The following is a 56,583-nucleotide window of genomic DNA, read 5'->3' on the forward strand; positions in this document are numbered from 1 at the left end:
GCCAGCGCGTGCTGATTGCCGCCGCCTTTGCGCTCGAGCCCAAGCTCGTTGTGGCCGACGAGCCGACGACGGCCCTCGACGTGACCGTCCAGAAACAGATCCTGCGTCTGATCCGCGGCATGCAGGACAAGCACGGGACGGCAGTGATCTTCGTGACACATGACCTCGGCGTCGTCGCTCAGATCTGCGATCACGTGGCACTGCTTTATTCGGGCAAGGTCATCGAGGCCGGATCGACAGCCGATGTGCTCGACCGGCCGGTTCACGCCTACACCCAGGCTCTTCTTGCGGCGAGCCCGCGCTACGATCGGCCGGACGCCGGGCTGACGCCTGTCCCACAGGCTGTGTTCGCGCAGTTGCGGCGGGAAATCGGAACTGATGCGAGGCCCCATGTCTGACCTGCTGCTGACTGCATCCGGCATCGAAGTCACCTACGGTGCGACCCGCGGGCTGCTCGGCAAGCCGGGCGGCGGCCACAAGGTTTTGCATGGCGTCGACATCTCCGTTCGGCGCGGCGAAACGATCGGCATCGTTGGCGAATCCGGCTCCGGCAAGACGACGCTCGGACGCGCGCTGCTCCGGCTCGTCAATGTTTCGGCCGGCACCATTCGTTTCGACGGGATCGACATCACGAGAGTGTCCGACGCTGCGCTACGGCCACTGCGCAGGCGCATGCAGATGATCTTTCAGGATCCGATGGCATCGCTCAATCCGCGTCATACGATCCGCCGCATTCTCGTGGAGCCCCTGCTGCTGCACCGGCTAGCGGACGACACCAGAACCGCCGAACGGCAGGTCGCCGCGATCTTCGAGCGCTTCATGCTGCCGACCGCCTGCCTTGACCGCAATCCGCACGAGCTGTCGGGCGGCCAGCGCCAGCGCGTCGGCATCGCGCGGGCGGCGCTGCTGGAACCGGACTTCGTGCTCGCCGATGAAATCGTCTCCGGGCTCGACGTCTCGACGCAGGCGCAGGTGCTCAACCTGATGAAGGAACTCTCGCGGGACCTCGGTCTCTCCATGGCCTTCATCAGCCATGACCTGTCAGTGATCCGAGCGGTTTGCGATAGGGTCTACGTGATGCGGCACGGCAGCGTGGTCGAGCACGGCTCCTGTGATCGTGTCTTCTCTGCACCCGAGAACGCCTACACGCGCACCCTGCTGGACGCCATCCCCCTGCCCCGCATCGAACCCGGCTGGCTCGACCGCGTCGCCGAGGCATAGCCGGCCCGTCGGGGATGCGGGCGAGTCGCGATGAACTGGACCGTGGATATCAGGGCCCCGCAACGGCAGCTGGATATCGTGGATTTAAAGCTTGACGCCTCGCATTGCCTCGATATATTTTAAACTTCAAATAACTTGATCCGCCGTCGCACGGCGCGGCGTGACTGGGAAGGAATGAAGATGCGCATCGTCTGTATCGGTGGAGGTCCGGCGGGCCTCTATTTCGGCCTTTTGATGAAGAAGCTTCACCCCGAGCACTCCATTCGCGTCGTCGAGCGCAACCGGCCCTACGATACCTTCGGCTGGGGCGTCGTCTTCTCCGATGCGACCATGGCGGCGATGCAGGAATGGGATCCGGAAAGTGCCGCTGAAATCCAGGATGCCTTCAACCACTGGGATGATATCGAGGTCTGGTTCAAGGGCACCCGCCAGCGCACCTCGGGCCACGGCTTCGTCGGCATCGGTCGCAAGAAGCTGCTCAACATCCTGCAGAAGCGCTGCGAGGACCTCGGCGTCGAACTGATCTTCGAAACGGATGTGGGCTCGGACCTCGATTTCCTCGATGCCGACCTGGTGATCGGCTCAGATGGGCTGAATTCGAAGATCCGCAACCACTATCCCGAAATATTCCAGCCCGACATGATCACCCGGCCAAACCGATACATCTGGCTCGGCACCGACAAACTGTACGACGCCTTCACGTTTGACTTCCGCAAGACGGATCACGGCTGGTTCCAGGCGCATATCTACAAGTTCGACGACAAGACCTCGACCTTCATCATCGAGACCACCGAGGAGGCCTATCTGGCCCACGGTCTCGACAAAATGGATCAGGACGGTTCGATCGCGTTCTGCGAAAACCTGTTCTCCGAGGTGCTTGACGGCGCTTCGCTGATGACCAATTCGCGCCACATGCGCGGCTCCGCGTGGCTCAACTTCAATCGTCTGATTTGCGGCAAGTGGAGCCATTTCAATGGCAATTCGCATGTCGTATTGATGGGCGATGCAGCTCATACCGCGCATTTCGCCATCGGCTCCGGCACCAAGCTTGCAATCGACGACGCGATCGAGCTGACGCGACAGTTCCAAATTCACGGCCATGGCAAGCAGGCGATCCCGGCGGTCCTCGAAACCTACGAGGAAATCCGCCGCGTCGACGTCGCACGCATTCAGAACGCGGCGCGCAACGCCATGGAGTGGTTCGAGGTGGTCGGCCGCCGGTACGCCGATACGCTCGAGCCCGAGCAGTTCATGTATTCCATGCTCACCCGCTCGCAGCGCATCAGCCACGAGAACCTGCGCCTGCGCGACAAGACCTGGCTGGAGGGCTACGAGCGCTGGTTCGCGAAAAAGTCAGGCGTGGCGGTCGGAAACGACCGCTGCCTGCCGCCGATGTTCACGCCTTACCAGCTGCGCGGTACGACACTGGTCAACCGCATCGTCGTCTCGCCGATGGCCATGTACTCGGCAGAGGACGGGTTGCTGAACGATTTCCATATCGTCCATCTGGGCTCCCGGGCGCTCGGGGGCGCCGGCCTGGTGTTTGCGGAAATGACCTGCGTCTCACCCGACGCCCGTATCACGCCCGGTTGCCTCGGCTTGTGGAACGTAGAACAGGCGACGCAATGGCGCCGACTCGTCGATTTCGTTCACACCAACAGCGCCGCCAAGGTCGGACTCCAGATCGGCCACGCCGGCCGCAAGGGGGCCACCAAGCTTGCCTGGGACGGCATCGACCAACCCGTCGGCGAAGGCGGCTGGCCGTTGATCTCCGCTTCCGCCGTGCCTTATCTCAAGAACAGCGAAGTCCCGAAGGCGATGGATCGCGCCGACATGGACCGGGTCAAGGCCGATCATGTCCGTGCCGCGGAGCTGGCGGTAACGACAGGCGCCGACTGGCTGGAACTGCATTGCGCCCATGGCTATCTGTTGTCGAGCTTCCTTTCGCCGGTCACCAACCTGCGCGATGACGAATATGGCGGCAGCCACGAAAACCGCGCTCGCTACCCGCTCGAAGTGTTCCGTGCGGTGCGTGCCGTCTGGCCCGAGGACAAGCCGATGTCGGTGCGGCTCTCCTGCCACGACTGGATGGATGGCGGCAACACGCCAGAGGATGCCGCGATCTTCGCGGCTATGTTCAAGGATGCCGGCGCCGATCTGATCGATTGCTCGTCGGGCCAGGTGTCAAAGGAGGAGCAGCCGGTTTACGGTCGCCTTTTCCAGACACCCTTCTCCGACAAGATCCGCAACGAGATCGGCATTCCGACCATCGCCGTCGGCGCGATCTCGGAGGCGGACCACGCCAATTCGATCATCGCCGCCGGCCGCGCCGATCTGTGCGCGGTTGCCCGTCCGCATCTTGCCGACCCTGCATGGTCGTTGCATGAAGCTGCCAAGATCGGGCTGACCTCGATTTCCTGGCCAAAACAGTACCAGTCCGGCAAGTATCAATACGAAGCCAACCTCGCACGCGCCGCCACCGCGGCGCCCGGCAAGTAATCGAGGCATGATGACCAGTTCCGGTAAACTTTCAGGTCGCCATGCCCTCGTCACCGGCGCCGGTTCCGGTATCGGAGCGGCGATCGCTCGTGCGCTGGTTTCGGAAGGCGCGCGCGTGACGCTTGCCGGTCGAAGACGCGAGCCGCTGCAGGCGCTCGCCGACGAGATCGGAACAGGGGACGCCCATGTCGCGGAGGCTTTCGACGTGACGAATGCCGAGGCGATCGCGAAGGGCTTGGCGCGAGCGCGCGCGGCGTTTGGTCCGGTCGACATCCTGGTCAACAATGCCGGCGAAGCGCCGAGCGCTGCTTTCGAAAAGACCAGCGTCGAGATGTGGAATCAGGTGCTCGCCGTCGACCTGACCGGCGTCTTCCTCGTAACCCAGGCCGTCTTGCCGGATCTCAAGGCGCGGGGCGTCGGCGCACGCATCATCAACATCGCATCGACGGCGGGCCTGACCGGCTACGGCTACGTGTCAGCCTATGTCGCGGCCAAGCATGGCGTCGTTGGGCTGACCCGGTCACTGGCGCTGGAACTGGCGAAGACCGGGATCACGGTCAACGCCGTCTGCCCTGGCTTTACCGACACACCCATCATAGCGCGATCGATCCAGACAATCGTCGCGAAGACAGGACGCAGCGCCAAGCAGGCGCTCGCCGAATTCACGAAATCCAATCCGCAAGGCAGGCTCGTCAAGCCTGAGGAGGTTGCGGATACGGTCCTGTGGCTGGCGGCACCCGGCAGCGCGTCGATCAATGGGCAGGCCATCGCGGTGGCCGGCGGGGAGGTTTTGGCGGGATGAGCGACAAGGACATGACGATGCAGGGACACCTGCGCTCCTTCAAGGACTACCAGGCACGGCATTTTCTCTGGGAGGTCAGCGAGGATAGCCGCGTGGCGACGATTACCCTCAATCGACCCGAGCGAAAGAATCCGCTGACCTTCGACAGCTACGCCGAGTTGCGCGACCTGTTTCGCGATCTCGCCTATGCGTCGGACGTACGGGCGATCGTGCTGTCCGGCGCCGGTGGCAATTTCTCGTCCGGCGGCGACGTGTTCGAGATCATTGAACCGCTGACACGCATGGCGATGCCTGAACTGCTCGCCTTCACGCGCATGACGGGCGACCTCGTCAAGGCAATGCGAAAATGCCCGCAACCGATCGTTGCCGCTGTCGACGGTATCTGTGCGGGTGCTGGCGCCATTCTCGCCATGGCGTCCGACCTCAGGCTGGCGACACCTGAAGCCAAGACCGCCTTCCTCTTTACGCGCGTTGGGCTTGCCGGAGCCGATATGGGCGCATGCGGGATTCTCCCGCGCATCATCGGCCAGGGTAGAGCCGCCGAATTGCTTTACACCGGCCGTTCAATGACGGCCGCCGAAGGCAACGCCTGGGGGTTCTACAATGCGCTTTACCACGGCAGCGATCTCGACGGCGAAGCGCACAAACTTGCACGTTCGCTGGCCGATGGCCCGTGGTTCGCTCACGGCATGACCAAGACCATGCTGAACCAGGAATGGGCCATGGGCATCGACGAGATGATCGAGTCCGAGGCGCAGGCGCAGGCCCTCTGCATGGCAACGCAGGATTTTCGCCGAGCCTTCGAAGCCTTCGCCGCCAAGCGCAAGCCAGAGTTCCAGGGAAACTAGGCGATGAGCACGCCCACCACATTGACCGGCCCGTCCCGGGATCATCTTGACTGGCCCTTCTTCGAAGGCAGCCATCGCGATCACGCAGGCCGCCTCGATGCCTTCGCCACCTCGAAGGCGCTGGCAGCGATCGATCACGCCGATGTCGATGCAGCTTGCCGCAAACTCGTCAGGGGATTGGGCGATGCGGGCATCCTGACCGCCGCAACCGGCGTTTCCGAGACGGACCCCCTGATCGATTCACGGCTCGTATGCCTGACCCGCGAAACCCTTGCCTGGCACGACGGGTTGGCCGACTTTGCCTTCGCGATGCAGGGGCTCGGAACCGGCGCCATCGGCCTCAGTGGCTCGCCGGCACTTCGCGCCGCTGTCATGCCGAAGGTGCGCAGCGGAGAATGGCTTGCGGCCTTTGCACTTTCCGAGAAAGAGGCGGGATCAGACGTCGCGGCGATGGCCTGCGCGGCGCGCGCCGATGGCGACCACTATGTCCTTGATGGCGAAAAGACCTGGATCTCCAACGGCGGCATCGCCGATGTCTATACCGTCTTCGCGCGTACCGGCGAGGCGCCCGGGACGCGCGGCATCTCCGCCTTCGTCGTCTTTGCCGACGATCCCGGCTTTTCGATCGCCGAGCGCATCAACGTGATTGCACCGCATCCGCTGGCGACGATCCGTTTCGAGGGGTGCCGCATCCCCGCGTCGCGCCGGCTTGGCAATCCCGGTGAAGGCTTCAAGATCGCCATGCGCACCCTCGACATCTTCCGGGCTTCGGTCGCCGCCGCTGCGCTGGGCTTTGCCCGGCGTGCGCTCGACGAAGCATTGGCACATACAAGGGCACGGCAGATGTTCGGTGCAACGCTCGCCGATCTCCAGCTGACGCAAGCCGCCCTTGGCGATATGGCCACCGGGATCGACGCCGCAGCACTTTTGACCTACAGAGCAGCCTGGCGGCGCGACGTGCAGAAGTTGCCGACGACGCAGGCAGCCGCGATGGCGAAGATGACCGCGACGGAAACCGCACAATCGGTGATCGACCGCGCGGTGCAGTTGTTTGGCGGTCGCGGCGTGCGAACAGGCGAAATTACCGAGAAACTCTACCGGGAGATCCGTGCGCTGCGCATTTATGAAGGCGCAACCGAGGTGCAAAAGCTCATCATCGCGCGCGAACTCCTCAAGACCAAATGATGGGAGATCCAGGAATGTCACATTCACGCGCCGTATTCGATTGGTCCGATCCGTTTCGGCTTGTCGAGCAACTGACGGACGAGGAGCGCATGGTGCTGGACACCGCCCATGCCTATGCGCAGGAGAAACTGGCGCCGCGCGTGCTCGACGCCTTTCGCCATGAAAAGACCGATCCCGGCATCTTTCGCGAGATGGGCGAACTCGGCCTGCTTGGCCCCACGATCGCCCCGGAATATGGCGGCGCCGGCCTTGGCTACGTCGCCTATGGCCTGATCGCCCGCGAGGTCGAGCGCGTTGACAGCGGCTATCGCTCGATGATGAGCGTGCAGTCGTCGCTGGTCATGGTGCCGATCGACGCCTTCGGCTCGGAAGCACAGAAGCAGAAATACCTGCCGAAGCTGGCCACCGGCGAGTGGATCGGCTGCTTCGGGCTGACCGAACCCAACCACGGCTCGGACCCGGGCTCGATGGTCACCCGGGCGAAGAAGGTCGACGGCGGCTACAGCTTGACCGGCGCAAAGACCTGGATCTCCAACGCCCCGATCGCCGACGTCTTCGTCGTGTGGGCAAAGACCGAGGATGGCATCATCCGCGGCTTTATCCTCGAGAAGGGCTGGAAGGGCCTGACGGCCCCAGCCATCCACGGCAAGGTCGGCCTGCGTGCCTCGATCACCGGTGAAGTGGTGATGGACGCCGTGTTTGTACCGGAAGAAAACCTGCTACCCGACGTCTCCGGCCTCAAGGGACCGTTCACCTGCCTGAACTCCGCCCGGTTCGGCATTGCCTGGGGCGCGCTGGGGGCCGCCGAGGACTGCTACGCCAAGGCGCGGCAGTATACGCTCGACCGCAAACAGTTCGACCGGCCGCTGGCCGCCAACCAGCTGATCCAGAAGAAGCTCGCCGACATGGCGACCGAGATCACGCTCGGGCTGCAGGGCTGCCTCAGGCTCGGCCGAATGAAGGAAGATGGCCATCCACCGGTTGAGCTCACCTCGATCGTCAAACGCAACTCCTGCGGAAAGTCGCTGGAGATAGCCCGCATGTCTCGCGACATGCTCGGCGGCAACGGCATCTCCGACGAATTCGGGGTCGCACGACATCTCGTCAACCTCGAGGTGGTCAACACCTACGAGGGTACGCATGACATCCACGCCCTCATCCTCGGTCGCGCCATCACAGGCATCGCCGCTTTCGCGAATTGAGGCAGGCCGTGGGGTTTCGTATGACAAGGCCGCTGCGGTTCGGAGACTGCGATCCCTCGGGGATCGCCTATTTCCCGTCCTACCTCAACATCCTCGTCGGGGTGCTGGAGGATTATTTTGCCTCGCTCGGCTTTCCCTGGAAGGCGCTGATAGCGGACCGCAGGATCGGAATCCCCACCTTGCGGCTGGACTTGACCTTTTCCTCACCTGGCTTCCAGGGCGACGAACTCCAATTCGAGATTGCGGTTCGTGGCATTGGCCGTTCCTCGCTCGATCTGGAGCATGTTGTCTCGGCGAACGGCAAGCGACTTTGGACCGCCCGCCATCGCGTTGTCGCAACCTCGCTCGACACCCACCAATCACTTGCATGGCCGGACGATATCCGCGCCGCGCTGACACACCACCTGGAGACGACTGATGCACATGATCCTGCAGCCTGAAGGCTGGGTGAAGCCGATTGGATACGCCAACGGTATGGCAGCGACGGGCCGTATGGTTTTCGTCGGCGGCCAGATCGGCTGGAACGAACGTTGCGAATTCGAAACTGACGACTTTGTCGAGCAGGTGCGCCAGACGCTGAAGAATGTTGTTGCCGTGCTCGCCGAAGGTGGCGCCAAGCCGCAGCATATCACCTCGATGACTTGGTACTTTACCGACAAGGCAGAGTATCTAGGCAATCTGAAGGGTATCGGTCAGGCCTATCGCGAAACCATTGGCCGGCATTTCCCGGCGATGGCGGCACTTCAGGTCGTGGCGCTGATGGAGGATCGCGCCAAGATCGAAATCCAGGCGACGGCCGTCATCCCGGAATAGGATCTCCCCATGGACACGCTAACCTTCTCTGACTCCATCTCGGCGACGACAAGGGACGGCGTTCTGCTGGTATTGATCGACAATCCGCCCGTCAACGCCACCTCACTCGGCGTCCGGACAGGATTGATGGCTGCGCTCGACTATGCCACCCAGGATACCGTCCGAGGCATCGTCATCACGGGTGCAGGCAAGACCTTCGTCGGCGGCGCCGACATCAGGGAGTTCGGCAAGCCACCCGAAGCGCCTTTTCTGCCGGATGTCTATCTCCGCTTGGAGCAGTTCGGCAAGCCGGTGGTCGCCGCAGTCAACGGTGCGGCGCTCGGAGGCGGTTGCGAGTTGGCGCTTGCCTGTCACGGACGCGTTGCCTCGCCGACAGCGAGCTTCGGACTGCCGGAGGTCAAGCTCGGCATCGTCCCGGGTGCCGGCGGCACGCAGCGCCTGCCGCGTCTGGTCGGTGTCACCACAGCTGTGGAGATGATCGGCACCGGCCGCTCGGTGAAGGCGAGCGAAGCACTCCGCGTCGGCCTGGTTGACCGAATTGCTCCCGAGGAACTGACCGCAGAGGCGATCGCCCTTGTTGAGGCCTTGACCGGCAAGGACCTTCGCAGGACCGGTGAGCTTGTCGCCACGCGGATCAGCGATGCCGACATTGATGCGGCCGCCGCGAAGATACTTGCCAAGGCGCGCGGGCAAACCGCCCCCGGTGAGGCGGTGCGGCTGGTGAAGGCTGCGCTGACGCTCCCATTCGCGGATGGTCTTGTCGAGGAACGGCGGACCTTCCTTCGCCTGCGGGACTCTCAGGAGGCCGCAGCCCTGCGACATGTCTTCTTTGCCGAGCGGGCTGCGGGAAAGGTCGAGGCCCTGGAAAAAGCCACGCCGAGAACCATCGAATGCGTCGGCGTCGTCGGCACCGGCTTGATGGGCTCCGGTATCGCCGTATCGGCGCTGAATGCCGGCTATCGGGTTATCGGCGTCGAACAGAGCGTCGAAGGTGCCGCCAAAGGACGGGAGCGCATAGCCGGACTTCTCGACAAGGCAGTGCAGGCCGGCCGTTTCGACGCGGCCGGTCGGGATGAGCGGCTGCGCCGGCTGACCGTCGCCTCGGACCTCGGCGCCCTTCACGACGCCGATCTTGTCATCGAAGCGGTGTTCGATGACTTCGATGTCAAGACTGACCTCTTCCGGCGCCTCGACGAGGTCGTGCAGGCCGACGCGATCCTGGCCACCAACACCAGCTACCTTGATCCCGACGCCATCGCCGCGGCAACCCGCCGCCCCGAGCGCGTCGTCGGGCTGCATTTCTTCTCGCCCGCAAACATCATGCGGCTCGTGGAGGTGGTGAACTGCACACGCACGCAGAGCGACGTACTGGCGACGGCGCTCGCCTTTGCGAAACGCCTTGGCAAGCTTGCCATCGTCTGCGGCGTGACCGAGGGGTTCATCGGCAACCGCATCTTTTCCGCCTACCGGCGCGAGGCAGAATTCATGGTAGAGGACGGCGCCCTGCCGCACGAGGTCGATCAGGCGATGGAAGCCTTCGGATTTCCGATGGGGCTGTTTGCCGTCTCGGACATGGCCGGACTGGACATCGCCTGGGCGCGTCGCAAGCGGCAGGCAGCAACGCGCGATCCGAACGCGCGCTACTTCGAGATTGCCGACCGCCTCTGCGAGGCCGGGCGCCTTGGCCAGAAGACCGGACAAGGCTGGTATGCCTATCCCGATGGAAAAAGAACAATCGATCCCGACGTGACCGCCCTCATCGTCGCGGAGCGGGCGAGGAAAGGCATTGCCCCTCGTTCGCCTGTGCCGGGCGAGATCGTGAAAAGGCTGCTGACCGCGATGGCCGACGAGGGTCGCTCGCTTCTGTCGGAGGGCATCGCGGCACGTGCAAGCGACATCGATCTCGTGATGATCAACGGCTATGGTTTTCCAGCCCACAGGGGCGGCCCGATGTTTGCGGCAGAGACGACGAACGCGGCGGCGGTGTAGTCCCGGTCAGGTCTTGGCCGGCCGCTTGACCTGAAACGTATGCTCCTGGCCGGGGAACAGCCCGCCACGGACCTCCGTGGCGTAGCTCTCGACAGCCTGCGAGATCAATGGGCTCAGATCGGCAAACCGCTTGACGAAGCGCGGCTGGAAATCGTTGAAAAGCCCGAGCATGTCGTCGGAGACCAGCACTTGCCCGTCGCAGGCCGGCGACGCGCCGATACCGATGGTGGGAATGGCAAGCGCCGCCGTGATCTCACGGGCGAGCGGTTCGACGGTACCTTCGACGACAACGGCGAACGCACCGGCATCAGCGACTGCTGAGGCATCACGACGGATCTTCGCCGCCTCTGTCTCCGAATGACCGAGCGAACGGAAGCCGCCGGCGGTGTTGACCAGTTGCGGCATCAGTCCGACGTGACCGAATACCGGCACACCTCTTGCGGTCAGGAATGCGATGGTCTCGGCCATCTCCTCGCCGCCCTCTAGCTTGATGCCATCACAACCGGTCTCCTGCAGGACGCGGACCGCATTCCGCAAGGCTTGCTCCTTCGATTCCTGGTAGGTTCCGAACGGCAGATCGACAATGACGCAGGCATGCGAGACGCAGCGCATGACCGCTTTGCCGTGTGCCATCATCATGTCGAGCGTGACGCCGACCGTCGTCTCCATTCCGTAGAGCACCATGCCGAGCGAATCGCCGACGAGCAGAAGATCGCAATGCGGATCGAGCAGGCGCGCGACCGGCGTCGTATAGGCGGTGAGGCAGACAACGCGCTCGCCTCCCTTCATGGATCGGATCGCCGCCGTCGTCAGCCGCTTCGGCCTGCCATGAGTGCTCATTATGCCGCCCTCGTCGTGCTGGCGGTTTTGATGCCGACCACGCGGTTATCAAGAAGTCGTGTCGCGCCAATGCGGACAAACAAAGCGACGAGCGCAGGCCCCGATTGCAACGAAGTCAGGGGCTCCAGGCTGTCGGGATGCCGCACGGCAACCACCTCCGGAACCGCCAGTGGTTCAGATGCGATAAATCGAGTGAGCGCCGCTTCCAGGGTTGCGGCATTGTCACAGCCGGCAGCGTAAAGCCGTTCGGCCTCTTCGAGCGCTTTCGGCACGATTACTGCTGCCGCCCGCTCGTTTTCGCTCAGATACACATTGCGTGACGAGCAGGCGAGGCCGTCGGCTTCCCGAACGGTCGGCACGGCAACGACCCGAACCGGCTGGGCGAGGTCTTCGACCATGCGCCTGATCAGCGTGACCTGCTGGAAATCCTTTTCCCCGAAATAGGCGGCCTGCGGCTGCACCAGATTGAACAGCTTGGTGACCACTGTCGCAACGCCTGCGAAATGCCCGGGCCGAACCTCGCCCTCCAGGCGGTTGCCGAGACTCGGAACATCGACAACGGTAAGCATTGGTTGCGGGTACATCTCCGCCGCGTCGGGAGCAAACAGCACATCGACATCCGCCTCCTCGAGCACGGCACTGTCGCGGGCAAGATCGCGCGGATATTTCGCCAGGTCCTCCTTTGCACCGAACTGCAGCGGATTGACGAAGATCGACACGACCGTCACGTCATTTTCAGACTTGGAGCGCGAAACAAGCTCCATATGGCCAACATGCAGAAAGCCCATGGTCGGCACGAAACCGATGGCTCTTCCTGCGCGGCGAAAAGCCGCGAGGCAATCTCGTAACTCCGCGATCGTCCGGATAACCTGCATGCGAACCTCCTCCGAACTGCCAATCCTGCAGCGCAGGCCGGACAAGCGGTGGCGGATAGAACTCGATTTGCCGAAATGCGTCAACGCGGACGGCGCCATTATATCGATTAAGCGACCTGCAATATACGCACTATCGCGTGGCCGTGCACTTTGTGTGCAACACCCGTATCACTCGACTTTGTTCATTCTTTTTGTCCAAACTCCGCCCCACTGATGGTAGAAGAAGTCGCTCGATGGACGAAATGCCATTCTTGGGTTTCACGCAGTGTCCGAACAACAACGGAGGGATGGTGACCAATCCTTATGAGATTCTCGGCGTCCGGCGGGATGCAACGGACGATCAGGTCAAGGCCGCCTACCGACGGCGGGCAAAAACCACGCATCCTGATTCGGGTGGCGATCCCGAAGCGTTCAGCCGCGTGCAGAAGGCATACGAGCTGCTGCTGGATCCTGTCCGCAGAAAAGTGTTCGACGATACCGGCTACGATGTCGAGCTAGCCGATCCCGTCGACTTGCAGGCTCTGATCGTCATCGAGAAACTGGTCAATCAATTGACGCTGGACGAACGCGAGCCGGGCACGTTTGACCCGCTGGCGCGCATGCGAACCGATCTCTCGGAGGAGATGCGCAAGGCCCGGTTCAGCAAACGGGAGCTGGAGCGCCATTCGTCGCGTATCGAACATCATCTGGAACGCCTTGAGAAGCGGCCCACCACCGATATTCTCGGCTCGATGCTCCGCGCCCGCATCAAGGCGATCGCGACGGCGATCGGCGAAACGGAAGCCAAGATCAAGGCCAGCGAGCGCGCCTGCGAAATGCTTTACGACTACAGCTATGAGGTCGACGTGCAGGAAAACGACGAGCTACTTCTCGTCGAAGGAGAAGCCTCTCCCGCTCCCCGCGCCAAGCGGGAAGAACGCCCGCTCTGGATCGTCCCCGCTGCGCAGGAAGGTTGAGGTCGCCGCCTGTCGTCAGGCGGCGCGTTGCTCCGTGCCCTGGATGGCGGCGAGTTTCCAATCGCTTCGCTCCCGGCGCGTGAAGGTCCAAACCTCTGTCGTTTCAGTCGGGCGGGTGTTGTCGCCGCTGACAAGCCGGCCGTTGGTCCGCTCGACCATTGCGTCGATCGACGAGTAGCGCATCGCAAGTGTCGCGTAGTCCAGCCCGTCTTCCCGCCATGCTTCGGCAATATCGCCCTGCAGCAGCTTGACATCCGACACCGCGTTACGAACGCCATTGGTGGCGTTCTCGCCGAGCTCTTCGGCAAGGTAGGACATGGCCTCCGGCGTCGTCAGTTGACGCAGCGTGCCGTAGTCTTCCTTACCATAGGCCGTCTGCACCTCTGTTAGCAGTTGCTCGAACTCATCCAGATCGCGCTGGTTCAACCCGATCTCGTCCATCGGCTTTGCGTTTGCCTGTCGCTGCCCAAGGCCGGCTGCCGCAGCAGCACCAGCACCGGAGCCAATCGACGGAATCCGGAATGAAGAGTTACCGTTCGAAGCCATGTTATAGGCGTTGCTCTGGCCCGAAGAGCCCAAGGCAGGCTGACGGCGGTTTGCGAAAAAACGTACCGCAAATGAGATTGCGACGGCAATCAGCGCGAATTGCAACAGCATGCCAAGGAACCCGAAGCCACCGCCGAAACCATGGCCGAGCAGCATGCCGAGAAGACCACCGGCAATCAGGCCGCCGATCATCGACCGGCCGAAGCCGTTAAACAGGCCGGGCCTCGGCGCATTCAGCGGCTGCTGGCCGGCATAGGGTGCATTGGCTTGCGGACGAGGTGTCATCGATCGTTCGATCGGAGCGGCAGGCGATGGAGCAGTGCTCGTCGCCGGCGGCGCCTGAAAGGTACGCGTACCCCGGCTGCCAAACCCCATCCCCCCGGCGCGGCGCGCATCGGCATCGCCGATGGACGCAAAAACGGTAACGCCCGTCAGAGCGGCAATCGCCGCAATCCTGGCAAAACGCAAAACGGCACGAGGCATCCAAACTCTCCTGTCATGACAAATGATAGATGTCGGCACGTATATAGGTACGGCACTCCCGTGTTTGAAGCGCGGGAGGTGAGATTCCTCACTGGCAGACGTCGACCCATGTCGCGCTCGTCAGTTCGGCCAGCCGTTCAGTCGATATGCGAACGGCCGAATTGGTCGAGCCGGCCGCAGGCACGACCTCATCGAAACGCCTCAGGGAAACGTCGCAATAGATGGGAAGCCGTGACGGCAGTCCGAAAGGGCAGACACCGCCGACCGGATGGCTGGTCACCTCGACAACCTCGTCGGGTCCAAGCATCCGGCCCTTGCCGCCGAACGTATCCTTGAATTTCCGGTTGTCGAGACGAGCAAGACCGCTGGCGACGACCAGCATGGTTTCATCCCCGACCCGCAGGCAGATCGTCTTGGCGATCTGCGCCGGATCGACGCCGTGCGCCTCGGCGGCAAGGGCCACCGTCGACGAGCTTCCCGGCGTCTCGATGATCTCTATGTCGGGAGCATGTGTACTGAAAAACGCGCGGACGGTTTCTAGACTCATGGGCAAACGCTAGCGCAGGAGCGGTTCGAAATGAACCCCAATGGTGATTCAGTCATGAGCAACCCCTGTCTCGATCAGCTTCACGCTGTTTTCCTGGCACAGACGGCGGATCGAGGGTGTGATGCAGTGGTCGGTTATGAAGGTATGCACCTGCGGAAGCTGCGCGATCCTGACCGGGGCGGTCCGCTCGAACTTGGTGGAATCTGCGACAAGTATCACATGGCGGGCGTTGGCGATGATGGCCTGCGCGACCTTCACTTCGCGAAAATCATAGTCGAGCAAGGCGCCATCCTCGTCGATCGCGGATGTCCCGATGACCGCATAATCGACCTTGAACTGCCGGATGAAATCGACGGCCGCCTCCCCGACGATGCCACCGTCGGATCCGCGCACGACACCGCCGGCAATAACAACCTCTATCGTCGGAAGCAGCCTCAACCGGTTGGCGACATTGATGTTGTTGGTAATGACCATCAGTTCCTGATGGTTTGTCAGCGCCTCGCCGACGGCCTCCGTCGTCGTTCCGATATTGATGAAGAGCGAGGCGTTGTTCGGTATCAGACCTGCCGCGGCAACACCGATTGCCTGTTTTTCAGCTGCCGCAATCTGTCGCCGTGCCTCGTACTGCACGTTCTCCGTGCCGCTCGGAAAGGTCGCGCCACCATGCACCCGCGTCAGGATCTGCGCGTCACAGAGATCGTTGAGGTCCTTGCGGATCGTCTGCGGCGTGACCGAAAAATGCGCCGCCAGCTCCTCGACAAAAACACGCCCCCTCGACTTGGCCATCCCGACTATTTCCGCTTGGCGATCGCTCAGGAACATTGGCACCGACTCTTTCACTTCTGTTTCGTTTCAGAGATTGAAAATGCATAACAGAGGGCGGTAGCGCCGCAAAGCATGATCGTCCGATCGCTTTCAGGCGGTTTCGATCTTGTCGCTTCGACGTGCCTGCGAAAGGCCAGCAAACTGGTTTCCCACCGCCGATAAAACCCGCTGTCGCGCGAAAATGCATTCACGACAACACACACGCGGGTTATATCACTTTCGTTGCTGAACATGCATTGGACCTCCCATGACCGACACCGTGACCGACCGCTTCCTCCGCTACGTCGTTATCGACACCCAGTCAGATCCTGTGTCATCGACACAACCGTCGACCATGAAGCAGAAAGACCTGGGCCGTCTTCTGGTCGAGGAACTGCTGGCGATCGGCCTGCCCGATGCACATCTGGACGACCACGGTTACGTCTATGCGACCATACCGTCGAACGTTGACAAGGCCGTGCCGGTCATCTGCTTCTGCTCGCACATGGATACGGCGCCGGACTTTACGGGGACGGGCGTAAGGCCGCAGATCGTAGCCAATTATCGCGGTGGCGACATCCAGCTCACGGGGGACCCGAAGCAGATCATTCGTGTCAGCGAAAATCCCGCCCTCAAGGACCAGATCGGCAACGACATCATCACAACGGACGGCACCACGCTGCTCGGCGCCGACGACAAGGCGGGGATCGCCGAAATCATGACGGCAGCGCAGATCCTAGTCGACAATCCGGGCATCAGGCACGGAACCATCAAGCTGCTCTTTACGCCCGATGAGGAAATCGGGCGCGGGGTGGACAAGGTCGATCTGGCAAAGCTCGGCGCGCGCTTTGCCTACACCATGGATGGAGCGACGGCAGGGCATATCGAAGACGAGACCTTTTCAGCCGATGGCGTGGAAATCACCGTCGAGGGAGTCGCCATCCATCCGGGCTTTGCCAAGGGCAAGATGGAGAATGCCATCAAGATTGCCGGCGCCATCATCGACCGGTTGCCCAAGGACGCGACGCCGGAGACGACGGCCGGGCGCGAAGGCTTCATCCATCCAACCGGTGTCACCGGTTCGATGGAAAAGGCGGCTATCAGTCTCATCGTCCGCGACTTCGAGGAGGCAGGCCTTGTCGCCAAGGAAGTGCTTCTCGAAACGCTGGTGAAGGAGGTTATGGCGGGCTTTCCCGGCTCGTCCCACACCTTCGAGGTCAAGCAGCAATATCGCAACATGAAGACCGTCCTCGACCTTCATCCGGAGATCGTCGAAAACGCCATCGAGGCCGTCCGACGTGCCGGCATGGTGCCGGTGAGCGGCAGCATTCGCGGCGGCACGGATGGCTCGCGCCTTTCGTTCATGGGCCTGCCGTGCCCCAACATCTTCGCCGGCGGCCACGCTTTCCATTCGCCACGGGAATGGGTGAGCTCGCAAGACATGGAGAAGGCCGCAAGGACCATTGTCGAACTGGCAAAGGTCTGGGAGGAACGGGCGTAGCCTTCGGAACGCAATGTCGCGCTAAGGATTTCGTGCCGTCAAAGCAGTTCGGTAGCACGTGCCGATTGCCTTACTTCCCGTGCGCGGGGTTGGGAGTAAATATCCCGCCCCTGCTTCAGAGTTTCAACGTCGGGTCGAGCCAAACCCGGAAACCGCCGAGAAACGCGTTCTCGTTGTCTCCCCGACGGCAGCCGTCCGGCATCTCCTTGAGCTTGTCGACGTTACCGCCGCCAATGACGATGTAATCCGGTTGGAAAGCCGCTTTCAGACGTTGCGTGACATCGACGACGGACTTGCGCCACTTGCTCTTTCCGCGTGCCGTCAAACCTCGGAACCCGACGACGTCCTCAAAGGTCTGTTTTCTCTTGTAAGGAAGATGAGCAAGTTCCATCGGCAAGCAGACATTGTCTGCCACCACCGCCGAACCAAGTCCCGTTCCCAGGCCGAGAAAGAGCATCCTGCCCCCCTGATAGCTGCCGATCGCCTGCAGCAGCGCATCGTTCACCAGCCGGACGGGTCTGCCGAACGCTTTCCCGAAGTCGTACCCTTTCCATCTCGGCCCAAGGTTGTGAGGGTCGAGGGATGGCACATTCTGTAAGACGGGACCCGGGTATCCCATTCCTATGACGTCGTAGTCCCAGCCCTCAGCCATCTCCTTGACCGCCTTGACCATCGCGTCCGGTGTCATCTTGGGGCCTGACGCCACGCTCCGCTTTTCGCCACCGGTGCTGAGGTGCACCTTTACATGCGAACCGCCAAGGTCAATGGCGAGGACCTTTTTCGTATCCAGGCCGGTTTTCGTTTCTCTGGCGGGCGCATCCATCGGAGTATCCTGTTTTGTGCGGATGTATTTGCGTTTTGAAGCGAGTGGACCGCCGTTGAGCAGACGGGCTTCCTCTTAACATAGGACACCGGTCCAAGCGGCAAGTGCTTCGGGCTGCCCGGTTGTCTAGGCTTGCGTCACCTCGATCTGAAAGTCGCGACCCTCCCATGTGTCCCTTTGGGTCCAGAAAATTGTAAATGACACGGTCGAGCCGATGGGCAGGTTCGCACTCGGCACATCGGCGATATATGTTCCCACCCCTGTGGCCACGGTAACCAAATCGCTGGCCGTCTCCCACGCGTCCGCGGACCAGCGCACGACGGCCTGTTCGAGAAGGTCCAGGCGCAAGATACGTCCGACACCGAGCGTGTCTATCATCAGGTTCGGGCGCCAGACCCGTCGTACCGGCGCTGGGATGTTTTTCACGTACCTGTCGAGCGTCTGCGGCGGCATGTCGAAGACGACGCCGTCCTTGATGGATCGCAGCAGTTTTATGTGCTCGGCATGGGCCCACACCAGAGGCATGGCACTTCCCGAGGGACGGCCCAGGAAAAGTTCCTTTTCGGGAATGTCCGGCTCGTCCCAGATCTGCTCGGGCAACAGCCCTCCCGAGCTGGCAGAGGCTTCGAGGGCTGCCAGCAGGCGCTTCGCCTCGTCCATCCTTCCGGCGGCAATTTCGAAATGCGCGCGCTCGCCGGTCAGGAGCGGCCACAAGCGACCGATGCCTACTCCGTCAAACGGTGAGCCGTCTTCCCCTTCGCCGTACCCGTCTTCGTTGTAGCGGTACCAATAGGGTCCGGCCGGGAGATCGCGCTTCAGGAGCGAGTCGATCGCTGTGACCGTGTTGGCGATCCTTGGATCGTCCGCCGCACGCAGACCGAAGCGCACCAGTGCCAAGGCGTCCGGGCTGACAAGCAGTCCGGCTTCGAGCGTCATTGCGGCGTCGCTGCGGTTCTTGATAGGGACCAATGCCGGCGAGCGCCAGTGACCTTCTCCTGTGAAGCTGCCGATGCGCATGTAGTAGCCCTCGATGCCGAGGTCTTAGGAAAGGGCAGTGTCGGTCGCGTATGTCCAGTTTTCGATCTGTTCATTCCAGCTGTCGGCGACCTCTCTGAGGTATCGGGCGACCGGCCCGTCGGCGGCAGCGTCCATTGCGTCGGCGGCTGCCAGCAGTCCCGCGATCTCGACGGCAAGGGTAAATGGCGAATAGCCGCCGTCTTCCTCCCATCGATCCTGCTGTGTGGCAGGGCCGTTTTGCACGATGTATCCGGCGGCCGCCCTAATCATGCCATCGTAGCGTCCGGCGTCGGATGGATCGATCACTTCCGCCCGCAAGAGCATGTCATAGAGCAGGATCGGAAAGGCGGTTTCGTCCATCTGGATTCCGCTCCAGTACGGCCGGCCGTCAAGCCAGGAATTCTGCACCCAGTGGCCATCGTCCTCCTGTGTTGCGACAAGATAGTCGAGCACTTCAAGTGCGTCGTCGGCGGCACCGGCAGCCAGGAGTCCGCTCGCCGCCTCGACGAGATCGCGGGTCCAGACAAGATGGTATCCGCCCAGGTTGTCATCGCCTTTGGACGACCCCCACGGAATGGAAAGGCTCGCGATAATTGCGCCCGAATCGTCGTCCCGATGCGTCGCCAGAACTGCCGTGCTGACGCGGTAACGATTGAGTTCGCACGGGTCAGGAGGCTCGTCGAGAGGAATAAGTCCGCGCTGCCACCTGCTCCACCCGGACCGGTAGGATTTCATCGCGGGTTCTATTCCCTGCTGCAGGCTGAGCAGGACCCTCAGCGCAGCCTCTTCCGGTTGCGTTCCGAAGCCGAGCGCGATCAAAGCGCGACCCTCGGCAATCGCCAGGTCTATCGTGCCTGCGAGGGCGATGTTTCCGTTTTCGGCGAGTTGATAGTCCTCCCGCAGCCCCTCACCACGCGACAGCGTCTGCCAGGCATCGGAGGTTCCTACAAAGCCGACCGATCGGGCAAGCCAGGGCACCGACGAAGCGACGGCGAGCGCGCGGCCGGACCCCTGCGCAAAGAGCATCGGGTGACCCTTGAACTCATCGTACCAGCCCGTATTGTTCGCACCGCCGTTGACCAGATGGGGCGAGACGAGTGCGTGGAGGCGGTAGTCGGAGAGTTGGCCGATCAGTGCTTCGAAGTGGATGTCTTGCAAAACGACTTCACGATCGGCGTCTGTCAGGATCGTCTTGGTAATCCGATAGCGTCCGTCCGCGGATGTGTTGACGAGGCGAAAGGCGGGAACACCATCTTCGATGGTCTCGACAGTGTGACGGGTGTCGCGCTTTTCCTCCGAAAAATAGTCTTGCGCCGTCACGATGAACCCAAAATCCCGAATACTCGCCTGGTCCAGGCGTGGTGCGTAGACCTCGTTCAGAATTCCGTGGCTCGCGGTGAACCACACGCGGCCAGCTTGGCCCGCGGCCCGGCCGACTGCTGTCTTGGCGCTCGATGTCCAGCGCGGAGCTATTCCGGGCGCGCCCGGTGGAGTACAGGACTGGGGCAATGATTTCCTCCCTCATTGACGCTCGTTTGCGAAGGTCGGCTTCGGTCCTCGCCCGGACGCTCTGTTGTCTTGCACCTAAGAAAGCAGCTTAGTTGATAACTGTCGAGATCGGACAGTTGATGCCGGCTGCCCGCAAGCGCTCTGAGATTTATGGAATTTCCCGATTGCCGATCTAGTTTCCTCCCGGCACACTGACATACCGACACCCTTGGGAGGACCAGAATGATCAGAAATGTCGCGCTTGCCAGCGCTCTTATAGGCGCTCTTGCATCCTGCACGGCGACGGAGAAGGGAACCGCAATAGGCGCCGGCTCCGGCGCCATTATCGGCGGTGTCGTTGGCGGCAGTTGGGAAGGCGCTGCCATCGGTGCCGTCGCTGGCGGTGTCGCAGGCGCCCTGATCGGTCGCTCAACGGAACGTCGTGGCTACTGCGTATATAGGGATCGCTATGGCCGGACCTACGAGGCGCGTTGCCGCTAACGCACGCCTCTGAACAAACTGCCGCTTCTCCCGCAAGGAGGGGCGGCTTCGCGTTGCGCGGATGCCCATGCTGGCGGCCAGCGCCGAGTGCTGACCAATCCGTTCCCCTACACCGCAATTTCCGCCCCTGACAACGCCACGGCGTATTCTTGGCCAAAAGCAACCGAAAGTGTTGCATTGGGCTGGCGATCGCGTATCCTCACTTGCATTAGCATTTCGGCATACAGCCGTTAATCGAGGCGCCCGGTGCGCCCGTTCCGCTTCTGGATACACTTCACACGCAGACGAGGTAGTAGATGGTTCGCGTCATCGATACCGATCTCGTTTCACCGTGGCGTACGGTTTGTGCAACGGTGCGCTCTGCAGCGGTAGTGTCCGAGCAGATCGCGAGACACCCGCGATGACCCGGGCCTGGGCTCATCTCTCCCTCATTCTTGCGGCCGCTTTCTGGGGCTTTGGAAACATATCCCAGAAGACCGTGCTCGAACACCTCGGGCCGTTGAGTGCTACCTGCCTGCGCTGCGCGATCGCCGCGGTCGTCCTGTTGCCACTCGCCTGGGTTGAACGCAGCCTGGAGCGGGAAACTGGATGGTGGAAAAGCGCCGTCACGGTCGCTGCCGCCTTCGCGACCGCGATTGCCCTGCAACAGACGGCCTACGTTTCGACAACGGTGACCAACGCCAGCTTCCTTGTCAACACAGCAACCGTTCTTACGCCGCTCTTTGCATGGCTCCTGCTTGCCGAAGTCACCGGCAGGCTTGGCCTTGCAGCCGCGGCAATAACGTTGGTCGGCGTCTTCTTCATGGCAAACGGCCCCGCCGGATTTGATGCCCTTCGATGGGGCGACCTCATATGCCTCGCATCCGCTATCTTCTATGCGCTTTGGATGGTGGCGCTGGGATATCACGCAAAGCGCTTCGGCCACCCCTTCCGTACTGCCCTTGTCCAGTTTGCATTTGCCACGGTAGTCGTCTTGTCTCCGGCTCTGCTTCTGGAAAATGCTTCGGTTTCGGCCATCGCATCGGCGGCACCGGACCTGGCGATCCTCGGTCTCTTGTCCACCGCCGCAGCCTTTTGCCTGCAGACCGTCGCACAGCGCTACACGACGGCATCGACCGCAGCCGTGCTCGTCTCCGGCGAGAGCGTTTTTGGCGCGATTGGAGCCTACGTGGTGCTCAGCGAGCGACCGACACCAACCACGATGGTTGGCGCGGCTCTTATCTTTGCCGCGATTGTCATCATCGGCCTGTTCTCTGGGGTACCCTTGGCAACCAAGCGTCAAGATGCCCGCAATGAGCGGATGGAATGACGTCGGGACGACGGTCATCGGCTTGATCGAGCCTATAGCAACGCGTGTTAGTGGTTGACCCGATCACATGACGCTGTCAGGCAATGGAGGAACGATTTGAAAGGCTGCCACCATGGATCAAACTCTCTTCACTAGCCTGTGCAAGGCCGGCAAATTCAAGGAGGCGCTCGGGCTCGCCATTCAGGGACATGAGAACGAAAAATTCACACCCAGCCGTTTCTCCATGGACAAGAACACCGGGCTTCCAATCTTCTACCGCGGCAACAAGCGCGTCGCGATCGATGAGACAGGCGAGTGGCAACTCGCGAAAAACCCGAATCCATAGCCGGGCCACGCGGCGCAACTGGACCCGGACCTAGTTGTGCTGGAAGCCCAGACCCCACGCGGATATCCTCCGCGAAGGGTATTTTTCCAAACGCCTGGCTCAGCCGATCGACATCAAGCTGGCGTTTCCGCCGGCAGCGGCCGTGTTGATGGATGTCGACACTTCCTCGAGCAGCCAGTTGAGGCAATAGGCTTCCGGATCTCGCATAAGCTCCTCCGTCGACGCCGACTGCGCCAGCAGCAACGGCCCCGACATCTCGGCGATCTTCACAAGCATCGCGGACACGCGATCCGCGTTTCCTTCTATCAGGGCTCCTGACATCGATTCCGTGGGTGCGGATGCGCTTGCCCAGGAAATGCGTTGTGCGACGCTCGCCGGGATACCGCTCAAACTGCTGCGAAGCCCGTCGTCGCAATCGATGACCGCGCTGTTGCCGGTGGCCAGCACCGATGACACCTGTCTGTGAAGACCGGTCGGCGAAACCGGAGCGCAGAGGATCGTTCCGCGGGGGTGAAGCGCGTAAATGTTGCGCTCGCCGACTGGGCCTGCAAGTTCGGTCTCCAGGCCCAGCGCCGACTGGCTCCCCAGGTGGCGCGCCATTTCCACCTCCTCGGTGAAGCCCTGCTGGCCTAGCCATTTTGCGAAGTCGGAGAGAGCCGGATCGCTGTAGACGGAGCTGTGCTGCGGCGGGATCGGCGGGGTCGTGACCAGCCGGCCCAGATAGAGCGGCCCGCCGGCCTTTGGCCCCGTTCCGGACAAGCCGCGTCCGCCGAACGGCTGGACGCCGACCACCGCGCCGATGACGTTGCGGTTCACGTAGATGTTGCCGACCTTTATCTTCGACGTCACATGCGCAATTGTCTCATCCAGGCGCGTGTGAAGCCCGAAAGTCAGGCCGTAGCCGGTTCCGTTGATCTCGTCGATCAAATGGTCAAGATCCTGGCGACGCCACCGGATGACGTGGAGCACCGGGCCGAAAACCTCGCGCTTCACCTCCGATATCTGGTTGATTTCGATAATCGTCGGCGCGACGAAAGTTCCATGCTGCGTTTCCTCCGGCAGGGCGACGCGCTCGACGGTCAGGCCGAGGCTGCGCATGGTGTCGACGTGCGCTTCGATGATCCCTTGCGCCTCCGCCGTGATCACGGGGCCGATGTCGGAAGCCAGCCTGTTGGTGTTGGCAATCGAGAGTTCGCGCAAGGCACCCTTCAGCATCGCAAGCGTCCGGTCGGCCACATCTTCTTGCAGGCAGAGAATGCGTAGCGCCGAGCAGCGCTGCCCGGCACTGTCGAGGGCCGAGGCTATGACGTCGCCGACGACCTGCTCGGCGAGCGCCGAGGAATCGACGATCATCGCGTTCTGACCCCCGGTCTCGGCAATCAGCGGGATCGGCTTGCCGGTCTTTGACAAACGCTTGGCAAGTTCGGCCTGAATGATCCGAGCGACCTCCGTCGATCCCGTAAACATCACCGCTGCCGTTTCCGGTGCTGCGACGAGTGCCCCTCCGACCCGTCCGTCGCCCGGCACCAGCTGGACAACGTCCTGCGGAACGCCTGCCTCATGCAGGATGCGAATGCCTTCCGCGGCGATCAACGGGGTTTCTTCGGCGGGCTTGGCAAGAACGGGATTGCCGGCCACCAGTGCTGCGGCGACCTGTCCTGTGAAAATCGCGAGCGGGAAGTTCCATGGGCTGATGCAGACGACGGGGCCGAGCGGCGCATGTGACGGGCCGAGCGTTCGACGGGCCTGCTCCGCGTAGTAGCGCAGGAAGTCGATCGCTTCCCGCACTTCGGCGACCGCGTTCAGCACCGACTTTCCGGCTTCGCGAATGATCAATCCCAAAAGGATCTCCATCCGTGCCTGCATGATATCGGCAGCACGATCAAGCAGCGCTGCTCTCGCGCTTGGGGATACCGCGGCCCAGGCCGGCGCGGCCTTCAGGGCGGTCGCTGCGGCCAAGGCCGTTTCCGCTGTGCTCGCCTCGCGCACGCTGCCGACCACGTCGCGCCTGTCAGCAGGGTTGAGGACGTCGCGCGCTGCCTGCCCGGCATCCACCTCCTGCGTGGGCGTTGCCGACCATGCCCTTGTCGCACTCGTCTCCAGTGCCTCCGTCAACGCCCGCAGTGAAGCTTCATTGGAGATATCCAGACCGGCGGAATTGCGGCGGGCGCCGTAGAGATCAGCTGGAAGCGCAATCTTGTCATGCCTTTGGCCGGCGACTGTCATCCTGGCGATCGTGTCGACCGGATCGGCGACGAGGTCGTCGATGGAGACGTTGGGATCGGCTATTCTGTTAACGAATGAGGAGTTGGCGCCGTTTTCGAGAAGGCGACGCACCAAATAGGCGAGCAGCGTCTCATGGGTGCCGACGGGGGCGTAGATGCGGCACGGGCGATTGAGGTTCTGCCGGCCCACGACCTCGTCATAGAGCGGCTCTCCCATCCCGTGCAGGCACTGGAACTCATATTTGCCGACATGATAGTCGGAACCGGCGAGGTGGTAGATGGTCGCCAGCGTCTGGGCGTTGTGCGTGGCAAATTGCGGGAAGACGGCATCCGTCGCCGCCAGCAGCTTTCTCGCGCAGGCGATATAGGAGACGTCGGTATAGATCTTGCGGGTGAAGACCGGAAAGTCCTCCAGTCCGTCGACCTGGGCGCGCTTGATTTCCGCGTCCCAGTATGCGCCCTTGACCAGCCGCACCATGATGCGGCGGCCCGCGCGGCGCGCAAGATCGATAATGTAGTCGAGCACATAGGGGCAGCGCTTGCCGTAGGCCTGAACGACGAAGCCCATGCCGTTCCAGCCGGAAAGATCCTCGTCGAGGCACAGCGCCTCCAGAATGTCGAGCGACAGTTCCAGCCGGTCGGCTTCTTCGGCATCGATGTTCAGGCCGATGTCGTACGACTTGGCGATCAGCGCCAGCGCCCTCACCTTCGGCAGCAACTCTCCCATGACGCGGGCGCTCTGAGCGCGCGAGTAGCGCGGATGCAGCGCCGACAGTTTGATGGAGATGCCGGGTCCCTCGTAGATGCCACGGCGATCCGATGCCTTGCCGATCGCGTGGATCGCGGCCTCATAGTCCCGGTAATAGCGCTCGGCATCGGCGCCCGTCGTCGCGGCTTCCCCGAGCATGTCATAGGAATAGCGGAACCCGCGCTGTTCGAGCGGTTTGGCGCGTTGCAGCGCCTCGTCGATGGTTTCGCCGGTGACGAACTGCTCGCCCATCATGCGCATCGCCATATCGACGCCGCGCCGGATCACCGGCTCGCCGCAGCGTGCGATCAACCGCGTCAGTGCGGCGGAAAGACTGCGGTCGTTGACAGTGGAAGTCAATTTGCCGGTGACGACGAGCCCCCAGGTTGCCGCGTTGACGAACAGCGAACGGCCACCGCCGAGATGCGCCTTCCAGTCCCCTTCGGCCACCTTGTCGCGGATCAGCGCGTCGCGCGTCGCCTTGTCGGGAATGCGCAGCAGCGCCTCGGCAAGACACATCAGCGCCACACCTTCCTGGCTCGACAGCGAATACTCGTGCACAAGCCCTTCGACGCCGGTGCCCTTGTGCTTGGCGCGAAGCGCCTCGATGAGCTTGCGTGCCGTTGCCGCAGCGCCCTGCTTGACCTTCTCGGGAAGACTTGCAGCCTCGACAAGCCGCGGAACACAGACGGTTTCAGGCGTACGGTAGGAAGCTGTTATGGCGCGGCGCAAATCGCTCTGCGGCTGGATCGGCGGCGCAAAGCCCTCGAATGGATTTACGGCGCCCTTCGGCTTTTGAATGGTGGCCTCGGTCGTCACCGTGCCGCTGCGGATCGTCATCTCTTTGCTCCTGATCAGAACGTGAACCAATCATAACAGAACTCAAAAAGGCAATTTCACTTGAATGCAGCACCATCTGACGATATTTTCCCAATTGCGGCGCAAGACAGAGGGTATATTTGTGAATATGGTTGCAAGTGGCAGGGAAATCGACCAATTCGATCACAAGATCATCGAGGCTCTGGTTGCGGACGGACGCATGTCGATTACCGACCTTGCAAAGAGGGTCGGACTATCGAATACGCCTTGCCAGGTGAGACTAAAGCGATTGATCGAGGATGGCTACATTCTCGGCTTTCGCGCAATCGTCGACGTCAAGAAACTCGGCAGAAACCATGTGGCCTTCACAGAAGTGAAGCTCTCCGATACCCGCGAGCATGCCCTGAATGCATTCAACGTTGCGGCGAGGAAACTTCAGGAGGTCGAGGAATGCCACATGATCGCCGGCGCCTTCGACTACCTCCTCAAGATTCGCACCTCCGACATCGCCAACTATCGCCACGTGCTTGGCGAGAAGATATCGAGCCTCCCCTTCGTGTCCAGCACCTCCACGTTTGTCGCCATGGAAGCGATCAAGGAGAACGGCGCCTGAATTGGCGTCGTCGCGGAACAAGCCCACATTTTTTGTAGTGACAGCTCATCCGTTGTCTGCGACAAGATCGGTGATGAGAGACAGGGGCGTCCGCCGAAAGGTGGGCTGAGAAGCACCCTTTGAACCTGAACCAGATCATGCTGGCGGAGGGAGTCGCTCGGGACCTGCCGCATCTTGCGTGCGTCTCCCGCGCCTCGCCCCGCTTGAAAGGGGCAATATGCCAGACCAGACCTCACCGGGCACCCTGCTGACAGCCTTGCGCGAGCGCCCACCACTCGTCCAGTGCATCACCAATTTCGTTGCAATGAATATTGCCGCCAACGTGCTGCTCGCCACCGGCGCGTCGCCTGCGATGGTGCATGCCGAAGAGGAGGCCGGCGAGTTCGCCGGTATCGCAGGCGCACTGACGGTCAACATAGGGACGCTCTCGGCGAGCTGGCTTAGGGGCATGCAGGCCGCTGCGACAGCGGCAAACGATATCGGTAAACCGTGGGTTCTCGATCCGGTCGCGCACTACGCGACGGCGTTTCGCCGGGAGGCGACGGAAGCACTCCTGGCACTTGGCCCCACGGTCATTCGTGGCAATGCATCCGAGATTATCGCGCTAGCCGGTGGCACAGGCCGTGGACAGGGCGTCGATAGCGGCGATGCCGTGGATGGTCACGCCGAGGCTGCCGCCCGGCTGCTGGCGCGAACCCACGGCAGCGTCGTCGCCGTCACCGGCGCTGTTGATTTCGTTACCGATGGCGACAGCGCCGTGCGCATCGAGGGTGGCTCGCCCCTTATGCCGCAAGTCACCGCGCTTGGCTGCTCGCTCACCTGCCTTGTCGGTGCCTTTGTTGCCGTTCGCCCGGATTTGCCGCTCGAAGCGACTGTTGCGGCCCTCGCGACCTTTGCCGTCGTCGGTGAAGACGCGGCCCACAGGGCCGAAGGTCCCGGCTCCTTCTCATGGCGCCTTCTCGATGCGCTTGCCGCGCTTGATGGTCCGGCGCTGGACGACCGCGCAAGGATCCGGATGGCATGAAACATTTCGATCTCTCCCTCTACCTCGTCCTCGATCCCGAACTCTGCGCCGGGATCGGCATGGTCGAGACGGCACGGGCCGCTGTTGCTGGCGGCGCGACGATCGTCCAGCTGCGTGACAAGCACGCCGGCACGGCGATGCTGATCGAAACCGGACGGGCGCTGAAGGCGGTGCTCTCAGGCACAGGTGCAAAACTGATCATCAATGACGACGTCGAGGCAGCGATCGCGATCGGCGCCGACGGGCTGCACATCGGGCAAGAGGACATGGACGCGCGCACCGCCCGCACGCGGATCGGGGCCGACATGATCCTCGGGCTTTCGGTGGAAACCGAGGCGCTTGCGGCGGCGGTCGATCCGGCAATCGTAGATTATGCCGGCATTGGCCCGGTCTTTGCGACGCCGACGAAGGCGGACCACAAGCAGCCGATCGGTTTCGATGGTCTTGCTCGCCTCGTAGAGCTCTGCCCCGTTCCGTCCGTCGCTATCGGCGGGCTGAAGGCGTCGCATGTCCCGCGGGCGTTTGCAGCTGGCGCCGACGGCCTTGCCGTCGTCTCAGCGATCTGCGGAATGGCCGATCCCGAAGCAGCAACCCGCCTCATCGCCGAAAACATCGGAAAGGTCCGCAGATGATCCGCAACGTTCTCTCCATCGCCGGTTCCGACCCCTCGGGTGGCGCCGGAATTCAGGCGGACCTGAAGGCATTTTCGGCTCGCGGCGTCTATGGCATGGCGGCGTTGACCGCCCTGACGGCACAGAACACCCAGGGTGTCTCCGGCGTCCATCTGGTTCCCGCCGCCTTTGTTGGAGACCAGATCAAGGCGGTCCTCGCCGACGTGCGTGTCGATGCAATCAAGATCGGCATGATTGCCAACGCGGAAATCGCCGAAGCGGTCGCCGATGCGATCGCGCCGCACAAAGGGATTCCGATCGTCCTCGATCCGGTGATGGTCGCCAAGGGTGGTGCCGCCCTTCTCGATCCTTCTGCGGTCGATGTCCTCACCCGCCGCCTGCTGCCGCTCGCGACGCTGTTGACCCCCAACCTGCCCGAGGCTGCAGCGCTGCTGCATCGATCCTCAGCTGAGACCCGCGCGGAAATGGCGGATCAGGCGCAAGGCCTGCGCGCGCTCGGCCCGGAGGCGGTGCTGGTCAAGGGTGGCCATCTGTCCGGCCACGAGAGCCCGGACGTGCTGGCGACAGCTGCCGGCCTGAGCTGGTTCGAGGCGGCACGGGTACCAACGGCGAACACCCATGGCACCGGCTGCACGCTGTCGAGCGCGCTGGCCGCCGAGCTTGCAAAGGGGGCGCCGCTGCACACGGCGGTGGCGGATGCGAAGGCCTACCTCGCCCTGGCTGTCGCGCATGCTGACGGGTTGTCCGTCGGCTCCGGGCACGGGCCGGTCCAACATTTTCACGAACTTTGGCAGATGAGAGAAGGACATTCCCAATGACATCGGCGATCAGCGAACAGACGGTCATCGTCACCGGTGCCGCGCGCGGCCTGGGGGCAGCCATTGCCACCGCATTTGCCCGCGAAGGCGCGAAGGTCGCGATCAACTATCGCAACAGCCGGGCCGAGGCCAAGAGCCTGGCCGAGAGCCTCGGCGATCGTGCGCGAGCGTTCCAGGCCGACGTCCGCGACCCGGACGCCGTTCAGCGCATGGTCGCCGAGATAGAAGATACCCTCGGCGCGCCGACGACGGTCGTGCATAACGCCCTGACGGATTTCAGCTTCAACGGCGATGCCCGCCCGAAGCTCGATCAGTTGACGTGGGAGAACATGACATCCCAGCTCGACACGGCGGTGAAGGGAGCGTTGAACCTCATTCAGGCAACCCGCCCGGCCATGGCATCAGCCGGTTTCGGGCGGATCGTCACGATCGGCACCAATCTCTTCCAGAACCCGGTCGTCCCCTATCATGACTATACAGCCGCCAAGGGCGCCCTGCTGTCGTTGACCCGCACCGCGGCGGCTGAACTCGGCCCGCTCGGCATTACCGTCAACATGGTCTCTGGTGGGTTGCTGAGAACCACCGCCGCCAGCAGCGCGACACCGGAGGCGGTTTTCGACCTGATCGCCGCCAGCACTCCGCTTCGGCAGGTGACCACGCCCGAGGAAGCCGCCGACGCGGTGCTTTTTTTCGCCAGCCCCTGGGCCCGCGCCGTCACCGGACAGAACCTCATCGTCGACGGCGGCCTGGTGTTCGGCTGAGGCGCTTCCCCAGCCGGGATCGCATCATGACTTGACCGCGCCGGCGGTCAAGCCGGCAATGATGTGCTTCTGCGCCAGGAAGAAGACGATGATGGTTGGCAGGATGGTCAGCGTGATGAAGGCCAGGACGAGTTGCCACGCCGTGCCGAATTCGCCGCGATAGACCATGATGCCGAGCGGCCAGGGATACATCGTTTCGGAATTCAGCATGATCAGCGGCAGGATGTAACTGTTCCAGCTGCCGACAAAGGAGATGATGCTGACCGTTGCGATGATCGGGCGGGAGAGCGGCAGCGAGATGTGCCAGAAGAAGCGCATGTAGCCGCAGCCGTCGACGACCGCCGCCTGGAACAATTCTTCCGGAAGGTTGCGAAAATAGTTCCTGAAAAGCAGGATGCTCATGCCGAGGCCGAAAGCGACCTGCGGGAGCACCACGCCCCAGTAGGAATTGAGCAACCCCAGATCGCGAATACGGATGAACAGAGGCAGGATGGCGGTTGCAGCCGGGAACATCAGCCCGATCAGGAAGTAGTTCAACAAATAATCCGAGCCGAAAAACTTCACGTGCGCGAAGGTGAAAGCCGCCATCGCCGACACGGAAACCGTCAGGAACACCGTCAGCACGGCGATGATCATCGAATTCATCATCTGCCGCCAGTAGCGGTCGCCAAACAGGATGTCTGTATAGTTCTCGATATGCCATTCAACCGGGAGGCCGAACGGATTCGTCCTGAGATCACCGAGCGACTTGAAGCCGCCCAACGCCGTCGTGACAAGCGGGATCAGCACGATCGCGGCGATGATCGTCAGCGATGCGTAGAGATAGAGCTTCGTGCCGGCATTCAGCCGCGTGGATGAGGCCATGTCAGTCATTGCGCATGAAAATCCGTTTGTAACTGAAGGCGAGCGTGACGCAGATCACGAACAGGACGACGCCGACGGCGCTGCCGAGGCCGACCTGCATGCGGGTGACGCCGAAGTTGAACAGGAAGGTGACCATTGTCTGCGTCGCGTTGAATGGCCCGCCGCCCGTCAGAGGCATGATCAGGTCGAACAGCTGCAACGAGCCGACAACGGCGAAGAACACCGACAGGCGCACCGTCGAGCCAAGCAGCGGCAGGGTGATGTAGCGAAACCGCTGCCAGCCGCCAGCGCCGTCGATCTCGGCCGCTTCGAGTACGCTCTTGTCGAGCGACTGCAGCCCGGCAATGAACAGCATCATGTGGAAGCCGAAGTATTTCCACACGATCACCGCGAGCACCGCGTACATTGCAAGGTCCTTGTCGGCGAGCACGTAGGGCGTCTCGACCCCGAGAACATGGGCCACTGATGCAAACAGCCCGTAGTCGCCGTCATAGACGAAGCGCCAGATCAGGCCCGCCGCCACTTCCGCCAGCACGTAGGGCAAAAAGAAGATCAGGCGGAAAAGCACGACACCCGCAATGCGGTGGGCCAGCATCATCGACAGCCATATAGCCAGGGGAATCTGGATCGCGATCGAGACGATGATGATCAGGGCATTGTTCTTGAGCGCGGTCAGAAAGGCGCTGTTCTTGAACAGAACCTCGAAGTTGCGCGTCCCGACGAACTGCGTCGGCAGCCCGTAGCCATCCCACTTGTAGACGCTGTACCAGGCCGCCTCTCCCATCGGGAGAATGACGAAGATGGTGAACAGCAGGAGCGCTGGCGGCAGGAACAGGAGCAACACCGGCAATCGCCCTGCGACGGTCGGATCCTTGCGCCGGACGGACGGTGCGGCCGCCGCCTGCGGGCGAATGGCGGTCGTTGCGCTGATTTGGGTCATGACAGGCCCTTACTGGAAATGAAAATGGCGGCGCGGACCAAGAAGGCCGCGCCGCGATGATCTTTCGTCAGAGCTGGTCTTGCTCGAAGGCGTCCTGGATCTGTTGCGAACCGTCCTGCGGACTCATCTGCCCGGAAACGATCGCCACGGCAGCGTCATTGACGACGCGACCAACCGATGGCCCAAGATCCTGGTCGAAGAAGTTCTGGTGCCAGGTCGAGTGCGCGAGCTGTTCAGCCGATTCGTGCAACAACGGATTCGTCACGCCGTCCAGCGCAGCCGTTGCGACAGGAATGAGCATGCCGGCCTTCGCCATCTCGCGCTCGTTGTCGGCGTTGGTCAGATAGGCGAGGAAGTCGAGCGCTTCCGGCGGTGCCTTCTTGGTCACGGCCCAGCCGTTCAGTCCACCGAGCGTGTCGGTGACCGCGCCGGCGCCACCGGCTACGGCCGGGAATGCGAAGCGGCCGATGTTTGCAGGATCGAGCCCCTTGCCATCACCGGCATTCGTGCGCTGGTTGGCGGCAGTGTTTTCGAATGCGAGGATCATCGCCGCCTTGCCGTCACCGAAGACGCCCAGCGTCTGTGGCCAGGTGGCGCCGAGATAGCCCGGCTGGAACGGCTCGAGCTTGCCGAGTTCGGCCAGCTGCTCGCCAGCCTTGATGATTGCGGGATCGTTGAAGCCTTCCCCCTGACCGGTCTTGGCGGCATCGAAGACCTGCTGGCCGCCGTTACGCATCACCAGATAGCTCCAGTAGAAATGGAGCGGCCATTTCTCGCCGCCACCGCCCGCAATCGGCACGATACCGGCATCCTTGAGTGTCTTGACCGCGCCAAGATAATCGTCCCAGGTCTTGATGCTTGCCGCGTCCACACCTGCCTTGGCGAAGAGCGCCTTGTTGTAGAAGAAGGAAACTGTGCCCATCTTGAAGGGAACGGCGCCGATCTTGCCGTCATAGGTCAGGCCCTTGACCGCGGCCGGGTTGTAGGTCTTTACCCAGGCGCCGTCCTTGGCGTTCATCGCCTCCGTCAGATCCATGAGCGTGCCGGTCGCCAGCTGCTGCTTCAGAACGCCGCCACCCCAGCTATAGAAAAAGTCCGGCGCGTCGCTGGACTGCAGCAATGTCGGGAGCTTGGCCTTGAAAGCCTCGTTTTCCAGGAATTGCATCTCGATCTTCACGCCGGGATGCTCGGCCTGGTATTTGTCCGCAATCTTGCGCCAAATCGCGACGTAGTTCGGATCGAGCTCGAGATGCAGCCACTTCACTGTCGTATCGGCCGCAGCACTACCGGCGGCAATCAAGAGCGCCAGTCCGGTGGCAGCGGAACGAGCGATTAAACGGCTGCGAAACAGGGCTTTCGCCCTCATCTGATCAAACATGGGGTTCTCCTCCTCAAGGCAAAAATCGTCCTCTACAATTTTTCCCTTATACGGATTAAATCATCCGGAGGTTTGGCCGAATGTCAACTCCCATTGCTAAAATAGGCAGATTTGGCTTGACAGGAGGGTGGACGGTCACGCTATTTAATTCGCATACCGACGAAAATACTCGCCTGTTTCGGCAGCGATAGGAAGAGCCCGGCCAGACCTCATGAAGACCGCAGATCCGGAATTGATGCGCGCGATCAATCGCTTGAACGTGCTGGATACGGTCCGCCGACACGGGCCGATCTCACGCGTCGAGATCAGCGAGCGCACGCAACTGTCGACGACGACGGTCTCTGCCATCACGGCCTCCCTGCTCGATGACGGGCTTATCCTGCCGCGTCATGAGGGCGATATCCGCAACGAGGCGGCGCGCGGCCGGCCCCGTGTCATGCTGGAACTCAATCCGGATGCGGCGCGCGTCGTCGGGGCCAAGATCGCCGCAAACAGGCTGGTGTTCGTGGTCACCGATTTTCGCGGCGACGTGCTGTCCAAACTGGCCCTGCCTATCCGTATCGACCGCCAGCCGATCGGGGTCATAGCCGATCTCGTCGAAGACGGCGTACGCCGCTGCGTCGTCGATGCAGGCTTGTCGCTGGAGGATGTCGATACCGTCTGCCTCAGCTTGCCGGGCGTCATCGAACATCGCACCGGACATATTCGCAGCAGTCCGATTTTACGCGATACCAACGTCGACTTTGCCGGCGAGATGACCACCCGGCTCAATACGCCGACCATCGTCGAAAGCGACGCCCATGCGATCACGCTGGCGCACCACTGGTTCGGCAAGGCCCGCGATCTCGAGGACATGGTGCTGATTTCGCTGGAGCAGACGCTGGGTCTCGGCGTGCTCCACGGCAACCAGCTGTTTCGCGGCGCCGGCGGCCTCAGTCACAATCTTGGCGACCTTGTGCTCGGCATGGGGCCGCAGGGTATCGTGCGCTTGTCGAGCCAGGCCGGCGAGAACGAGATACTCGGCGAGCAGCCGGCCGGTGGCCGCTTTGCCGAGGCGATCCGTCTCGGTCGCGGCATGACCCATGCCCAGGCGCTCATCAAGGCCGAGGACACCGCGCTGATCAGCGCCGCCATCCGCGCCGGCGAAGCCGTCGGCGTGGCAGTTGCCAACATCGTCACCATCTTCGCGCCGCCCCGCGTCATTCTCGTCGGATCCAGCCTGGCGCTGGGCGACCCCTTCCTGGACAGCCTGCGCAATGCCTACGCGCTCGCCATTCCGCCGTCGCTGACGGGCGTCGCCGAACTCGTCTTCGACGATTCGACAGACGATTTTTGGGCGCAAGGCGCCGCCGCGGTGGCGCTGTACGAACTCTACGAGTCGCCCTGGAACACCACCGGACCGGCGCTCTGAACCTTCAAACCAAAAAATCCATCGGGAGGAAATCATGGATAAGGTCGGCATAGGCATCATCGGGTGTGGCAACATTTCCGGCGCCTATCTGAAAGCGATGGCCTCGTTTCCCATTCTGGACATACGGGGCGTGGCGGATCTCAATCAGACACTCGCCGAGGCGAAGGCCGCCGAATTCAACGTGCCCGCGCGCAGCATAGACCAGCTCTTTGCCGACCCCGCCATCGAGATCATCGTCAACCTGACGGTTCCGAAGGCGCATGTTGCCGTTGGCCTGCAGGCTCTCGCTGCCGGCAAGCATACCTATTCGGAAAAGCCGCTCGGCATCAATTTTACCGAAGGCAAGACGCTGGCCGAGGCCGCCAAGGCCAAGGGACTGCGTATCGGTGCGGCACCTGACACCTTCCTCGGCGGCGGCCACCAGACGGCACGCGCGCTGATCGACCAGGGCGTGATCGGCCAGCCGGTCGGCGGCACCGCAACGTTCATGTGCCCCGGCCACGAGCGCTGGCATCCGAACCCGGCCTTCTACTATGAAATCGGCGGTGGCCCGATGCTGGACATGGGCCCGTACTACATCACCGACCTCGTCAACCTATTCGGTCCGGTCGCGCAGGTCGCCGGTTTTGCCGTCACGCCGCGCAAGGAACGCGTCATTACCAGCGAACCCAGAAACGGCGAGCGTATCCCAGTACAAGTGCCGACCCATGTGTCGGGGCTCATGGCGTTCGCCAACGGCGCGGTCGTGCAGATCGGCATGAGCTTCGACGTTGCCGGCCACAAGCATGTGCCGCTGGAAATCTACGGCACCGAGGGCACGCTCATCGTGCCCGACCCCAACCACTTCGGCGGCGACGTCGAGCTGCTGAAAAAGGGCGGCGCCTTCGAGCCGCAGCCCCTGACAGCGCCCTATGCCGACGGAAACTACCGCTCCATCGGCGTTGCGGATCTCGCCCACGCCATCCGCTCGAACCGGCCGCACCGGGCAAATGGCAGCCTTGCCCTGCATGTCCTGGAAGTCATGGAGGCATTCCAGACCGCGTCCGAGACCGGGCGCACGGTCGCCATCACCACTCAGACCGAGCGGCCTGCGCCGCTTTCGGAATCCCTCGTCGGCGGACGGCTGGGCAAGTAATCATCAGGAGGAAGTTTTATGCGTGAAGCACTGATCGTATGGGGTGGATGGAGCGGCCACGAACCGCAGGAATGCTCTGCCATCATCAAGGACATCCTGGAGGAGGACGGCTTCAAGGTCTATGTCGAGCATACGACCGAAGCGTTTGCCGACCCGTCCGTGCATGATCTCTCGCTTGTCGTGCCGATCGTCACCATGTCGAAGATCGAAAAGGAGGAGATCAAGAATCTCGCCGAGGCGATCGAAGGCGGCGTCGGCCTTGCCGGCTACCACGGCGGCGCCGGCGACAGTTTTCGCGAGTGCGTCGAATACCAGTTCATCGTCGGCGGCCAGTGGGTCGCCCATCCCGGCAACATCATCGACTATACGGTCAACATCACCCGACCGGATGACCCGGTCATGTCGGGCATCTCCGACTTCCCGTATACGTCCGAGCAGTACTACATGCACGTCGATCCCTCGAACGAGGTGCTGGCGACGACGACGTTCACGGGCGATCATGCCTACTGGATCGATGGCGTGGTGATGCCGGTTGCGTGGAAGCGCAAATACGGCAAGGGCCGCGTGTTCTATTCGTCGCTCGGCCATCAGGCGAAGGAGTTTTCCGTTCCCGAGATGAGAACCATCTTCCGCCGCGGTGCCAACTGGGCCGCACGCTGAGCGATATCGGATGAGAAAAGCCGGCGGGAATTTCCGCGCCGGCTTTTATTGGATTCTGCGCCCACCCTCTGCCGGATCGAAAGGTGGTTTTCAGACCGGTTTCTGTCGGCCGTAGAGCAGCAGCATGCCGATAATCACCGCGCCGTAGATCAACTGGCGGCCGGCCTCTTCGATCTGCATCACCGAGAGGATCGACTGCAGCAGCGTGATCAGGATCACGCCTGCGACCGTCCCCAGATACGACCCCTTGCCGCCGAGGACATGGGTTCCGCCGAGGACCACGGCTGCGATCGACGGTAGCAGATAGGCATCGCCCATCGACTGCGAAGCCTTGGACGCATACCCGGCGAGCAATACGCCGCCAAGCGCGCTGAGCGCACCCGAAATCATGAAGGCGAGCAAGGTGATGCGCCGGGTGTCGATGCCCGACATGTAGGCGGCCCGCTCCCGGTTTCCGATTGCGTATAGCGAGCGGCCGAACGTGGTTCGGGTGAGCAGGAAGACGGCGAGGATGCCGACAACAAGCCAGACGAGGACGCCGTTCGGAACCGACGGTATGATATAGCCGGTAGCAAGGAAGCGCATCGTCGGCGAGGCCGAATCCTGCGGTGAGAAGCCGCCGGTATAGACGACCATCAACCCCTGCACGACGGCGTTGGTCGCAAGCGTGATGATCATCGAGGGAATGCGCAGGTACGCGACGGCAAGCCCGTTGACGAGACCGATCGCCGCGCCACAGGCAATGCCGAAGGGGATGGCAAGAAATGAGCCGCTGGTTCCATAGGCAGTCGCCGCGCAGGCCATCATCGCGCCGGCGGTCACGGTCCAAGGAATCGAAAGATCGATCTGCCCGAGCAGGATGACCATCATCATGCCGGTCGCGATCACGCCGAGGAACGACGCGACTTTCAACTGTTGCAACAGATAGTCGGGCGACAGGAAGTTGGAGGAATAGATCGATCCGCCCAGAAGCAGCAGCAGGATGCAGCCGAAGGCGATCGCCACCGCCGGATCGCTCCCTCGCAATCGGAGGCGGACGGTTGATTGCCGCATGCTGGATGCATCCTCGCTCATTGGAACCATTCCAGTCGGTTGCGGACCCGCGCCAACCCGATCGCGCCGACGCCGATCGCCAGCATCAGCACAATGCCTTGGAACAACGGCTGCCAGAGGGGGTCGAGATCGAAGACGAAGAGCAGGTCGCCGATCGTGCGGAAGGCAAGCGCTCCGAATACGGCTCCGATAGCGCTGCCCTTGCCACCCGCCAGCGACACGCCTCCGAGAACGACCGCTGCAATCGAATAAAGCGTATAGGCGTTGCCGCTCGCGAAGGCCGCCTCGCCGGTATAGGAAAAGAACGTTAGGTAGAGCCCGCCCATGGCCGACAGAAGCCCGGCAAGCGCATAGGCGGCCAGTTTCGCCCGCTTCAGCGGCATGCCCGACATGTAGGCGGCATTTTCCGCGGAGCCCGCCGCATAGGCGGCCCGGCCGTAGACGGATCTGCTGAACGGCACCCAGACGAGGAGGATCGTCGCGGCAAGCACCAGCAGGCTGGTGGGAAATATCCCGAACAGCTTCGAGGTAAAGACGTCTGCCAGCGCCTCGTTGACAGATCCGCCCGGTGTTGGACGCAGCAGCAACGCCAACCCGAAGAAGATTGCGCTTGTGGCAATGGTGGTCACGATCGGCTGCAGTCTGCCGAAAATGATGATGAGACCGTTCAAGGTGCCGCATGCCAGCCCCGCGCCCAGCACTGCCACGATGCCGACGCCGGTCTGCAGCGGGGTGCCCACGACCAGCCAGGACGCCAGGCAGTTGCACAGCACCAGCACCATGCCCGCCGACAGGTCGATGCCCGCGGTGATGACGACAAGGCACTGCGCCATCGCGACAAAGGCCAGCAATGTCGCTTTGTTCGAAGCCGTCTGCACGACATTTGGCGTAAACCCAGCGGGATGGTTGGTCACGTAGATCACGAACATCACGACGAAGAGGATGGCGGCAAGCAGCGTTCCCCTGTGCAGTTCGTACCAGAAGCGCCATTCGGCGGAAGTGCCTGTCCTCACTGCATTGTCCTCCTCTCCGCAGGTTGCACGGCAATGTTCAACGCACTCCCGATCAGCTCGCGTTCGTTGATGTCCTCGCCTTCAAGCGTGCGAATGATGGTGCCGTCGTACATGACGAGTACGCGGTCGCAGCAGCCGATCAACTCGTCGTAGTCGGTGGAATAAAAGATGATCGCGGCGCCGTCATCGGCAAGCTGTCGCAGCAGTTGATAGATTTCCTGCTTGGTACCGACGTCGATGCCGCGCGTCGGATCATTCAGCAGAATGATCCGCGGCCGGTTCATCAGCCATTTCGCGATCACCACCTTCTGCTGGTTGCCGCCGGACAGACTGCTAACCGGCATGTCGATGGTTGCCGCCTTGATGGCAAGGAGCTTCAGCAGTTCATCGATGCGGGCAGCCTCCGCTCCCCGGTCGATGATGCCGTTGCGCGAGACGCTGCCGAGTGCGGCGATCGACAGGTTCTCGCGGACGGTCATCGGCAGCATCAAGCCTTCGGTCTTTCGATCCTCCGGAATGAGCGCAATGGAGGTCGCGCCGGACTTTGCCTCTTTGGGACTGCTCAAGCGCACGCTGCGACCGTCGATCCGCACATCGCCCTTGACGTCGCGAAGCACGCCGAACAGCGCGAGCAGGAGTTCCCGCTGACCTTGACCATCGAGGCCGCCGACGCCGACGATTTCGCCCGGGCGGGCATCGAAGGTGATGTCCGAGAGACGCCCTCCCCACGACAGGTCCCGGCACGACAGCACCGGAGCCTTGCTGCCGTCTGGCCCGGGCTTCGCCGGAAAGACGCTTTTGTATTCCCGCCCGATCATCAGTTCGACAACCTGCTGGTCGGTCTTGCTGCCGGCCGGGTAGGATTCGATGCTGCGACCGTTGCGGAATACCGTGCAATCGTCAGCAAGTTCCGCGATCTCATGCATGCGATGCGAGATGTAGACCAGAGCCAATCCTTCCGCCCGCAGCCTCTTCAGGACGCTGAAGACCCGCTCGACATCGGACTTTGTCAAGGCGGACGTTGCCTCGTCGAGGATCATCAGCCGCGGCTTGCGGGCGAGCGCCTTGGCAATCTCGACCATCTGCCGGCGGGAAAGCGGGAGGTCCTTGACCAGCGACGACGGATGAATGTCCGAAGCGCCGGCACGCGCAAGGGCTTCCTCGGCGATCTGCCTCTGGGCGCGCCTGTCGATCATGCAGAAACGGCGCGGTGGATTGCTGATGACGATGTTGTCGGCAACGGAGAGGTCGGGTATCAGCGACAGTTCCTGGAAGACCGACACGATCCCCGCCGCATTTGCCGCTGCGGGCGATGAGAAGGCGACATCCCTGCCGTCGAGAAGCATGCGACCCTCATCGGGTGCGGTGACCCCTGCCATGATCTTGATCAACGTCGATTTACCGGCACCGTTTTCGCCAAGCACGGCATGAATCGCGCTGGCGCGAATGGCAATATCGGCTTGCTTGAGTGCGATGACGCCGCCGTAGCGCTTCGATATGCCTTCCATCCGGAACAGCGGTTCTGACAAGATCACGCGCCCAACCTCCCATCGGGTGCATTCAGCCTCGGACTGCGGGCGCGAGCGCCCGCAGTCCGTTTCAACAGCAGCGATTGCTACTGGTTTTCCTTGCTTTGCCCCATGATTTCCTGGGCCGTGAAATTGATGCCGCAGGTCGGGAAGGCATTGCCGACGAAGAAGTTGTCGGATTGGTCAGGGTAGAAATCCTGGTCCTTCTTGAAGTCCGGGTGCGCCACGAGCGCCGTCGGTAGCTTGACGGCCTGCGGAACCACCTGGCCTTCAAGCGCGGCGATCGCCGTCTTGATGGCGACTGCGACCTGGGCGGGGCCGGTTCCTGCCGACGAGCACACCAGACCGTCTCCCGCATGGGCGGCGCACAGCTTGCGGAAGCCGTTTTCCGTCTCGCCCCCGAAGGGCACGAAGGGATGCTTCGCGTCTATCATCGCCTGCACGACGCCGGTATCGCCGCCCTGTGCGGTGATGCCGTCAAACGGGCCGTTCGTCGCGATCGCATCCGCCGTCGCCTTCTGGGCAACGCCGTCGTCCCATTTGCCCACGACTTCGGTCACATCGAACTTCTTGCCGGAAGCGGCAAGCGTTTCCTTGATGCCGTTGTGACGGTCGGTATCGACCGAAGTGCCGGCAACGCCCCTCACTTCGAGAACCTTGCCGCCGTCAGGCATGTGCTTGATGAGCCACTCGGCCCAGGTGACGCCAAGCCCCTTCTGGTCGACGTTGACGTTGATCGCGTCCTTCGTATCCAGCGTGTTGTCGAACGCCACGAGCACGACGCCAGCTTCCTTGGCGCGCTTGATCACGGGACCGAAGGCCGTCGGATTCTGGGCGTTGACCACGATCGCATCATAGCCGGCATCGATGAAGTTGTTGATTGCCGAAATCTGGGCCGGCACGTCCTCTCCCGTCGAGACGACCTTGAACTCCTTCAGCTTGGCCTTGACTTCCGGTTGTGCCGCATAGGCCTTTGCAGTCTGTACCATCTGGATGCGCCAGGTATTGGCGATGTAGCCATTGGCCAGCGCGACGCGGTACGGGCCTTCCTTCTTCGGATACTGCATGAATTGGGTGTCGGACGCCCAAGGCGTCATGCACTCCGGATCTGCGGCCGGTCCGGCAACGATTTGCGGTTCGGCATAGGCGGCACTGCAGAGCAGCACCAGCATGGGTGCGGAAACTGACGCAATGCGCGCAGCTCTTCCTTTCACGTCTCTAAGCATGGATGTTCTCCTCCTCGGGCGGTCCAAGCCGCCCCTCCAATATTCTGATTGGCATGCTTGGTCCGAAAGGTCTCCATCCCGTCCTTTGCGGAACAGATAAAAAATTAACACAGATGATAGCGCTGTCAAATTCTATTTGATAGCGCTGTCAATTGTGGAGTATCTGTTGATAGTACTTTGCCGCTCGTCTGTTCAATCCGCTTTACTGGGTAATAATTTATGCGTCGAATAACTCTGGATGACGTTGCCAGTCTTGCGGGTGTCAGCCCGATTACCGTTTCACGGGTATTGCGCAAGCCGGCGTCCGTCTCGGAAGCATTGCAACTGCGGGTCAACAGCGCCGTCGAGAAACTCGGCTATGTTCCGAATGTCGCGGCAAGCAGGCTGGCTTCCTCCCGCACCCATACGATCGGCGTGATCGTGCCGACGCTCTATAACGTCATCTTTGCCGAATACCTGTTTGCTCTTCATGAGGTGCTGATCGCGGCAGGCTTCCAGGTCATTGTTATGAATAGCCGATATTCGGAAGTCGAGGAGGAGAATGCGATCAAGGCATTGCTGGGGCAGCGGGTGGAAGCAATCATCATTGCCGGCATTCACCACACCCCGATGTCACGCCAGCTTCTGATGCATGCGCACCTCCCGGTCGTTCAGACATTCGAATTGTCCGACGATCCAATCAACCTCAACATCGGCATGTCCCAGGAGCGCGCGGGTCATACCGCGACCCGCCACCTTGTGGACCGGGGGTTCCGGCGGATTGCCTTCCTGACCGGCAATCTCGACCATCGTGCCCAGTCGCGGTTTGACGGCTATCACGCGGCGATGCAGGAGGTCGGCTTGCGCAGCCTGGAAATGATTGCCCATCGGCCGCGCCACAGTTCCGTGGCGCTAGGGTCCGAGCTCTTTGGCGAAATGCACGACCGGGGCGATCTTCCGGAGGCGATCTTCTGCACCGACGACAACCTGGCGCTCGGCGCCATGCAGGAATGCCGGAAGCGTCGCATCCGCGTGCCGGACGACATCTCGATCATCGGCTTTCACGATCTCGAATTCTCGGCCTGTGCGGCCCCTTCCCTCTCATCGATCGCCACCCGGCGCTACCAGACCGGCAGGCTTGCCGCCGAGAAAGTTCTGCTGACGCTTGATGCGTCGACGAGGCCCGGCGTCGAGCGGATCGATATGGGGTTCTCTCTCGTCCCCCGCGAGAGCACGTCGGGGGAGACCCGTCCCTCTTCAACGCGCTGATGTGCGGCCGACAGTCAGCCCGCTACGCCGCGCCTCAATCCTGCGGCGCGATCAGTTCCACCGTGGGGAAATAGGTTCGATAGCGGGCCTTGTCGCGAGTGAGCAGCGGTAGGCCTTGGACCGCTGCATGCGCGCCAATGAAGAAATCGGGGAGCACGCCGGTGCGGGACCCTCCGGCGCGGCGGTACTGCGTGAAAACCTTGCCGGCGAGGAAAAGCGCCGGGCGCGGAATGTCTATCATCTCAAGCGTCGCGGTCTCAACGAATGCGTCGAGCGCCTCGATCCCGCCATAGCGAACGGAAAGTTCCGCATAGATCGCACCGTTGATGAAAAGAGGCCCGCGCAGCGACGCTGCTTCCAGCTGTGTTATCGACCAGTCGGCCCATTGCGGGTCGTCCGTCACAAGGTCGAGGAGAACGTTGGTATCGACGAGCGTCACTCTTCACCGCGGGTCAAAGCCATGATCGCGTCGGTATCGAGGCCACCGCCCGCCTGTCCCCGAAGCCTGGCAAAACGGCTCGCCGGTCGCTTGTCGTCGGCGCGCGTCAACACGATCGTGCCGTCGGCGCCGCGCCGGAAATCGACCTTCGTTCCGGGGACGATACCCAGAAACTCCCGCACTTGCTTGGGAATGGTCACTTGACCCTTTGTCGTTACGGTCGCGCTCATCGGCTTTCTCGGTAAGGAATGATTTCTACAAGGTATTACATGGGAAGCGGTATTTCAACACCGATGCCCGCATCGGGTAAAAGCGCTTGCGAAAACCTCGGGGGCTTTCCATCTTGGAGAAAATGGGAGGTTTCATGAGCCGCAATATCATTCTTGTCGATCCGCTGCCGCGAACGCTCGACCTTATCATGACGCCGGACGTGCGCCGCCGGCTCGAGCAATTGGGCGAGGTCGTCGTCTCCGAGGACCGTCAGATGCCGGCCGAACAGGTCGACGCATTGTTGCCCGATACCGTGCTGATCTTCGGCCAGACCGACATGCCGAAAGAGCGCCTGGATCGGGCACCGCGCCTGAACGCGATCATCAATGTCGAATCGAACTTCCTGCCGAACATCGACTATCAGGCCTGTGTCGAGCGCGGTATTTGGGTCATCACGCCGGCTGCCGCTTTCGCCGCGCCGGTCGCCGAGGCTGCGCTTGGCATGGCCCTCGATCTGGCGCGCGGCATCACAAGGGCGGATCGCGCCTTTCGCAGCGGCGACGAAGAATACGGTCTCGCCGGCAACGAAGGCACCTTTCGCTTCGCCGGGGCGCCGGTCGGGCTGATCGGTTTCGGTGACCTTGGCCGGCAGCTGCGCGACCTCATCCGCCCCTTCAGGAACACAGTGCGCGTCTTCGATCCCTGGCTGCCGAGCGAGATCATCGACAGGCTTGACTGCCTCCCGGCGTCCCTTGACGCGGTCCTGAGCGAAAGTCGCGTCGTCTTTGTCTTCGCCAGCGTTACAAGCGACAATGAAGGCTTCATCGGCAGGCGCGAGTTCGCGATGATGCAGCCGGGCTCGGCCTTCCTGCTGATGAGCCGGGCGGCGGTCGTCGATTTTCCGGCGATGCTGGATGCGGTAAGCTCGGGCCACATCCGCGCCGCCACCGACGTCTTCCCCGAGGAACCCGTAGCACCCGATGACCCCGTAAGAAAGGTCGACGGACTGCTGCTCTCGGCGCACCGAACCGGCGGCACGCGCGATGCCTTCTACGCACTCGGCTCCATGGCGGTCGCCGATGCGGAGCTCATCATGAAAGGCCTGCCGCCGCAACTCTGCCGTCGGGCGGATCCTGCAACGGCAAGCCGCCTTCGATCGAAGCCGGTGAGCGTTTCCTGACCAATACGGGCATTGATTTTTTAGAAGGGCGACGAAACCGGGACGGACTTTCCTTTAATCCATAAGTTTTATAGACAATATTGTCGCCTAGTATGCTGGTGTGCCTCAAAGGAAATGCAATGTCCGCTCCCAAACTTGTCGGCCTCGCGGGAAGCTTCAATCGCCCCTCGAAGACCTATGCGCTGGTGCGCACCGTTGCTGACCGCGCCGGTGGCCGCTACGGCTTCAACAACCGGATCTATGACCTCACAGACGTGGGTCCATCACTCGGCCAGGCGCAATGGCGCAAGGACCTCGACGACGCGGCGAAGCGGATCATCGACGATATCGCGAGCGCCGATGCGCTGGTCATCGGCTCGCCAACCTACAAGGGCTCCTATCCCGGCCTGTTCAAGCATCTGATCGACCTGATCGATCCGCACGAGCTGCGCGCCAAACCGGTCATCATCACCGCAACGGGCGGCGGCGATCGTCACGCGTTGATGGTCGAGCATCAACTGCGCCCGCTGTTCGGTTTCTTCATGGCACATACGCTGCCGACGGCGGTCTATGCGTCGGACCGCGACTTCAGCGACTACCAGGTCACGTCCGAACCGCTGTCAAAGCGAGTCGACGAGGTGATCGGCGAACTCGCAGCGTTCTTTCCGCGCCGCGATTCCGTCCTGGCGGCTGCGGAATGACGTCATAGCGGCACTGTTTCGATCACCACGGAGCCAGGATTTCCGGCATTGTGGAGCAAGTGCCATCGCATGACAGAGGCGGCCGCCAAGTTGGTCGGTTGCACTCCAGGCTGTCCCGTCGAGAGGATCGGGTGTATGCTCCTCGGCTGCCGTGTTGGCAGAGGGAGAGAGAGATGCGTGGGCTGATAGCAAGCGTACTCATCTACTTGAGCGTTCTCGCAACTTCACAAGCAGGCCCGCTTCACGAGGCCGCGACAAGCGGCGACTTGGCTGCCATCGCAGTAGCCCTCGATGCAGGGGCTGACATCGAGGCGCAAGACAAGGGAGCCACTCCTCTCTTCCTCGCCGTTCGTAGCGGCCACGCCGACGCAGCCGAATTGCTGATTAAGCGCGGGGCAAGCGTGACCAAGGAGTCGGCGATCGGCCTACCGCTAACCGGTGCGGTCCTGACGAACTCCGTCGACCTCATGCGGCTACTGTTGGCGCACGGTGCCGACCCTGACTCCGCGGTGAGAGGCGAGCGCATGCTGCACTTCGCGGTTGCGAACGGCTGTCTCGATTGCGTCAAGGTGCTCGTTGAGGCCGGTGCGGATGTCAACGCCATCTGGGTGCGAGGAGACCCCACGCGCCTACCAACCATCATCACTCCCTACCACCTTGCAAGACACGACCATCATCCCGAAATCGCCGAGTACCTGCTGGCTCATGGCGTCGTCATTCAGAAACCCAAGCCGATCTCCACAAAGCTGGTCAACGCTGACCCGATAAAGGGCGCGGCGTTCTTTGCCTCAAACTGCTCCTCCTGTCATGTCACGCGTGTGCAGGACGCACCCACTAGGAGAGGGCCAAACTTGTGGAATGTTGTGGCACGCGACAAAGCCTCGACAAAGTTCGGCGGCTACTCTCCAATCCTGTTGGATTGGGAGGGTTCATGGACCTACGAGGACCTCAACATTTTTATCGCCGGGCCTACCCTCACAACGCCAGGGGTCAATATGGACGTTCGTGGTGCGCCGGATGAAACTGATCGGCTGAACGTGATCGCCTATCTGAGAACGCTTAGTGACTCGCCCGTTCCGCTGCCCTGAGAGGTTCGATCAACGCAACGTCAGCACACGACGGCAATAAATGTGTGGCTCTACCAACCCGCCAGGAGCGACTTGGGGCACTCGATAACAACGAGGCCTTCCTGCATAAATTATCCTGAGGCTCTCTCGCCCCGCACGCCGTTGAGGTGATAGCGTGCGGCAAAAGAAGAATGCCGGAGGATGAAAAATGACGAAGAAGACGCTTGGCGATTGGCAGGCGCTTGCCGAGAAGGAGCTTCGCGCTTCACCCGAGACGCTCGTCTGGAAAACGCCCGAAGGGATCGACGTCAAGCCGCTTTACACTGAAAGCGATGTCGAAGGGATCGCCCATCTGGGTTCGCTGCCGGGCCTTTCCCCGTTCACCCGAGGCCCGCGCGCGACGATGTATGCCGGTCGTCCATGGACGATCCGGCAATATGCCGGCTTTTCGACCGCCGAAGCCTCGAATGCTTTCTACCGGAAGGCGCTTGCCGCCGGCCAGCAGGGTGTTTCGGTGGCCTTCGACCTCGCCACCCATCGCGGCTATGACAGCGATCACCCGCGGGTCATCGGCGATGTCGGCAAGGCGGGCGTCGCGATCGACAGCGTCGAGGACATGAAGATCCTGTTCGATGGCATTCCGTTGGAGAGGGTGTCGGTTTCCATGACCATGAATGGCGCGGTGATCCCGATCCTGGCCAGCTTCATCGTCGCCGGCGAGGAGCAGGGGGTTCCGCGCGCGGCGCTCTCGGGCACCATCCAGAACGACATCCTCAAGGAATTCATGGTCCGCAACACCTACATCTATCCGCCGGTGCCATCGATGCGGATCGTCGCAGACATCATCGAGTACACGGCGCGGGAGATGCCGAAGTTCAATTCGATATCGATCTCCGGCTACCACATGCAGGAGGCCGGCGCGACGCTGGTACAGGAACTCGCCTTCACGCTGGCTGACGGGCGCGAATATGTCCGGGCAGCGCTTGCCAAGGGCCTGAACGTCGATGAATTTGCCGGCCGCCTTTCCTTCTTCTTCGCCATCGGCATGAATTTTTTCATGGAAGCCGCCAAGCTCCGCGCCGCGCGGCTGCTCTGGACGCGTATCATGCAGGAATTCAAGCCGCAGAAGGCGTCGTCACTGATGCTGCGCACGCATTGCCAGACGTCGGGTGTGTCACTGCAGGAGCAGGATCCCTACAACAACATCATCCGCACCGCCTTTGAGGCGATGTCTGCCGTGCTTGGCGGTACGCAATCGCTGCATACAAATTCCTTCGACGAAGCAATCGCCTTGCCGACCGAGTTTTCCGCACGCATCGCCCGCAACACGCAACTGATCCTTCAGCACGAGACCGGAGTGACCAGGGTGGTCGACCCGCTCGCCGGCTCCTACTATGTCGAGAGCCTGACCAAGGACCTCGCCGACAAGGCCTGGGCGCTGATCGAGGAGGTCGAGGCGCTCGGCGGCATGACCAAGGCCGTCAACGCTGGCTTGCCGAAGCGGCTGATCGAGGAAGCGGCAACCCGCCGTCAGGCCGCCGTCGACAAGGGTGACGAGGTCATCGTCGGGGTGAACAAGCACCGCCTCGACGACGAGCAGCCGATCGATATCCTCGAAATCGACAACAGCGCGGTCCGGGCCGCCCAGATCAGGCGACTCGAGGATACCAAGCGCCGGCGCGACGCCGCGGTGGTTGGCGAAACACTCGATCGGCTGGCCGCCGCGGCAAGCAGCGGAACAGGCAACCTGCTTGAGCTTGCCGTCGGCGCGGCGCGGGCCAGGGCGACCGTCGGAGAAATCTCCGACGCGATGCGACGCGTCTTTGGCGACCATGCCGCGACGCCCGAGGTCATCAGGGACGTCTATGGCGAGGCCTATCGCGACGAGCCTGAGCTGGCGGTGCTCAGGACCCGCATGTCGGATGTCAGCAAGGCGCTCGGACAAACGCCGAAAATCATGGTGGCCAAGCTTGGCCAGGACGGCCACGACCGCGGCGCCAAGGTGATTGCTTCGGCCTTCGGCGATATCGGCTTCGACGTGCTCGCCGGCCCCCTCTTCCAGACGCCTCAGGAGGCGGCCGACCTTGCAATTGCCAGCAAGGTTCATGTCGTCGGCATGTCGTCGCTGGCGGCCGGACACAAGACACTGGCACCGCAGCTGATCGACGCGCTGAAAGCGAACGGCGCCGGTGATGTTATTGTCGTCGTCGGCGGCGTCATACCACGCCAGGACTATCAGTTCCTCACCGACCACGGCGTTGCCGCCGTCTTCGGGCCGGGAACCAACGTGCTGGAAGCGGCAAACTCGGTGCTCGATCTGCTTGAAGGAAAACGCCGCAATCAATAGCAGGTTGCTGCCATGTTCCGTTCGGGAGGGCTCCTTTTATGGGCGACCTGCCCATTCCATTTGCAAGCTGGCCGGGCTCGACACCATCCGTTCATACGCCGTGAATGGGCCTTTCCCCGTGAAAGTCAAAATCCCACCGAAACAAGCGCTTATGAAAATCAATTTCATGGTTTCAACTTTTTCTGTGTTTCGTGTTGACGCCTTCGAAATTTTGTCCCAACTTGACGAAAATAAATTACGTAAGTGGGAACGAGAACGGCATGAAAGTGGGAATTATCGGGCTGGGTTTCCGGCTCGGCTATCTTGGCTATGTCTTCAAGTCTGTTGACGAAAGCTTCGAGATCGTCGGTTACGTCGATCCCGATCCGGCGGGTCTGCCTGGCCTTGTCGAACAGGGAATTTCCGCTGGCACTGCTTACGCTTCCCCCGAAGAGCTGATCGCCGGCGAAAAGCTTGATCTCCTCATGATCGGTTCACCGAACCATATGCATCTCGACCACATCCGGCTCGGCCTCGAGTCCGGGCTCAAGGTCTTCTGCGAAAAGCCCATCGTCACCACGATTTCCGAGAGCGTCGAGCTGGCGCGCTTGATGGCCAGGTTCGGTCATGAACGCTTGATGGTCGGCCTCGTGCTGCGTTATTCGCCGCTATACAAGGACCTGCGCGCCATTCAGGCCACCGGCAAGCTCGGCCAGATCGTTTCAATCGAGGCTTCGGAGCACATCGAGCCCTATCACGGCGCCTTCTTCATGCGCGACTGGCGCCGCTACGAGCGTTATTCCGGCAGTTTCATGCTGGAAAAATGCTGCCACGACCTCGACCTCTACAACGGCGTCGTCGGCGCTCGTCCCGAGCGCGTGGCAAGCTTCGGCGGCCGAAAGAGCTTCACGCCGGCAAACGATCCGGCCCGCGAAGGCATAAACGACCTTGAACTCTTCCATCGCAAGCCGAGCGGCTGGATGGGCTCCGACAAGGTTTTCGACAGCGATGCCGACATCATCGACTATCAGGTGGCAATCGTGGAGTATGCGAACGGCGTGGGCATGAACTTCCATACCAATCTCAATGTACCGGACCAATTCCGCCGCTTCGCCATCATGGGCTCGCGCGGCATGGCCGAGGGCGATTTCGTGCGCGGCTATCTCGATGTTCACGAGCAGCTGACCGGCAAGAAGGTCGTCGAGAACAAGTATGTCGCGACCGAGCTTTCCCAGCACTACGGCGCCGACGAACAGATGGCCGCCGACCTGCTCGACAGCGTGCGGACCGGCACCGAGCTTCCCGTCTCGACATTGAATGCACTGGAGGCCGGCATCCTCGCCCTGTCGATGGACGAGGCGCGAATGAAGAAGGCGGTCATCGACCTGCGTCCCGTGTGGGACAGGTTCGACGAGGCCCTGCACGCCAGAGCGGCTTGAGGAGGGCGGCAAGATGAGTGTTCAAAGAAGCACGGTCATCTTCGCCTGGATACTGCTTCTCCCGGCTGTCCTCTATGTCACGGTGATCGTCGCCTACCCGCTGGTCGACACCTTTATTCTTTCCTTCACCGACGCCTCGCTGAAGAAGACGACCAACTGGGTCGGGTGGGCAAACTACAGCAAGATCTTCAACGCGACCTTTGCTGAAGTGATCATCAGGACCTTCATCTGGACCTTCTTCTCAGTCTCCATCAAGATGATCATCGGCGTCTTCGGCGCCACGATGCTGAATTCGGCAGTACCCGGCCGTGCGCTGTTCCGGGTGCTGACCATGCCGCCCTGGATCGTCCCCATGGCGATCGGGATCTTCATGTGGGGCTGGATGTACAACGGCCAGTTCGGAATGATTTCCGGGCTTCTTCAGCGCTCCGGGCTCGCCTCCGGGCCTGTGGCTTTCCTTGCTGAAGGTTCGACCGCCTTCTGGGCGACCGTTATCACCGACGTCTGGATCGGCGTGCCTCTGGTGACCCTCTACATGCTCGCTGCCATGCAGGCGATCCCGCAGGATCTCTACGAGGCCGCGTGGACGGATGGGGCTGGCCGTTTCTATCGCTTCCGCCGCATCACGCTGCCGCTCATCGTCCCCTCGATGATCACCATGTCGATGCTGTCCCTGATCGCGACCTTCAACTCCTTCGACATCATCTGGATCCTCACGCGCGGCGGGCCGAGCGGCGAAACCACGACGATGATCATCGACACTTACCGGACGGCGATCGGCTCGAACAAATACGGCGAAGGCGCGGCGCGCGCCGTGCTGATCTGCATCTTCCTGTCGATTTTCTGCCTCTGCTACTTCCGCGTGACCAGCCGCCTTGCCTCCGGAGACAAGCGATGAAACAGCCGCACATGATGATCAACCGGTACAAATGGTATGAGATCATCGGCATCTATGCCGGCATCTTTGTGTTCCTGACCTTCGTGCTAGCGCCGTTCGTCGAAGGCTTCCTCGTTTCGCTGAAGCCGCTCAGCCAGCTCTTCTCCTCGCCTTACCGTTTCATTCCCGAGAATGGCTCCTTCGAGGCCTACCGGACGATGTGGGTGAGCGTGCCGGGCTTTGCCCGCTACATCTTCAATTCGTTCTTCATCTCGACCATCGTGACGGCTGTCGTACTGGTGCTCGTCGTTCCCGCCTCCTATGCGTTCGCGCGGTTTGAATTCAAGGGCGCAGGGCTGTTGCTCGGTGCGTTCCTGGCCGTCAACATGTTTTCGGGCGCCGTGCTGCTCATCCCGCTGTTCAGGCTGATGCGCACGCTTGGCCTGCTCAATACCTATTTCGCGATCATGGTCCCGGGCATCGCCTTCCTGATCCCCTCGGCGATCTGGCTGCTCAGAACCTACATGATGCGCATTCCCCGGGAATTGGATGAGGCCGCCTTCGTCGATGGCGCCAGCCACTTCTATACGCTGCGCCGCGTTATCCTGCCGATTGCCATGCCCGGTATCACCGTGGTGGCAATCACCACCTTCATCGGCTCCTATGCCCAACAGTTCATCTTTGCGCTGACTTTCAATTCCAAGACCGAGTTCGCGCCGCTGCCGGTTGGGCTCTTCGCCTATTTCGGCCGTCAGGAAGTCATATGGAATGAGTTGATGGCCGCGAGCTTCGTCGGCATTGCGCCGGCGATGATCGTGATCTTCTTCCTTCAACGGTATCTCGTCAGCGGGCTCACCGCGGGCGCGGTGAAACAGTAAGCCAACCACCAGAGAAAAAACGGGAGCTAATAAAGTGACAATTCAATTCAAAACCGGGCTGATGGCCCTTGCCCTGCTCGGCTCCACCGCGCTCGGCGCCATGACCGCGCACGCTGCCGACCAGGAAATCACCTGGATCTATTGCGGCGACAAGATCGACCCGATCCACGAGAAGTACATCAAGGAATGGGAAGGCAAGAACCCGGGCTGGAAGGTCACGCCCGAGGTTGTCGGCTGGGAACAGTGCCAGGACAAGGCGACGACGCTCGCTGCTGCCGGCACGCCCGTCGGCATGGCCTATGTCGGCTCGCGCACGCTCAAGGAATTCGCCCAGAACGAGCTGATCGTTCCGGTGCCGATGACCGACGAAGAGAAGAAGAGCTACTATCCGAACATCGTCGATACCGTTACCTTCAATGACACCCAGTGGGGCGTGCCGGTCGCCTTCTCGACCAAGGCCCTCTACTGGAACAAGGACCTCTTCAAGCAGGCCGGCCTCGACCCGGAAAGCCCGCCGAAGACCTGGGCTGAAGAAATCGCCGATGCCAAGGCCATCAAGGAGAAGACCGGTATCGCTGGCTACGGCCTGCCGGCCAAGACCTTCGACAACACCATGCACCAGTTCATGCATTGGGTTTACACCAACAACGGCAAGGTCATCGACGGCGAAAAGATCACGATCGACAGCCCGGAAGTGTTGGCAGCGCTGCAGGCCTACAAGGACATCACGCCCTATTCCGTCGAAGGTGCCACCGCCTACGAACAGAACGAAATCCGCGCCATCTTCCTCGACGGCAAGGTCGGCATGATCCAGGCAGGCTCGGGTGCCGCCGCCCGCCTCAAGGACACCAAGATCAACTGGGGCGTCGCCCCGCTGCCGCTCGGCCCGTCGGCCAAGGGTGAAGGCACGCTGCTGATCACCGACAGCCTGGCCGTCTTCAAGGGCACGGGCGTAGAGGAAAAAGCGACTGAATTCGCCAAGTTCATCACCTCTCCCGGTCCGCAGGGCGAATACGAGCTTCAGGGCGGCGCCGGCCTCACGCCGCTGCGCCCGTCGCCGAAGGTCGATGAATTCGTCAAGGCCGATCCCTCGTGGAAGCCGTTCATCGATGGCATCGCCTTTGGTGGCCCCGAGCCGCTCTTCACCGACTACAAGGGCTTCCAGAACTCGATCATCGAAATGGTCCAGTCCGTCGTGACGGGCAAGGCCGAACCGGCCGATGCCCTCAAGAAGGCTTCTGGCGAAATCGACGCGTTCAAGTAAGCCTTTGTCAGGATCGCGGGCGCAACACCCGCGATCCTCCAACTATCGAGTGCAAACGCCGTCCGCGCAGCGGCGACCGGAGACAGTTTTGGGACAGCTTTTTCTCAACAAGGTTCAAAAGTTTTTCGGCGACTTCGAGGTTCTGAAGAGCGTTCAGCTCGAGGTGAAGAACGGTGAATTCGTCGTATTTGTAGGCCCTTCCGGCTGCGGCAAGTCCACGCTGCTTCGCATGATCGCTGGCCTCGACGGCACATCGGGCGGCGATATCGTCATTGATGGCGTCAGGGTCAACGACCTTCCGCCGGTCAAGCGCGGGATCGCCATGGTGTTCCAGTCCTATGCGCTTTATCCGCACATGACCGTCTTCGAAAACATCGCCTTTCCGCTGCGAGTCGAGAAGATGGAAGAGGAAAAGCTCAAGGCCAAGGTCGAGCATGCCGCACGGATCCTCCATCTCGACCAGCGCCTGCAGCAGAAGCCGGGCATGCTTTCGGGCGGCCAGCGCCAGCGCGTCGCCATCGGCCGCGCTATCGTGCGCGAACCCAAGATCTTCCTGTTCGACGAACCGTTGTCCAACCTCGACGCGGCGCTGCGTGCAGACATGCGCATCGAGCTCGCCAAGCTGCATCGGCAGCTGAAGGCGACAATGATCTATGTAACGCACGACCAGGTGGAAGCCATGACCATGGCCGACCGCATCGTCGTGCTCAACGCCGGCGACATTGCCCAGACCGGAGCGCCACTGGAGCTCTATCACAAGCCGGCCAATCTCTTCGTGGCGAGCTTCATCGGCAATCCGAAGATGAACTTCCTGCCCGTGACCTGCACCGGTACCACCGATGCCAGCGTCACAATCGAATACAAGGGGCAGAAGGCGACCATCCCGGTCACGCCGCGCGACGGCATCGTCGGCAAGTCACTGACGCTCGGCATCCGCCCGGAGCATATCCAGATGGGTTCGGGAGACATTGCCCTGACGGTTGCGCCGACTGTGATCGAGCATCTGGGTGCACAGACCGTCGCCTATGCGTCGGTCGATGGCGAGGGCGAGAATTTCTGCGCCACGCTGCCGGGCAGCGTCGGCGTTCGCCTGGATCAGCCGCTGGTGACCGGCATAAATGCCGCCGACTGCCATCTCTTCGATGAAGCGGGGATCGCCTTCGAGCGCCACGTCGAGTTGACCGACATCGACATGAACCTGCTCAATCCGACCGCTGCAGCTTGATCGCAGTCAGGCTGCTCAGCGGTCCAGGAAGTGGTAGAAATAGTTGTTCGCCACGTAGGAGTATGATCCGCGGTCGATGATGTTCAGCCTGGACATGCAGCTTCGCAACGCGGTGACATACAAGAGGCTGTTGGGATTGGAAGATCCGCGACGGTAGGCCTCCGGCTCACAATAGCGCAGAGCACGATCGAACCGTGCCGTAAGCATAGGATCGGAATCGACCCTGACGCCATGGTATGTCTGCCATTGCCATGGAGCTTCGGCTGCCGAAATGCACGCCAGGCTCGCCACCATTCCCAATGCCACCCAGACTCTCATCGATTTGAACTCCTGATCGTCAATACCGTTGCTGCACAACAGAAGATGCGCTCCCCGGCAGCAACGTCAAGATGTCTAAGTCAAAGGAATGCGTTCGGTTTTCCGGATGGTTACCAGACCAGGCCGCGGGCCGCCACATCCTCGACGCGCGTCACCACGCCGTCGCGATGAAAGACCATGGTGTCGAACAGGTTGGAGACGACGCAGGTGTGGTTCGGAATGATACGGATCTTCTCGCCGATCTCCGGACGCTTGCCCGTGCACCTGGACAGATCGATCACCCCATGCTCTTCCGAGAGGCCGGTGATGACCGCGTCGGGATAACCGACAACGGTACCGAAGTCCGCGAAGCCGAGCAGGTCCGAGGTCAGCGCCTTCGAGCCGGCATCGACAACGGCGCGGTCGGAGGTTGGACGGGAAACCACGGTTGCCAGCACGTGCATGGCGCAGTCGTCCTCACCGCAATGTCCGGCCCGAACCATCGAGCGGTCGTTGTAGATATAGGTTCCTGCCCGATGCTCGGTCGCGGCCGTCACCAGATGCGCCTCGAACAGGCTGGGTGTCCCGCCGTTGCTGACGATCGCGCAATCGATGCCTTCGGCCTTGAGGACCGACACCGTCTCGCTCAGGAACGCCTGCACCTCGGACGCTGAACCCGGCTTCGGATAGTTCAACAGGCCGCCGAATGTCAGGCCCGGTGCTTCGTGGATATGCCGCGCAAGGGCTGCGGCTTCCGATGGCGTCTGCACACCACAGCGCCCCCCACCGGTATCGCATTCGACGAGGACGACAAGCGGCCGGCGCGAGGCGAAGTGTGCGGAGAGACCGTCAACGGTCACGTCGCTGTCCGCCACCACCTTCAGCCCGGAAATCCGGTCGTTCAGGCCCGAAAGGCGCGTGAGTTTCTCGGGACCGAGAATGTTGAAGGTGATGAGGATGTCTTCGAAGCCGGCGGAGGCGAACACTTCCGCCTCGCTGATTTTCTGGCAGTTGATGCCCTTCGCCCCTGCTGCTGTCTGTTGGGCCGCAAGCGCCGGTATCTTGTGGGTCTTGATATGCGGCCGAAAATTCAGCCCATGCTCGTCCATGTAGGCTTGTAAGCGCGTGATGTTCGCTGCCAGCCGGTCCTCGTCGATGATCGGCCGCGGTGTGGAGAGATCAGAAACCTTGTCGCCGACCTTGGCCACGACGGCAAACGGGTTGTCCTGCATTGTCACGCTGCTCCGTGTTGGATGCCGTGCGGATCGGCAATCATCGGCCAGATGTTCTTCGGTGCGCGACGATAGGGCGTCTTGGCCGGATTGTTGGGATAAGGCGTCCCGGCCGAACAGTAAATGATTTTCGCGGCGATTTGCGAGAAGGACGCGAAGAAGTGGTTGGTCGACTTGATCACCAGAATCTTCTTTGACAACGGATCTATTCCCATTGCCGAAAACAGGCTGGGGTCGAAGCTCTGCGCGCGCGTCGAGTTCAAGATGATGTCAATGCCATTGAGGACAACGTGCGCGGCGTCGCCGAATGGCGCGAAGCTCTCGCCAAAGCGCATTTCGGCATTCGGAACTAGCTTCACTACCTTGACGATGCCATCGATCGGATTGCCGGTGCCGGGCGCGGATTTCGCACCGAACCGCAGTGGGATTCGCGCCCCCTCGCCGGCCGCCATGCAGATCTGCACGGCCATCGGATCCCAGATCGTGCCGATGGCTGTCTCCGTGGCGCCTTTATCGAGAAGTTCCTCCAGAAGCACCGTCGCATCGCCCGCCGTGCCGCCGCCGGGATTGTCCCAGACGTCGGCGATGACAACCGGCCACGACGTTGCGGCCAATGCTTCCTCGACGGCCTGCTTTTCATCGATCTGCGGCATGATGAAGGTGCCGCGCTTGGAGAAAAGTTCGAGCCCCAGTTCGCGGGCGAGCGCGTCACCCTTTTCTTCCCTGTCGTTCGTCACCACGAGAAGCTTGGTTCCCATCTCCGGCACGTCGCCAGCCATGAAGCCATGGATGACCGAA

The 56,583-nt window shown here is 61.9% G+C and carries 53 protein-coding genes, 1 pseudogene and 1 riboswitch (2 of these 55 cut by a window edge); of the genes and pseudogenes, 33 read left to right on the top strand and 21 right to left on the bottom strand.

What is annotated here, in order from left to right; translation table 11 throughout:
• The 10 genes from ASC90_RS24420 to ASC90_RS24465 all read left to right on the top strand — a co-directional run.
• On the top strand, positions 1-398 hold the 3' portion of the coding sequence (locus tag ASC90_RS24420) for an ABC transporter ATP-binding protein (RefSeq protein ID WP_056546198.1). Its footprint begins 481 nt before the window's first position; the window shows 398 of its 879 coding nt (coding positions 482-879); its start codon lies off the left edge, out of view; the stop codon is at positions 396-398.
• On the top strand, positions 391-1,221 hold the full coding sequence (locus ASC90_RS24425) for an ABC transporter ATP-binding protein (protein ID WP_056546200.1): 831 nt from the start codon (positions 391-393) through the stop codon (positions 1,219-1,221). Before ASC90_RS24420 ends, ASC90_RS24425 begins: the two co-directional genes overlap by 8 nt.
• A 180-nt stretch (positions 1,222-1,401) precedes the next feature.
• Complete coding sequence (locus ASC90_RS24430) at positions 1,402-3,720, top strand: bifunctional salicylyl-CoA 5-hydroxylase/oxidoreductase (RefSeq protein WP_056546438.1); 2,319 nt, start codon at positions 1,402-1,404, stop codon at positions 3,718-3,720.
• Between the two features lie 10 nt (positions 3,721-3,730).
• The gene (locus ASC90_RS24435) at positions 3,731-4,522 is read left to right on the top strand and encodes an SDR family NAD(P)-dependent oxidoreductase (RefSeq protein ID WP_056546440.1); all 792 of its coding nucleotides are present in this window, start codon (positions 3,731-3,733) and stop codon (positions 4,520-4,522) included.
• A complete protein-coding gene (locus ASC90_RS24440) occupies positions 4,519-5,370 on the top strand; it encodes an enoyl-CoA hydratase family protein (RefSeq protein WP_056546202.1) in 852 nt (283 codons plus the stop codon). The genes ASC90_RS24435 and ASC90_RS24440 overlap by 4 nt, the downstream gene beginning before the upstream one ends.
• Before the next feature lie 3 nt (positions 5,371-5,373).
• Positions 5,374-6,555 (top strand): acyl-CoA dehydrogenase family protein, encoded by a 1,182-nt coding sequence (locus tag ASC90_RS24445; RefSeq protein WP_056546205.1) that lies wholly within the window; start codon positions 5,374-5,376, stop codon positions 6,553-6,555.
• A 14-nt stretch (positions 6,556-6,569) separates the two neighbouring features.
• Entirely contained in the window at positions 6,570-7,757 is a 1,188-nt protein-coding gene (locus tag ASC90_RS24450; protein WP_056546207.1) for an acyl-CoA dehydrogenase, read from the top strand.
• Between the two features lie 8 nt (positions 7,758-7,765).
• A complete protein-coding gene (locus tag ASC90_RS24455) occupies positions 7,766-8,197 on the top strand; it encodes a thioesterase family protein (RefSeq protein WP_056546209.1) in 432 nt (143 codons plus the stop codon).
• A complete protein-coding gene (locus ASC90_RS24460; protein ID WP_056546211.1) occupies positions 8,175-8,570 on the top strand; it encodes a RidA family protein in 396 nt (131 codons plus the stop codon). The genes ASC90_RS24455 and ASC90_RS24460 overlap by 23 nt, the downstream gene beginning before the upstream one ends.
• A 9-nt stretch (positions 8,571-8,579) precedes the next feature.
• A complete protein-coding gene (locus tag ASC90_RS24465; RefSeq protein ID WP_056546212.1) occupies positions 8,580-10,559 on the top strand; it encodes a 3-hydroxyacyl-CoA dehydrogenase NAD-binding domain-containing protein in 1,980 nt (659 codons plus the stop codon).
• Between the two features lie 6 nt (positions 10,560-10,565).
• On the opposite strand, the gene panB is transcribed toward ASC90_RS24465, so the two are convergent.
• Together panB and panC are read right to left on the bottom strand one after the other, a co-directional pair.
• Positions 10,566-11,399, bottom strand: a complete 834-nt coding sequence (panB, locus tag ASC90_RS24470; protein WP_056546214.1) for a 3-methyl-2-oxobutanoate hydroxymethyltransferase — start codon at positions 11,397-11,399, stop codon at positions 10,566-10,568.
• A complete protein-coding gene (gene panC / locus ASC90_RS24475; RefSeq protein WP_056546216.1) occupies positions 11,399-12,274 on the bottom strand; it encodes a pantoate--beta-alanine ligase in 876 nt (291 codons plus the stop codon). Before panC ends, panB begins: the two co-directional genes overlap by 1 nt.
• Before the next feature lie 290 nt (positions 12,275-12,564).
• Between panC and ASC90_RS24480 the strand changes: the two genes are divergently transcribed.
• On the top strand, positions 12,565-13,230 hold the full coding sequence (locus tag ASC90_RS24480; RefSeq protein ID WP_056546444.1) for a J domain-containing protein: 666 nt from the start codon (positions 12,565-12,567) through the stop codon (positions 13,228-13,230).
• Positions 13,231-13,245: 15 nt separating this feature from the next.
• On the opposite strand, the gene ASC90_RS24485 is transcribed toward ASC90_RS24480, so the two are convergent.
• The 4 genes from ASC90_RS24485 to ASC90_RS24500 form a co-directional block, all read right to left on the bottom strand.
• The gene (locus tag ASC90_RS24485; protein WP_056546218.1) at positions 13,246-14,259 is read right to left on the bottom strand and encodes a Tim44 domain-containing protein; all 1,014 of its coding nucleotides are present in this window, start codon (positions 14,257-14,259) and stop codon (positions 13,246-13,248) included.
• 88 nt (positions 14,260-14,347) lie between these two features.
• Positions 14,348-14,806 carry a YbaK/EbsC family protein gene (locus ASC90_RS24490; protein ID WP_056546220.1) on the bottom strand — a complete coding sequence of 153 codons (459 nt, stop codon included), beginning with the start codon at positions 14,804-14,806 and terminating at the stop codon, positions 14,348-14,350.
• A gap of 48 nt (positions 14,807-14,854) precedes the next feature.
• On the bottom strand, positions 14,855-15,628 hold the full coding sequence (locus ASC90_RS24495) for a DeoR/GlpR family DNA-binding transcription regulator (RefSeq protein WP_056546222.1): 774 nt from the start codon (positions 15,626-15,628) through the stop codon (positions 14,855-14,857).
• 14 nt (positions 15,629-15,642) lie between these two features.
• A complete protein-coding gene (locus ASC90_RS24500) occupies positions 15,643-15,864 on the bottom strand; it encodes a hypothetical protein (protein WP_056546224.1) in 222 nt (73 codons plus the stop codon).
• Between the two features lie 14 nt (positions 15,865-15,878).
• On the opposite strand from ASC90_RS24500, the gene pepT reads away from it, so the two are divergent.
• Positions 15,879-17,111 (top strand): peptidase T, encoded by a 1,233-nt coding sequence (gene pepT / locus ASC90_RS24505; protein ID WP_056546226.1) that lies wholly within the window; start codon positions 15,879-15,881, stop codon positions 17,109-17,111.
• Between the two features lie 115 nt (positions 17,112-17,226).
• Here pepT and ASC90_RS24510 read toward each other — a convergent pair whose 3' ends face one another.
• The gene (locus ASC90_RS24510) at positions 17,227-17,934 is read right to left on the bottom strand and encodes an ROK family protein (protein WP_056546228.1); all 708 of its coding nucleotides are present in this window, start codon (positions 17,932-17,934) and stop codon (positions 17,227-17,229) included.
• Between the two features lie 126 nt (positions 17,935-18,060).
• A pseudogene (locus tag ASC90_RS24515) lies at positions 18,061-20,460 on the bottom strand (glucan 1,4-alpha-glucosidase).
• Between the two features lie 222 nt (positions 20,461-20,682).
• On the opposite strand from ASC90_RS24515, the gene ASC90_RS24520 reads away from it, so the two are divergent.
• From ASC90_RS24520 to ASC90_RS24530, 3 genes are all read left to right on the top strand, one after another.
• Positions 20,683-20,940, top strand: a complete 258-nt coding sequence (locus ASC90_RS24520) for a YMGG-like glycine zipper-containing protein (protein WP_056546230.1) — start codon at positions 20,683-20,685, stop codon at positions 20,938-20,940.
• A 400-nt stretch (positions 20,941-21,340) separates the two neighbouring features.
• Positions 21,341-22,249, top strand: a complete 909-nt coding sequence (locus tag ASC90_RS24525) for a DMT family transporter (RefSeq protein ID WP_056546232.1) — start codon at positions 21,341-21,343, stop codon at positions 22,247-22,249.
• Positions 22,250-22,361: 112 nt separating this feature from the next.
• Positions 22,362-22,574 carry a hypothetical protein gene (locus tag ASC90_RS24530; protein ID WP_056546234.1) on the top strand — a complete coding sequence of 71 codons (213 nt, stop codon included), beginning with the start codon at positions 22,362-22,364 and terminating at the stop codon, positions 22,572-22,574.
• 99 nt (positions 22,575-22,673) lie between these two features.
• Here ASC90_RS24530 and putA read toward each other — a convergent pair whose 3' ends face one another.
• Complete coding sequence (gene putA / locus ASC90_RS24535; protein WP_056546235.1) at positions 22,674-26,387, bottom strand: trifunctional transcriptional regulator/proline dehydrogenase/L-glutamate gamma-semialdehyde dehydrogenase; 3,714 nt, start codon at positions 26,385-26,387, stop codon at positions 22,674-22,676.
• 127 nt (positions 26,388-26,514) lie between these two features.
• On the opposite strand from putA, the gene ASC90_RS24540 reads away from it, so the two are divergent.
• The 5 genes from ASC90_RS24540 to ASC90_RS24560 all read left to right on the top strand — a co-directional run bounded on the left by ASC90_RS24540 (position 26,515) and on the right by ASC90_RS24560 (position 30,214).
• Complete coding sequence (locus tag ASC90_RS24540; protein ID WP_056546448.1) at positions 26,515-26,979, top strand: Lrp/AsnC ligand binding domain-containing protein; 465 nt, start codon at positions 26,515-26,517, stop codon at positions 26,977-26,979.
• 72 nt (positions 26,980-27,051) lie between these two features.
• A riboswitch (TPP riboswitch) is annotated at positions 27,052-27,148 on the top strand.
• Between the two features lie 48 nt (positions 27,149-27,196).
• Positions 27,197-28,003, top strand: coding sequence for a hydroxyethylthiazole kinase (thiM, locus tag ASC90_RS24545; protein WP_056546237.1), 807 nt, complete (start codon positions 27,197-27,199; stop codon positions 28,001-28,003).
• Positions 28,000-28,635: a thiamine phosphate synthase gene (thiE, locus tag ASC90_RS24550; protein WP_056546240.1), complete on the top strand. Its 636-nt coding sequence runs from the start codon at positions 28,000-28,002 to the stop codon at positions 28,633-28,635. The genes thiM and thiE overlap by 4 nt, the downstream gene beginning before the upstream one ends.
• On the top strand, positions 28,632-29,453 hold the full coding sequence (gene thiD, locus ASC90_RS24555; protein ID WP_056546242.1) for a bifunctional hydroxymethylpyrimidine kinase/phosphomethylpyrimidine kinase: 822 nt from the start codon (positions 28,632-28,634) through the stop codon (positions 29,451-29,453). Before thiE ends, thiD begins: the two co-directional genes overlap by 4 nt.
• Entirely contained in the window at positions 29,450-30,214 is a 765-nt protein-coding gene (locus ASC90_RS24560) for a 3-oxoacyl-ACP reductase (protein WP_056546244.1), read from the top strand. Before thiD ends, ASC90_RS24560 begins: the two co-directional genes overlap by 4 nt.
• 24 nt (positions 30,215-30,238) lie before the next feature.
• Here ASC90_RS24560 and ASC90_RS24565 read toward each other — a convergent pair whose 3' ends face one another.
• From ASC90_RS24565 to ASC90_RS24575, 3 genes are all read right to left on the bottom strand, one after another.
• Complete coding sequence (locus ASC90_RS24565) at positions 30,239-31,087, bottom strand: carbohydrate ABC transporter permease (RefSeq protein ID WP_056546247.1); 849 nt, start codon at positions 31,085-31,087, stop codon at positions 30,239-30,241.
• A complete protein-coding gene (locus ASC90_RS24570) occupies positions 31,080-32,018 on the bottom strand; it encodes a sugar ABC transporter permease (protein ID WP_056546249.1) in 939 nt (312 codons plus the stop codon). The genes ASC90_RS24565 and ASC90_RS24570 overlap by 8 nt, the downstream gene beginning before the upstream one ends.
• A gap of 67 nt (positions 32,019-32,085) precedes the next feature.
• Positions 32,086-33,396 carry an extracellular solute-binding protein gene (locus tag ASC90_RS24575; protein WP_056546252.1) on the bottom strand — a complete coding sequence of 437 codons (1,311 nt, stop codon included), beginning with the start codon at positions 33,394-33,396 and terminating at the stop codon, positions 32,086-32,088.
• Between the two features lie 211 nt (positions 33,397-33,607).
• Between ASC90_RS24575 and ASC90_RS24580 the strand changes: the two genes are divergently transcribed.
• Genes ASC90_RS24580 through ASC90_RS24590 form a run of 3 tightly spaced genes read left to right on the top strand, consistent with a single transcriptional unit; the run spans position 33,608 to position 36,602 of the window.
• Positions 33,608-34,807 (top strand): ROK family transcriptional regulator, encoded by a 1,200-nt coding sequence (locus tag ASC90_RS24580; RefSeq protein WP_056546256.1) that lies wholly within the window; start codon positions 33,608-33,610, stop codon positions 34,805-34,807.
• A gap of 34 nt (positions 34,808-34,841) precedes the next feature.
• The gene (locus ASC90_RS24585) at positions 34,842-35,942 is read left to right on the top strand and encodes a Gfo/Idh/MocA family oxidoreductase (RefSeq protein WP_056546259.1); all 1,101 of its coding nucleotides are present in this window, start codon (positions 34,842-34,844) and stop codon (positions 35,940-35,942) included.
• Positions 35,943-35,960: 18 nt separating this feature from the next.
• Positions 35,961-36,602 (top strand): ThuA domain-containing protein, encoded by a 642-nt coding sequence (locus ASC90_RS24590; protein ID WP_056546261.1) that lies wholly within the window; start codon positions 35,961-35,963, stop codon positions 36,600-36,602.
• A 90-nt stretch (positions 36,603-36,692) separates the two neighbouring features.
• Here the strand turns inward: ASC90_RS24590 and ASC90_RS24595 are convergent, their stop codons facing one another.
• The 4 genes from ASC90_RS24595 to ASC90_RS24610 form a co-directional block, all read right to left on the bottom strand.
• The gene (locus tag ASC90_RS24595) at positions 36,693-37,676 is read right to left on the bottom strand and encodes an ABC transporter permease (RefSeq protein WP_056546263.1); all 984 of its coding nucleotides are present in this window, start codon (positions 37,674-37,676) and stop codon (positions 36,693-36,695) included.
• Positions 37,673-38,668 (bottom strand): ABC transporter permease, encoded by a 996-nt coding sequence (locus tag ASC90_RS24600; protein WP_056546265.1) that lies wholly within the window; start codon positions 38,666-38,668, stop codon positions 37,673-37,675. Before ASC90_RS24600 ends, ASC90_RS24595 begins: the two co-directional genes overlap by 4 nt.
• The gene (locus ASC90_RS24605; RefSeq protein WP_056546266.1) at positions 38,665-40,203 is read right to left on the bottom strand and encodes a sugar ABC transporter ATP-binding protein; all 1,539 of its coding nucleotides are present in this window, start codon (positions 40,201-40,203) and stop codon (positions 38,665-38,667) included. Before ASC90_RS24605 ends, ASC90_RS24600 begins: the two co-directional genes overlap by 4 nt.
• An 80-nt stretch (positions 40,204-40,283) precedes the next feature.
• A complete protein-coding gene (locus ASC90_RS24610) occupies positions 40,284-41,423 on the bottom strand; it encodes a sugar ABC transporter substrate-binding protein (RefSeq protein ID WP_056546270.1) in 1,140 nt (379 codons plus the stop codon).
• A gap of 219 nt (positions 41,424-41,642) precedes the next feature.
• On the opposite strand from ASC90_RS24610, the gene ASC90_RS24615 reads away from it, so the two are divergent.
• Entirely contained in the window at positions 41,643-42,671 is a 1,029-nt protein-coding gene (locus tag ASC90_RS24615) for a LacI family DNA-binding transcriptional regulator (protein WP_056546272.1), read from the top strand.
• 34 nt (positions 42,672-42,705) lie between these two features.
• On the opposite strand, the gene ASC90_RS24620 is transcribed toward ASC90_RS24615, so the two are convergent.
• Together ASC90_RS24620 and ASC90_RS24625 are read right to left on the bottom strand one after the other, a co-directional pair.
• Positions 42,706-43,110 carry a type II toxin-antitoxin system VapC family toxin gene (locus ASC90_RS24620; RefSeq protein ID WP_056546276.1) on the bottom strand — a complete coding sequence of 135 codons (405 nt, stop codon included), beginning with the start codon at positions 43,108-43,110 and terminating at the stop codon, positions 42,706-42,708.
• Complete coding sequence (locus tag ASC90_RS24625) at positions 43,107-43,340, bottom strand: AbrB/MazE/SpoVT family DNA-binding domain-containing protein (protein ID WP_056546279.1); 234 nt, start codon at positions 43,338-43,340, stop codon at positions 43,107-43,109. The genes ASC90_RS24620 and ASC90_RS24625 overlap by 4 nt, the downstream gene beginning before the upstream one ends.
• 134 nt (positions 43,341-43,474) lie before the next feature.
• Between ASC90_RS24625 and ASC90_RS24630 the strand changes: the two genes are divergently transcribed.
• The 9 genes from ASC90_RS24630 to ugpC all read left to right on the top strand — a co-directional run bounded on the left by ASC90_RS24630 (position 43,475) and on the right by ugpC (position 54,256).
• Entirely contained in the window at positions 43,475-44,500 is a 1,026-nt protein-coding gene (locus tag ASC90_RS24630; protein WP_056546451.1) for a hydroxyacid dehydrogenase, read from the top strand.
• Positions 44,501-44,619: 119 nt separating this feature from the next.
• The gene (msuE, locus tag ASC90_RS24635) at positions 44,620-45,180 is read left to right on the top strand and encodes an FMN reductase (RefSeq protein ID WP_056546284.1); all 561 of its coding nucleotides are present in this window, start codon (positions 44,620-44,622) and stop codon (positions 45,178-45,180) included.
• Between the two features lie 173 nt (positions 45,181-45,353).
• Positions 45,354-46,268 (top strand): ankyrin repeat domain-containing protein, encoded by a 915-nt coding sequence (locus tag ASC90_RS24640; protein ID WP_056546287.1) that lies wholly within the window; start codon positions 45,354-45,356, stop codon positions 46,266-46,268.
• 187 nt (positions 46,269-46,455) lie between these two features.
• Positions 46,456-48,594, top strand: coding sequence for a methylmalonyl-CoA mutase (gene scpA, locus ASC90_RS24645; RefSeq protein ID WP_056546289.1), 2,139 nt, complete (start codon positions 46,456-46,458; stop codon positions 48,592-48,594).
• A 260-nt stretch (positions 48,595-48,854) separates the two neighbouring features.
• On the top strand, positions 48,855-50,012 hold the full coding sequence (locus tag ASC90_RS24650; protein ID WP_056546293.1) for a Gfo/Idh/MocA family oxidoreductase: 1,158 nt from the start codon (positions 48,855-48,857) through the stop codon (positions 50,010-50,012).
• A gap of 13 nt (positions 50,013-50,025) precedes the next feature.
• Positions 50,026-50,910 (top strand): sugar ABC transporter permease, encoded by an 885-nt coding sequence (locus tag ASC90_RS24655; protein ID WP_056546295.1) that lies wholly within the window; start codon positions 50,026-50,028, stop codon positions 50,908-50,910.
• Positions 50,907-51,767, top strand: coding sequence for a carbohydrate ABC transporter permease (locus tag ASC90_RS24660; protein WP_056546297.1), 861 nt, complete (start codon positions 50,907-50,909; stop codon positions 51,765-51,767). The genes ASC90_RS24655 and ASC90_RS24660 overlap by 4 nt, the downstream gene beginning before the upstream one ends.
• 34 nt (positions 51,768-51,801) lie before the next feature.
• The gene (locus ASC90_RS24665) at positions 51,802-53,031 is read left to right on the top strand and encodes an ABC transporter substrate-binding protein (protein WP_082520038.1); all 1,230 of its coding nucleotides are present in this window, start codon (positions 51,802-51,804) and stop codon (positions 53,029-53,031) included.
• Between the two features lie 88 nt (positions 53,032-53,119).
• Positions 53,120-54,256 carry a sn-glycerol-3-phosphate ABC transporter ATP-binding protein UgpC gene (gene ugpC / locus ASC90_RS24670; protein ID WP_056546300.1) on the top strand — a complete coding sequence of 379 codons (1,137 nt, stop codon included), beginning with the start codon at positions 53,120-53,122 and terminating at the stop codon, positions 54,254-54,256.
• 15 nt (positions 54,257-54,271) lie between these two features.
• Here ugpC and ASC90_RS24675 read toward each other — a convergent pair whose 3' ends face one another.
• The 3 genes from ASC90_RS24675 to ASC90_RS24685 form a co-directional block, all read right to left on the bottom strand.
• Positions 54,272-54,574: a hypothetical protein gene (locus ASC90_RS24675; RefSeq protein WP_056546455.1), complete on the bottom strand. Its 303-nt coding sequence runs from the start codon at positions 54,572-54,574 to the stop codon at positions 54,272-54,274.
• Positions 54,575-54,684: 110 nt separating this feature from the next.
• Entirely contained in the window at positions 54,685-55,785 is a 1,101-nt protein-coding gene (locus ASC90_RS24680) for a D-TA family PLP-dependent enzyme (RefSeq protein ID WP_056546303.1), read from the bottom strand.
• Between the two features lie 2 nt (positions 55,786-55,787).
• A protein-coding gene (locus ASC90_RS24685) for a M81 family metallopeptidase (protein WP_056546306.1) crosses the window boundary here: on the bottom strand, positions 55,788-56,583 show its 3' portion. The gene runs 680 nt beyond the window's last position; 796 of the gene's 1,476 nt are visible here — the last part of the coding sequence; its start codon lies beyond the right edge, outside the window; its stop codon occupies positions 55,788-55,790.

It is taken from the genome of Rhizobium sp. Root1220, from assembly GCF_001426265.1.
In the GTDB taxonomy this organism is placed as follows: Bacteria; Pseudomonadota; Alphaproteobacteria; order Rhizobiales; family Rhizobiaceae; genus Rhizobium.

What these genes read in the sequence shown, in the direction of transcription:
- ASC90_RS24510 (WP_056546228.1), bottom strand. Translation starts at nt 17,934, where the DNA reads ATGGATGCGCCCGCCAGAGAAACGAAAACCGGCCTGGATACGAAAAAG.
- ASC90_RS24585 (WP_056546259.1), top strand. Translation starts at nt 34,842, where the DNA reads ATGGATAAGGTCGGCATAGGCATCATCGGGTGTGGCAACATTTCCGGC.
- ASC90_RS24615 (WP_056546272.1), top strand. Translation starts at nt 41,643, where the DNA reads ATGCGTCGAATAACTCTGGATGACGTTGCCAGTCTTGCGGGTGTCAGC.
- ASC90_RS24630 (WP_056546451.1), top strand. Translation starts at nt 43,475, where the DNA reads ATGAGCCGCAATATCATTCTTGTCGATCCGCTGCCGCGAACGCTCGAC.
- ASC90_RS24430 (WP_056546438.1), top strand. Translation starts at nt 1,402, where the DNA reads ATGCGCATCGTCTGTATCGGTGGAGGTCCGGCGGGCCTCTATTTCGGC.
- ASC90_RS24525 (WP_056546232.1), top strand. Translation starts at nt 21,341, where the DNA reads ATGACCCGGGCCTGGGCTCATCTCTCCCTCATTCTTGCGGCCGCTTTC.
- thiE (WP_056546240.1), top strand. Translation starts at nt 28,000, where the DNA reads ATGAAACATTTCGATCTCTCCCTCTACCTCGTCCTCGATCCCGAACTC.
- ASC90_RS24640 (WP_056546287.1), top strand. Translation starts at nt 45,354, where the DNA reads ATGCGTGGGCTGATAGCAAGCGTACTCATCTACTTGAGCGTTCTCGCA.
- ASC90_RS24650 (WP_056546293.1), top strand. Translation starts at nt 48,855, where the DNA reads ATGAAAGTGGGAATTATCGGGCTGGGTTTCCGGCTCGGCTATCTTGGC.
- ASC90_RS24530 (WP_056546234.1), top strand. Translation starts at nt 22,362, where the DNA reads ATGGATCAAACTCTCTTCACTAGCCTGTGCAAGGCCGGCAAATTCAAG.
- ASC90_RS24565 (WP_056546247.1), bottom strand. Translation starts at nt 31,087, where the DNA reads ATGACTGACATGGCCTCATCCACGCGGCTGAATGCCGGCACGAAGCTC.
- ASC90_RS24660 (WP_056546297.1), top strand. Translation starts at nt 50,907, where the DNA reads ATGAAACAGCCGCACATGATGATCAACCGGTACAAATGGTATGAGATC.
- thiD (WP_056546242.1), top strand. Translation starts at nt 28,632, where the DNA reads ATGATCCGCAACGTTCTCTCCATCGCCGGTTCCGACCCCTCGGGTGGC.
- ASC90_RS24450 (WP_056546207.1), top strand. Translation starts at nt 6,570, where the DNA reads ATGTCACATTCACGCGCCGTATTCGATTGGTCCGATCCGTTTCGGCTT.
- ASC90_RS24680 (WP_056546303.1), bottom strand. Translation starts at nt 55,785, where the DNA reads ATGCAGGACAACCCGTTTGCCGTCGTGGCCAAGGTCGGCGACAAGGTT.
- ASC90_RS24590 (WP_056546261.1), top strand. Translation starts at nt 35,961, where the DNA reads ATGCGTGAAGCACTGATCGTATGGGGTGGATGGAGCGGCCACGAACCG.
- ASC90_RS24440 (WP_056546202.1), top strand. Translation starts at nt 4,519, where the DNA reads ATGAGCGACAAGGACATGACGATGCAGGGACACCTGCGCTCCTTCAAG.
- msuE (WP_056546284.1), top strand. Translation starts at nt 44,620, where the DNA reads ATGTCCGCTCCCAAACTTGTCGGCCTCGCGGGAAGCTTCAATCGCCCC.
- ASC90_RS24595 (WP_056546263.1), bottom strand. Translation starts at nt 37,676, where the DNA reads ATGAGCGAGGATGCATCCAGCATGCGGCAATCAACCGTCCGCCTCCGA.
- ASC90_RS24560 (WP_056546244.1), top strand. Translation starts at nt 29,450, where the DNA reads ATGACATCGGCGATCAGCGAACAGACGGTCATCGTCACCGGTGCCGCG.
- panC (WP_056546216.1), bottom strand. Translation starts at nt 12,274, where the DNA reads ATGCAGGTTATCCGGACGATCGCGGAGTTACGAGATTGCCTCGCGGCT.
- ASC90_RS24610 (WP_056546270.1), bottom strand. Translation starts at nt 41,423, where the DNA reads ATGCTTAGAGACGTGAAAGGAAGAGCTGCGCGCATTGCGTCAGTTTCC.
- ASC90_RS24425 (WP_056546200.1), top strand. Translation starts at nt 391, where the DNA reads ATGTCTGACCTGCTGCTGACTGCATCCGGCATCGAAGTCACCTACGGT.
- ASC90_RS24675 (WP_056546455.1), bottom strand. Translation starts at nt 54,574, where the DNA reads ATGAGAGTCTGGGTGGCATTGGGAATGGTGGCGAGCCTGGCGTGCATT.
- pepT (WP_056546226.1), top strand. Translation starts at nt 15,879, where the DNA reads ATGACCGACACCGTGACCGACCGCTTCCTCCGCTACGTCGTTATCGAC.
- ASC90_RS24570 (WP_056546249.1), bottom strand. Translation starts at nt 32,018, where the DNA reads ATGACCCAAATCAGCGCAACGACCGCCATTCGCCCGCAGGCGGCGGCC.
- ASC90_RS24490 (WP_056546220.1), bottom strand. Translation starts at nt 14,806, where the DNA reads ATGAGTCTAGAAACCGTCCGCGCGTTTTTCAGTACACATGCTCCCGAC.
- ASC90_RS24485 (WP_056546218.1), bottom strand. Translation starts at nt 14,259, where the DNA reads ATGCCTCGTGCCGTTTTGCGTTTTGCCAGGATTGCGGCGATTGCCGCT.
- ASC90_RS24435 (WP_056546440.1), top strand. Translation starts at nt 3,731, where the DNA reads ATGACCAGTTCCGGTAAACTTTCAGGTCGCCATGCCCTCGTCACCGGC.
- thiM (WP_056546237.1), top strand. Translation starts at nt 27,197, where the DNA reads ATGCCAGACCAGACCTCACCGGGCACCCTGCTGACAGCCTTGCGCGAG.
- ASC90_RS24655 (WP_056546295.1), top strand. Translation starts at nt 50,026, where the DNA reads ATGAGTGTTCAAAGAAGCACGGTCATCTTCGCCTGGATACTGCTTCTC.
- ASC90_RS24460 (WP_056546211.1), top strand. Translation starts at nt 8,175, where the DNA reads ATGCACATGATCCTGCAGCCTGAAGGCTGGGTGAAGCCGATTGGATAC.
- ASC90_RS24465 (WP_056546212.1), top strand. Translation starts at nt 8,580, where the DNA reads ATGGACACGCTAACCTTCTCTGACTCCATCTCGGCGACGACAAGGGAC.
- ASC90_RS24500 (WP_056546224.1), bottom strand. Translation starts at nt 15,864, where the DNA reads ATGTTCAGCAACGAAAGTGATATAACCCGCGTGTGTGTTGTCGTGAAT.
- ASC90_RS24625 (WP_056546279.1), bottom strand. Translation starts at nt 43,340, where the DNA reads ATGAGCGCGACCGTAACGACAAAGGGTCAAGTGACCATTCCCAAGCAA.
- ASC90_RS24495 (WP_056546222.1), bottom strand. Translation starts at nt 15,628, where the DNA reads ATGTTCCTGAGCGATCGCCAAGCGGAAATAGTCGGGATGGCCAAGTCG.
- ASC90_RS24520 (WP_056546230.1), top strand. Translation starts at nt 20,683, where the DNA reads ATGATCAGAAATGTCGCGCTTGCCAGCGCTCTTATAGGCGCTCTTGCA.
- ASC90_RS24580 (WP_056546256.1), top strand. Translation starts at nt 33,608, where the DNA reads ATGAAGACCGCAGATCCGGAATTGATGCGCGCGATCAATCGCTTGAAC.
- scpA (WP_056546289.1), top strand. Translation starts at nt 46,456, where the DNA reads ATGACGAAGAAGACGCTTGGCGATTGGCAGGCGCTTGCCGAGAAGGAG.
- ASC90_RS24575 (WP_056546252.1), bottom strand. Translation starts at nt 33,396, where the DNA reads ATGTTTGATCAGATGAGGGCGAAAGCCCTGTTTCGCAGCCGTTTAATC.
- putA (WP_056546235.1), bottom strand. Translation starts at nt 26,387, where the DNA reads ATGACGATCCGCAGCGGCACGGTGACGACCGAGGCCACCATTCAAAAG.
- panB (WP_056546214.1), bottom strand. Translation starts at nt 11,399, where the DNA reads ATGAGCACTCATGGCAGGCCGAAGCGGCTGACGACGGCGGCGATCCGA.
- ASC90_RS24540 (WP_056546448.1), top strand. Translation starts at nt 26,515, where the DNA reads ATGGTTGCAAGTGGCAGGGAAATCGACCAATTCGATCACAAGATCATC.
- ASC90_RS24445 (WP_056546205.1), top strand. Translation starts at nt 5,374, where the DNA reads ATGAGCACGCCCACCACATTGACCGGCCCGTCCCGGGATCATCTTGAC.